Annotated in this window: 55 protein-coding genes, 3 tRNA genes and 1 riboswitch (1 of these 59 cut by a window edge); of the genes, 38 read left to right on the top strand and 20 right to left on the bottom strand. The window is 63.4% G+C overall.

The genetic code is table 11. The features are described 5' to 3' along the window. Positions 1 to 237, bottom strand: partial view of a serine hydroxymethyltransferase gene (gene glyA / locus VM94_RS04165; protein WP_046682325.1) — the 5' end (the start) only. It extends 1,011 nt beyond the left edge of the window; 237 of the gene's 1,248 nt are visible here — the first part of the coding sequence; it begins with the start codon at positions 235 to 237; the stop codon falls past the left edge of the window. 111 nt (positions 238 to 348) lie between these two features. After that, a riboswitch (ZMP/ZTP riboswitch) is annotated at positions 349 to 473 on the bottom strand. 283 nt (positions 474 to 756) lie between these two features. Here glyA and ybgC point away from each other — a divergent pair. From ybgC to VM94_RS27665, 10 genes are all read left to right on the top strand, one after another. After that, entirely contained in the window at positions 757 to 1,158 is a 402-nt protein-coding gene (ybgC, locus tag VM94_RS04160) for a tol-pal system-associated acyl-CoA thioesterase (protein ID WP_046682324.1), read from the top strand. Between the two features lie 45 nt (positions 1,159 to 1,203). After that, positions 1,204 to 1,893: a protein TolQ gene (gene tolQ / locus VM94_RS04155; protein ID WP_046682323.1), complete on the top strand. Its 690-nt coding sequence runs from the start codon at positions 1,204 to 1,206 to the stop codon at positions 1,891 to 1,893. A 15-nt stretch (positions 1,894 to 1,908) separates the two neighbouring features. Next, positions 1,909 to 2,349 (top strand): ExbD/TolR family protein, encoded by a 441-nt coding sequence (locus tag VM94_RS04150; RefSeq protein WP_235432818.1) that lies wholly within the window; start codon positions 1,909 to 1,911, stop codon positions 2,347 to 2,349. Positions 2,350 to 2,397: 48 nt separating this feature from the next. Then, entirely contained in the window at positions 2,398 to 3,417 is a 1,020-nt protein-coding gene (gene tolA / locus VM94_RS04145) for a cell envelope integrity protein TolA (RefSeq protein WP_082127549.1), read from the top strand. A 5-nt stretch (positions 3,418 to 3,422) separates the two neighbouring features. Then, on the top strand, positions 3,423 to 4,691 hold the full coding sequence (gene tolB, locus VM94_RS04140) for a Tol-Pal system beta propeller repeat protein TolB (RefSeq protein WP_046682511.1): 1,269 nt from the start codon (positions 3,423 to 3,425) through the stop codon (positions 4,689 to 4,691). 43 nt (positions 4,692 to 4,734) lie between these two features. Then, positions 4,735 to 5,256: a peptidoglycan-associated lipoprotein Pal gene (gene pal, locus VM94_RS04135; RefSeq protein ID WP_046682322.1), complete on the top strand. Its 522-nt coding sequence runs from the start codon at positions 4,735 to 4,737 to the stop codon at positions 5,254 to 5,256. A 134-nt stretch (positions 5,257 to 5,390) separates the two neighbouring features. Further along, positions 5,391 to 6,149, top strand: a complete 759-nt coding sequence (ybgF, locus tag VM94_RS04130) for a tol-pal system protein YbgF (protein ID WP_046682321.1) — start codon at positions 5,391 to 5,393, stop codon at positions 6,147 to 6,149. A 67-nt stretch (positions 6,150 to 6,216) separates the two neighbouring features. Then, positions 6,217 to 6,292 (top strand) — tRNA-Lys (locus VM94_RS04125). 143 nt (positions 6,293 to 6,435) lie between these two features. After that, positions 6,436 to 6,639 (top strand): type II toxin-antitoxin system RelB family antitoxin, encoded by a 204-nt coding sequence (gene relB, locus VM94_RS28065; RefSeq protein WP_046682320.1) that lies wholly within the window; start codon positions 6,436 to 6,438, stop codon positions 6,637 to 6,639. Beyond that, entirely contained in the window at positions 6,614 to 6,889 is a 276-nt protein-coding gene (locus VM94_RS27665; protein ID WP_185982108.1) for a type II toxin-antitoxin system RelE/ParE family toxin, read from the top strand. The genes relB and VM94_RS27665 overlap by 26 nt, the downstream gene beginning before the upstream one ends. A gap of 39 nt (positions 6,890 to 6,928) precedes the next feature. Here VM94_RS27665 and VM94_RS04115 read toward each other — a convergent pair whose 3' ends face one another. The 3 genes from VM94_RS04115 to VM94_RS04105 form a co-directional block, all read right to left on the bottom strand. Then, the gene (locus VM94_RS04115; protein WP_046682319.1) at positions 6,929 to 8,056 is read right to left on the bottom strand and encodes an acyltransferase family protein; all 1,128 of its coding nucleotides are present in this window, start codon (positions 8,054 to 8,056) and stop codon (positions 6,929 to 6,931) included. Between the two features lie 129 nt (positions 8,057 to 8,185). Further along, positions 8,186 to 9,574 carry a hypothetical protein gene (locus VM94_RS04110; RefSeq protein WP_046682318.1) on the bottom strand — a complete coding sequence of 463 codons (1,389 nt, stop codon included), beginning with the start codon at positions 9,572 to 9,574 and terminating at the stop codon, positions 8,186 to 8,188. Between the two features lie 77 nt (positions 9,575 to 9,651). Beyond that, positions 9,652 to 9,966 (bottom strand): ArsR/SmtB family transcription factor, encoded by a 315-nt coding sequence (locus VM94_RS04105; RefSeq protein WP_034759577.1) that lies wholly within the window; start codon positions 9,964 to 9,966, stop codon positions 9,652 to 9,654. 106 nt (positions 9,967 to 10,072) lie between these two features. On the opposite strand from VM94_RS04105, the gene VM94_RS04100 reads away from it, so the two are divergent. Continuing rightward, entirely contained in the window at positions 10,073 to 11,161 is a 1,089-nt protein-coding gene (locus tag VM94_RS04100) for an NADH:flavin oxidoreductase/NADH oxidase (protein ID WP_046682317.1), read from the top strand. On the opposite strand, the gene VM94_RS04095 is transcribed toward VM94_RS04100, so the two are convergent. Together VM94_RS04095 and VM94_RS04090 are read right to left on the bottom strand one after the other, a co-directional pair. After that, a complete protein-coding gene (locus tag VM94_RS04095; protein WP_046682316.1) occupies positions 11,155 to 12,654 on the bottom strand; it encodes an MDR family MFS transporter in 1,500 nt (499 codons plus the stop codon). The two genes, VM94_RS04100 and VM94_RS04095, sit on opposite strands and share 7 nt — an antisense overlap. Further along, positions 12,651 to 13,109, bottom strand: coding sequence for a MarR family winged helix-turn-helix transcriptional regulator (locus VM94_RS04090; protein WP_046682315.1), 459 nt, complete (start codon positions 13,107 to 13,109; stop codon positions 12,651 to 12,653). The genes VM94_RS04095 and VM94_RS04090 overlap by 4 nt, the downstream gene beginning before the upstream one ends. A gap of 120 nt (positions 13,110 to 13,229) precedes the next feature. On the opposite strand from VM94_RS04090, the gene VM94_RS04085 reads away from it, so the two are divergent. Both VM94_RS04085 and VM94_RS04080 read left to right on the top strand, forming a co-directional pair. Then, a tRNA-Lys gene (locus VM94_RS04085) sits at positions 13,230 to 13,305 on the top strand. Between the two features lie 80 nt (positions 13,306 to 13,385). Next, positions 13,386 to 13,461, top strand: a tRNA-Lys gene (locus VM94_RS04080). A gap of 104 nt (positions 13,462 to 13,565) precedes the next feature. Here the strand turns inward: VM94_RS04080 and VM94_RS28840 are convergent. Together VM94_RS28840 and VM94_RS04075 are read right to left on the bottom strand one after the other, a co-directional pair. Further along, positions 13,566 to 14,249 (bottom strand): PEP-CTERM sorting domain-containing protein, encoded by a 684-nt coding sequence (locus VM94_RS28840; RefSeq protein WP_235432816.1) that lies wholly within the window; start codon positions 14,247 to 14,249, stop codon positions 13,566 to 13,568. Between the two features lie 294 nt (positions 14,250 to 14,543). Further along, on the bottom strand, positions 14,544 to 15,320 hold the full coding sequence (locus VM94_RS04075) for an AraC family transcriptional regulator (protein ID WP_082127546.1): 777 nt from the start codon (positions 15,318 to 15,320) through the stop codon (positions 14,544 to 14,546). A 66-nt stretch (positions 15,321 to 15,386) separates the two neighbouring features. On the opposite strand from VM94_RS04075, the gene VM94_RS04070 reads away from it, so the two are divergent. Beyond that, positions 15,387 to 15,644: a hypothetical protein gene (locus VM94_RS04070; RefSeq protein WP_046682314.1), complete on the top strand. Its 258-nt coding sequence runs from the start codon at positions 15,387 to 15,389 to the stop codon at positions 15,642 to 15,644. 66 nt (positions 15,645 to 15,710) lie between these two features. Beyond that, on the top strand, positions 15,711 to 16,316 hold the full coding sequence (locus VM94_RS04065) for an IMPACT family protein (RefSeq protein WP_046682509.1): 606 nt from the start codon (positions 15,711 to 15,713) through the stop codon (positions 16,314 to 16,316). Positions 16,317 to 16,319: 3 nt separating this feature from the next. Here VM94_RS04065 and VM94_RS04060 read toward each other — a convergent pair whose 3' ends face one another. Together VM94_RS04060 and VM94_RS04055 are read right to left on the bottom strand one after the other, a co-directional pair. Further along, the gene (locus VM94_RS04060) at positions 16,320 to 16,709 is read right to left on the bottom strand and encodes a hypothetical protein (protein ID WP_046682313.1); all 390 of its coding nucleotides are present in this window, start codon (positions 16,707 to 16,709) and stop codon (positions 16,320 to 16,322) included. Between the two features lie 9 nt (positions 16,710 to 16,718). Next, positions 16,719 to 17,096, bottom strand: coding sequence for a nuclear transport factor 2 family protein (locus tag VM94_RS04055; RefSeq protein ID WP_046682312.1), 378 nt, complete (start codon positions 17,094 to 17,096; stop codon positions 16,719 to 16,721). 263 nt (positions 17,097 to 17,359) lie between these two features. On the opposite strand from VM94_RS04055, the gene VM94_RS04050 reads away from it, so the two are divergent. From VM94_RS04050 to VM94_RS28460, 6 genes are all read left to right on the top strand, one after another. After that, positions 17,360 to 18,760 carry an L-cystine transporter gene (locus tag VM94_RS04050; protein WP_046682311.1) on the top strand — a complete coding sequence of 467 codons (1,401 nt, stop codon included), beginning with the start codon at positions 17,360 to 17,362 and terminating at the stop codon, positions 18,758 to 18,760. Between the two features lie 80 nt (positions 18,761 to 18,840). Next, positions 18,841 to 19,605, top strand: a complete 765-nt coding sequence (locus VM94_RS04045; protein WP_046682310.1) for a histidine phosphatase family protein — start codon at positions 18,841 to 18,843, stop codon at positions 19,603 to 19,605. A 16-nt stretch (positions 19,606 to 19,621) separates the two neighbouring features. Next, on the top strand, positions 19,622 to 20,500 hold the full coding sequence (locus VM94_RS04040) for an NAD(P)H-hydrate dehydratase (RefSeq protein WP_046682309.1): 879 nt from the start codon (positions 19,622 to 19,624) through the stop codon (positions 20,498 to 20,500). Between the two features lie 112 nt (positions 20,501 to 20,612). Then, positions 20,613 to 23,120 carry a TonB-dependent receptor plug domain-containing protein gene (locus tag VM94_RS04035; protein WP_052755502.1) on the top strand — a complete coding sequence of 836 codons (2,508 nt, stop codon included), beginning with the start codon at positions 20,613 to 20,615 and terminating at the stop codon, positions 23,118 to 23,120. Between the two features lie 17 nt (positions 23,121 to 23,137). Further along, positions 23,138 to 24,061, top strand: coding sequence for an SAM hydrolase/SAM-dependent halogenase family protein (locus VM94_RS04030; RefSeq protein ID WP_082127545.1), 924 nt, complete (start codon positions 23,138 to 23,140; stop codon positions 24,059 to 24,061). Between the two features lie 237 nt (positions 24,062 to 24,298). After that, positions 24,299 to 24,721, top strand: coding sequence for a hypothetical protein (locus tag VM94_RS28460; RefSeq protein WP_160309271.1), 423 nt, complete (start codon positions 24,299 to 24,301; stop codon positions 24,719 to 24,721). A gap of 80 nt (positions 24,722 to 24,801) precedes the next feature. Here VM94_RS28460 and VM94_RS04025 read toward each other — a convergent pair whose 3' ends face one another. The 3 genes from VM94_RS04025 to VM94_RS04015 all read right to left on the bottom strand — a co-directional run bounded on the left by VM94_RS04025 (position 24,802) and on the right by VM94_RS04015 (position 29,864). Continuing rightward, positions 24,802 to 28,023, bottom strand: a complete 3,222-nt coding sequence (locus VM94_RS04025) for an efflux RND transporter permease subunit (protein ID WP_046682308.1) — start codon at positions 28,021 to 28,023, stop codon at positions 24,802 to 24,804. A 3-nt stretch (positions 28,024 to 28,026) separates the two neighbouring features. After that, complete coding sequence (locus VM94_RS04020; protein ID WP_046682307.1) at positions 28,027 to 29,199, bottom strand: efflux RND transporter periplasmic adaptor subunit; 1,173 nt, start codon at positions 29,197 to 29,199, stop codon at positions 28,027 to 28,029. 239 nt (positions 29,200 to 29,438) lie between these two features. Then, on the bottom strand, positions 29,439 to 29,864 hold the full coding sequence (locus VM94_RS04015) for a divergent PAP2 family protein (protein ID WP_046682306.1): 426 nt from the start codon (positions 29,862 to 29,864) through the stop codon (positions 29,439 to 29,441). Between the two features lie 247 nt (positions 29,865 to 30,111). Here VM94_RS04015 and VM94_RS04010 point away from each other — a divergent pair, with 247 nt between their 5' ends. The 11 genes from VM94_RS04010 (at position 30,112) to VM94_RS03960 (ending at position 40,638) form a co-directional block, all read left to right on the top strand. Then, positions 30,112 to 31,194 (top strand): DUF475 domain-containing protein, encoded by a 1,083-nt coding sequence (locus VM94_RS04010; RefSeq protein WP_046682305.1) that lies wholly within the window; start codon positions 30,112 to 30,114, stop codon positions 31,192 to 31,194. Positions 31,195 to 31,294: 100 nt separating this feature from the next. After that, the gene (locus VM94_RS04005) at positions 31,295 to 31,870 is read left to right on the top strand and encodes a TerD family protein (RefSeq protein ID WP_046682304.1); all 576 of its coding nucleotides are present in this window, start codon (positions 31,295 to 31,297) and stop codon (positions 31,868 to 31,870) included. Positions 31,871 to 31,934: 64 nt separating this feature from the next. Then, a complete protein-coding gene (locus tag VM94_RS04000; RefSeq protein WP_035826041.1) occupies positions 31,935 to 32,651 on the top strand; it encodes a TIGR00266 family protein in 717 nt (238 codons plus the stop codon). 95 nt (positions 32,652 to 32,746) lie between these two features. Next, positions 32,747 to 33,784: an ATP-grasp domain-containing protein gene (locus tag VM94_RS03995; RefSeq protein ID WP_046682303.1), complete on the top strand. Its 1,038-nt coding sequence runs from the start codon at positions 32,747 to 32,749 to the stop codon at positions 33,782 to 33,784. Further along, positions 33,781 to 34,938, top strand: a complete 1,158-nt coding sequence (locus tag VM94_RS03990) for a phosphoribosyltransferase domain-containing protein (protein WP_046682302.1) — start codon at positions 33,781 to 33,783, stop codon at positions 34,936 to 34,938. The genes VM94_RS03995 and VM94_RS03990 overlap by 4 nt, the downstream gene beginning before the upstream one ends. Next, positions 34,916 to 35,668: an HAD family hydrolase gene (locus tag VM94_RS03985; protein ID WP_046682301.1), complete on the top strand. Its 753-nt coding sequence runs from the start codon at positions 34,916 to 34,918 to the stop codon at positions 35,666 to 35,668. The genes VM94_RS03990 and VM94_RS03985 overlap by 23 nt, the downstream gene beginning before the upstream one ends. Continuing rightward, entirely contained in the window at positions 35,665 to 36,771 is a 1,107-nt protein-coding gene (locus VM94_RS03980; RefSeq protein WP_046682300.1) for a cysteine protease StiP family protein, read from the top strand. Before VM94_RS03985 ends, VM94_RS03980 begins: the two co-directional genes overlap by 4 nt. Continuing rightward, complete coding sequence (locus VM94_RS03975; protein ID WP_046682299.1) at positions 36,764 to 37,750, top strand: HpcH/HpaI aldolase/citrate lyase family protein; 987 nt, start codon at positions 36,764 to 36,766, stop codon at positions 37,748 to 37,750. Before VM94_RS03980 ends, VM94_RS03975 begins: the two co-directional genes overlap by 8 nt. After that, entirely contained in the window at positions 37,747 to 38,991 is a 1,245-nt protein-coding gene (locus tag VM94_RS03970) for a TerD family protein (protein WP_046682298.1), read from the top strand. The genes VM94_RS03975 and VM94_RS03970 overlap by 4 nt, the downstream gene beginning before the upstream one ends. Positions 38,992 to 39,077: 86 nt before the next feature. After that, positions 39,078 to 39,452 carry a hypothetical protein gene (locus VM94_RS03965; RefSeq protein ID WP_046682297.1) on the top strand — a complete coding sequence of 125 codons (375 nt, stop codon included), beginning with the start codon at positions 39,078 to 39,080 and terminating at the stop codon, positions 39,450 to 39,452. Between the two features lie 232 nt (positions 39,453 to 39,684). Beyond that, positions 39,685 to 40,638, top strand: a complete 954-nt coding sequence (locus VM94_RS03960; RefSeq protein WP_046682296.1) for a hypothetical protein — start codon at positions 39,685 to 39,687, stop codon at positions 40,636 to 40,638. Between the two features lie 10 nt (positions 40,639 to 40,648). On the opposite strand, the gene VM94_RS03955 is transcribed toward VM94_RS03960, so the two are convergent. Both VM94_RS03955 and VM94_RS03950 read right to left on the bottom strand, forming a co-directional pair. Continuing rightward, complete coding sequence (locus VM94_RS03955; protein ID WP_046682295.1) at positions 40,649 to 43,090, bottom strand: hypothetical protein; 2,442 nt, start codon at positions 43,088 to 43,090, stop codon at positions 40,649 to 40,651. A 125-nt stretch (positions 43,091 to 43,215) separates the two neighbouring features. Further along, positions 43,216 to 44,229: a serine/threonine protein kinase gene (locus tag VM94_RS03950; protein ID WP_138828887.1), complete on the bottom strand. Its 1,014-nt coding sequence runs from the start codon at positions 44,227 to 44,229 to the stop codon at positions 43,216 to 43,218. Positions 44,230 to 44,332: 103 nt separating this feature from the next. Here VM94_RS03950 and VM94_RS03945 point away from each other — a divergent pair, with 103 nt between their 5' ends. From VM94_RS03945 to VM94_RS03920, 6 genes are all read left to right on the top strand, one after another. Next, positions 44,333 to 45,031, top strand: a complete 699-nt coding sequence (locus VM94_RS03945; protein ID WP_034785080.1) for a UPF0149 family protein — start codon at positions 44,333 to 44,335, stop codon at positions 45,029 to 45,031. 77 nt (positions 45,032 to 45,108) lie between these two features. Continuing rightward, entirely contained in the window at positions 45,109 to 46,029 is a 921-nt protein-coding gene (locus tag VM94_RS03940; protein ID WP_046682294.1) for a LysR family transcriptional regulator, read from the top strand. Between the two features lie 117 nt (positions 46,030 to 46,146). Beyond that, positions 46,147 to 47,691, top strand: coding sequence for an MFS transporter (locus VM94_RS03935; RefSeq protein WP_046682293.1), 1,545 nt, complete (start codon positions 46,147 to 46,149; stop codon positions 47,689 to 47,691). Positions 47,692 to 47,719: 28 nt separating this feature from the next. Continuing rightward, entirely contained in the window at positions 47,720 to 48,802 is a 1,083-nt protein-coding gene (locus tag VM94_RS03930; RefSeq protein WP_046682292.1) for an HlyD family secretion protein, read from the top strand. Next, a complete protein-coding gene (locus VM94_RS03925) occupies positions 48,799 to 50,238 on the top strand; it encodes an efflux transporter outer membrane subunit (RefSeq protein ID WP_046682291.1) in 1,440 nt (479 codons plus the stop codon). Before VM94_RS03930 ends, VM94_RS03925 begins: the two co-directional genes overlap by 4 nt. Next, a complete protein-coding gene (locus VM94_RS03920; RefSeq protein ID WP_046682290.1) occupies positions 50,235 to 50,669 on the top strand; it encodes a hypothetical protein in 435 nt (144 codons plus the stop codon). The genes VM94_RS03925 and VM94_RS03920 overlap by 4 nt, the downstream gene beginning before the upstream one ends. 4 nt (positions 50,670 to 50,673) lie before the next feature. Here the strand turns inward: VM94_RS03920 and VM94_RS03915 are convergent, their stop codons facing one another. The 5 genes from VM94_RS03915 to VM94_RS03895 all read right to left on the bottom strand — a co-directional run bounded on the left by VM94_RS03915 (position 50,674) and on the right by VM94_RS03895 (position 55,630). Beyond that, a complete protein-coding gene (locus tag VM94_RS03915; protein ID WP_046682289.1) occupies positions 50,674 to 51,462 on the bottom strand; it encodes an ABC transporter ATP-binding protein in 789 nt (262 codons plus the stop codon). 8 nt (positions 51,463 to 51,470) lie between these two features. Then, positions 51,471 to 52,520: a FecCD family ABC transporter permease gene (locus VM94_RS03910; protein ID WP_046682288.1), complete on the bottom strand. Its 1,050-nt coding sequence runs from the start codon at positions 52,518 to 52,520 to the stop codon at positions 51,471 to 51,473. Then, complete coding sequence (locus VM94_RS03905) at positions 52,517 to 53,443, bottom strand: heme/hemin ABC transporter substrate-binding protein (RefSeq protein WP_046682287.1); 927 nt, start codon at positions 53,441 to 53,443, stop codon at positions 52,517 to 52,519. The genes VM94_RS03910 and VM94_RS03905 overlap by 4 nt, the downstream gene beginning before the upstream one ends. Then, on the bottom strand, positions 53,431 to 54,516 hold the full coding sequence (locus VM94_RS03900; protein WP_185982144.1) for a hemin-degrading factor: 1,086 nt from the start codon (positions 54,514 to 54,516) through the stop codon (positions 53,431 to 53,433). The genes VM94_RS03905 and VM94_RS03900 overlap by 13 nt, the downstream gene beginning before the upstream one ends. 214 nt (positions 54,517 to 54,730) lie before the next feature. Beyond that, positions 54,731 to 55,630: a DMT family transporter gene (locus VM94_RS03895; RefSeq protein ID WP_046682285.1), complete on the bottom strand. Its 900-nt coding sequence runs from the start codon at positions 55,628 to 55,630 to the stop codon at positions 54,731 to 54,733. Positions 55,631 to 55,916: the final 286 nt, after the last annotated feature.

Raw genomic sequence — 55,916 nt, 5'->3', positions numbered from 1 at the left:
GATGGCCAGTTGCTCGGCCACGTCGACGTACTCGCAGCCGCCGTAGTAGCGCTTGCCTGGATAGCCTTCGGCGTACTTGTTCGTCAGCTGCGAGCCTTGCGCTTCCATTACGGCTGGCGATGTGTAGTTTTCCGACGCGATCAGTTCGATGTGGTCGTGCTGGCGCGTGTTTTCTTTTTGAATGACGGCGAACAATTCAGGATCGACGTTGGCGAGGGTATGATCTTTTGCAAACATGTAAAAACTCCAAGTATGAGGGTGCTTGTACTGGCAGATTGGATCGAATGAGGGGAGCCGGCGTTAAGTGAATAACAACATTGGACAGGCAGCCTCTTCGTGCTTTTCCATAGTGGCTACCCAGGCGAACGGCTGATGAAAAATCTCACGTTTCCCGGTGGGTGCCCACCTTTCGCCGGTTTGCCGATCGCCACTCATGGAGATCGCCCGACTTTTCGCCAGTCACGTGAGACGTAATGGAATGCAAATTGTAAGTTAAGTGCCCAAATTGAGCAAGGAATGCAAGCGTGCCGCTATAATCGCCGCCCGGGCAGCGCCGGTCCGGCGTCTTAAGCTGGATGTAAACTTTGCTCATGCATGTAAGCGTATGTTACGGGGCTTGCCATTGCAGCCCTCCGTTTTACAATGCTGCGGTGCAACTTATATGCAGCTTTTGCATGGCTTTCCAGCAAGCGCCCACAGTCACAAGAAGAAAAATCGCGTAAAATGTTGCTCAATCTCACTACTGGCGCAATAAACATGCCTTCAGTCTTTACCTGGAACGTACGTGTCTACTATGAAGACACCGACGCCGGCGGCATCGTCTATTACGCTAATTACCTGAAGTTCTTCGAGCGCGCGCGCACCGAATGGCTGCGCGCCATCGACGTGGGCCAGCAGGAATTGCTGGAGCAGCATGACGCGATGTTCGTTGTCAAAAGCGTCAACGCCGACTATCATGCGCCAGCCAGACTCGATGACACGGTAAGATTAACCTTAAGTATAGAAAAAATGGGGCGCGCCTCCATCGTTTTCCTGCAACAAGCCTGGTGCGGCGACCGCCTGCTCAACACGGCGCGCGTCAAGATCGGCTGCGTCGATTCGGCACTGCGTCCGCGCGCCGTGCCTGATGCAGTCGCGGCCCGCATGCGCGCCGCCTGACCCCACCCGCCACCCCGGATAATTCACCCAACAGACTGCCAGCCAATGAACGTTACACAAGATCTTTCTTTCCTCGCGCTCATCACCAATGCCCACCTGATCGTGCAACTGATCATGGCCCTGCTGCTGCTGATTTCCCTGACCAGCTGGACCTACATTTTCCGCAAGATGTTTGCCGTGCGCCAGGCGCGCAAGCAAACCATCGAATTCGAACGCAGCTTCTGGGCCGGCGGCAACCTGCATGCGCTGCACCAGAACGCCAGCGGCAACCGCGACCAGAGCGGCGCGCTGGCCCGCATCTTCGACGCCGGCATGGGCGAATTCATCAAGGGCAAGGCTTCCTACGGTTCGCGCGAAGCGCTGGACGTGGGCGCCGTGCTCGACGGCGCACGCCGCGCCATGCGCGCAGCCTTCCAGCGTGAAATGGACGTGCTCGAATCGCACCTGGCCTTCCTCGCTTCCGTCGGTTCCGTCTCGCCGTACATCGGCCTGCTCGGCACCGTCTGGGGCATCATGAACGCCTTCCGCGGCCTGGCCAACGTGCAGCAAGCGACCCTGGCCGCTGTCGCGCCCGGCATTGCCGAAGCGCTGATCGCCACCGCCATCGGCCTGTTCGCCGCGATTCCCGCCGTCGTCGCCTACAACCGTTTTTCGCATGACATCGACCGCCTGGCGATCCGCTTCGAGAGCTTCGTCGAGGAATTCTCCAACATCTTGCAGCGCCAGTCGCGCTAAGAGGGAGCAGCGTCCATGGGTTCCTCATTCAATAGCGGCGGCATGCGCGGCGGCCGTGGCCGCAAGTTCAAGTCCGAGATCAACGTCGTGCCGTATATCGACGTGATGCTGGTGCTGCTGATCATTTTCATGGTGATGCCGTCGTCGAACAATCCCAGCGTGGTGAACTTGCCCAACGCGGAAAAGTCGGCGAAACCGCCCGATGACTATATTCAGATCGTGCTGAAACCGAATGGTTCGCTGTCGATCGGCGTCATCGGCAAGGAACAGCTGTCGCCGGAAACGGAACCGAACCGCGACGCCCTGCTGCGCAAGCTGCGCGGTTTGCACGAAACCAATCCGGACTATCCCGTGATGATCGCGGGCGACAAGGAAAGCAAGTACGACGATGTGATCCAGCTCATTTCGGAAGCGAAAAAGATGGGCATTACCCGCGTCGGCCTGGCCACCAAGTAAGCACAGCGTCCTGTTTCCAGACTTGACCGTTTTTAGATAGACTAGACTTTGCAGAACAAACAAATCGACCATGTACTCGGCAAGCCCTACAGCGTGCCGCGCGAACGCAGCCGCTGGCCCTCGCTGGGCCTGGCGCTGGCGATGCACCTTGGGCTGCTGTTTTTCCTGTGGGTGGGCGTACACTGGCAAAATACGGAACCTGTCGCCGTCGAAGCGGAAGTGTGGGACATGAAAGTGCAGACGGCCGCGCCGCCGCCCGAAGTGGCGACGGAACCGGAGCCGACACCGGCCCCGCCGCCTGAACCGCAAGTGGAACAGCCGGCTCCGCCGCCACCGCCGCCGGTGGCCGCGCCCGAGCCGAAGGTCGACCTGCGCGAGGCGGAGATCGCCCTTGAGCGCAAGAAGGCCAAACTGAAGGAAGAAAAAGAGAAAGCGGCAGCGGAAGAGCGCCGCAAGCAGGAATTAAAGGAACGCGAGGAAGAAAAGCGCGAACTGGAAAAACAGAAGCAGAAAGAAAAAGACAAGGCTGAAAAGCTGGAAAAAGAAAAGGCCGACAAGCTGGAGAAAGCCAAGCAGGCCAAAGAGAAAGAAAAAGCGGCGGAAGAAAAAGCCGAGAAAGAACTGTCCGAGAAAAAAGCGGCGGCGGAAAAAGCTGCCAAGGCGAAAAAAGCAGCGGAAGAGAAAAAAGCCGCCGACAAGGCGCGCGCTGCGGAAATGAGCCGCATCACGGGTGCGGCGGGCGCCGGCACGACGGGCACGGCCGCGAAAGCGACCGCGCCACGCAAGGACAGCGGCTATGTCGCTGCCCTGACGAGCAAGATCAAGAGCAATATCGCGTACAGCGGTAGCACGGACGTGCCGGGCAACCCGCGCGCCGTGTTCAAGATCGAGCAACTGCCAACTGGGGAAATTATTTCGGTCCGAAAGATTAAAAGTAGCGGCCTGCCGGCGTATGACAGCTCGGTGGAAAACGCCATTAATAAATCGTCGCCACTGCCGAAGAAAAAAGACGGCACCGTGGAACGCGAGATTGAACTCATATTCGAGATGAAGGATTTGCCTAAATGATGACCATGAAAAAAATGAGCTATGTCGTGCTCTGCGCCAGCCTGGTGCTGGGAGCGTCCAGCGCCCAGGCGCAGCTGCGCGTGGAGATTACGGGGATCGGCAGCAACCAGATCCCGGTGGCTGTCGCCAGCTTCGTCAATGAATCGGCGGCGCCGCAATCGCTGTCCGGCATTATCAAGGCCGACCTGGCGCGCAGCGGCGTGTTCAAGCTGATCGACGCCGATGCGCCCGTAGCGGAAACGGCACCCGTCAGCTATGAACAGTGGAAGTCGCGCGGCGCCGACGCGCTGGCGGCCGGCACCGTGCAAAGCATGGCCGATGGCCGCCTGGACGTGCGCTACAAGCTGTTCGACACCATCAAGGGCGCGCAGATTTCCAGCATGAACAATGCGGCCGCGCCGCAGTTCAACCGCCTGCTGGCGCACAAGATCGCCGACGACATCTATGAAAAGCTGACGGGCGTCAAGGGCGCGTTCGCCACGCGCATCGCCTACGTCACGCAATCGGGCCGCGAATACCGCCTGGAAGTGGCCGACGCCGATGGCGAAGGCATCCAGGTCGCCCTGCGCTCGAACGAGCCGATCATTTCGCCTGCCTGGTCGCCGGACGGCACCAAGGTCGCGTACGTGTCGTTTGAAAAGAAAAAGCCCATCGTCTACGTGCAAAACCTGGTGACGCGCCAGCGCACCATCGTATCGAATGAAAAAGGCAGCAATTCCGCACCGAGCTGGAGCCCGGACGGCTCGCGCCTGGCCGTGGCCCTGTCGCGCGATGGCCATACCCAGGTCTACACCGTCAATGCCGACGGCAGCGGCTTGCGCCGCGTCAGCACCAGCAGCGGCATCGATACGGAACCCCAATTCTCGGCCGATGGCCAAAGCATCTACTTCACCAGCGATCGCAGCGGCGGACCACAAATCTACCGCATGTCGGCCAGCGGCGGCGAAGCCAAGCGCGTGACGTTTGGCGGCTCCTACAACATCAGCCCGCGGATTTCGTCCGACGGGAAGACACTTGCTTATATTTCCCGTCGCGACGGCAATTTCCAGCTCTACGCGCTCGACCTGGCTAGTGGCCAGGAACTGCGCCTGTCGGACACCGCCAACGACGAATCACCGAGCTTTTCGCCCAACGGGAAATATATCATGTACGCGACCGAATCCGGACGACGCAAGTCGCTGGCAGTGGTATCGGTGGATGGCCGCGTCAAACAGCGTTTGACTACGCAAGCTGGCAATATCAAGGAGCCCACCTGGGGTCCTTTTATGAAGTAAATGCTGTACAGTTTCACCTTTAACCATGACCCGGAGAATAAAAATGAGTAACTTTAAAAGTTTGGCTTTCATCGCCGCTACCGCAGCTCTGCTGTCCGCCTGCAGCACCCCAGTCAAAGTAGCCGAGACCCCAGTGGTTGAGCGCGCTCCTGAAAAAGTCGCAGCTCCAGTTGACACCCGTCAAGTTCAGCCAGTAACGACCGCATCGGTCGATCCACTGGACGATCCAAAAGGCGTGCTGGCTAACCGCAGCATCTACTTCGACTTCGACAAATACGTCGTGCGCGAAGCGGACACCCCAGTCGTGCAAAACCACGCTGGCTACCTGGTGAAAACGCCTAGCCGCAAGATCCTGATCCAAGGTAACACCGATGAACGCGGTGGCGCTGAGTACAATCTGGCCCTGGGTCAGAAACGTGCTGAAGCCGTGCGCAAGTCGATGGCAGCCCTGGGCGTGCCAGAAGGCCAAATGGAAGCCGTGTCGCTGGGCAAAGAAAAGCCTAAAGCACAAGGCAGCAACGAAGCAGCATGGGCAGAAAACCGCCGCGCTGACATCGTTTATTGATGTTGACAGGTGAGCGCGGCAGCATTGGCGCTTACCTAACTGGCCAGTCATAGGCATAATAATGGGGCGCAGCGCGGTGATTCACCGCCCGGCGCCCCGTTTGCATGTTTGCGTAACCTTAGAAAGCCCGACCCATGATGACATTCTCGAAAGCCGGCGTCGCCGCCGCCTTGATGGCCGCGTTTGCCTACCTGCCCCTGCACGCCAACGCCGCCCTGTTCGATGACGACGAAGCGCGCAAGGCTATCCTCGAGCTGCGCGCCAAGGTCGACGCCATGGCGCGCGACCTGAACAGCCGCGTCGACACCAAGGCGGACAAGACCAGCACCCTGAGCCTGATCAACCAGCACGACCAGACCATGCAAGAGATCGCCCGCCTGCGCGGCCAGATCGAAGTACTGGGCAACGATCTTGCGAACGTACAAAAGCGCCAGAAGGATTTCTATACCGACATCGACGCGCGCCTGCGCAAGCTCGAGCCGCGCCAGGTCACCATCGACGGACAGGAAGCGGCCGTGGGCGTGTCCGAGCAAAGCGCGTACGAATCCGCGTTCGGCCTGTTCAAGTCGGGCGACTACAAGGGCGCCGTCACGGCCCTGGACGGCTTCGTCAAGCGCTATCCGGAATCGGCCTACGCTGCCAACGCGCAATACTGGCTGGGCAACGCCTATTACGCCCAGCGCGACTGCAAGAGCGCCATCACGGCCCAGCAGGCAGTGCTGAAGAACTACCCGGACAGCCCAAAGGCGGCCGACGCCATGCTCAACATCGCCAGCTGCTATACGGAGCTGAAAGACAAGCCGAACGCGACCAAGACGCTGAACGCCCTGATCTCGCGCTACCCGGACTCCAGCGCGGCCCAGGCCGCCAAGGAACGGGCCGGTAAAAAGTAAAAGCGGGGAAAAAGTTGCCCGTTAGGTTTGACAGAATCCCGGGCACCCCCTATAATCTTTCTTCTTCGGGTCGTTAGCTCAGCTGGTAGAGCAGCGGACTTTTAATCCGTTGGTCGCAGGTTCGAATCCCGCACGGCCTACCAAATACTTCAGAGAAGCCAACCGTTCGCGGTTGGCTTTTTTGTTTTCAGCAGCATCACCCGCACGCGATGCCATCGCTGACACAAATCAAACGCCTTGCCACCTGCGATACAGCTTTATCGGACTGTCGTATAATCAGACAATCATGAACGCCACCCCATCCTCGACCATGTCCGAATTTGCGACAACGGAAGCAGCCGAAACCTATGAACAATGGTTTCGCGCAAAGGTGTTGGCGTCGCTCAATGATGACCGCCCTACCGCCTCGCACGAGACAGTCATGGCGCAACTGAGGAAAATCGTCACGCCGCAGACTGACGGCCATGCTGCCGATTCAATGGAAGGTTGAAGCTCAAGAAGATTTGACCGCGATACTCACGTATATCGCGCAGCACAACCAGCCGGCAGCGCTGCAGCTTTACAACGACATCGACAACGCCATCTCCCGGCTTCCCTGCCATCCCAACCTATACCGATCAGGAAGAGTTTCAGGCACGCGCGAACTGGTTGTCCATCCAAACTATGTCGTCGTGTATCGCGTTGGAGCAAACGCGATAGAAATTCTTGCCGTCATGCATACGCGGCAACTATATCCCTAAACAACAATACCTAAACCTTGTCATATCGAACGCCGTTTTTTAACGCGACACCAGCGCCGGCCGCCCGGCCAGATGCGCCACCACACTACCCATCACCCTTCCCAGCGGCACTTCCACCCACCGGTAAAACGCAGCACCAGCCGCCAGGCTGGCGCCCCAGGCCGTCAACATGCCCAGCGCCTGCCATTCCGGCTCAAGCGGAACATAGGTGATAAACAAGGCATTCACCAGCAGGCTGACAGGGAAGTGGACGAGGAACACGGCATACGAGATGCGGCCCAGGGTATTGATGATGTTCCAGGCGCCGCCCTGCGCAGGCGTGCGGACGCGGCCGAAAAGGAACAGGGCGCAGGCGACGATCAGGGCCAGCGCGATGCGGCTGCGGTAGTCGACGGCCAGGGCCAGCAGGACGGGCACGGCGGCCATGGCCATGAGCACGGTCATGGCGCCAGGTTTTCGGGCAGGGTCGCTGCCCCACCAGGCCAGCATGCCGAGACCATAGCTGCCGAAGAAATACGGCGCCCAATTGTCCCAGTCCGCGTCCAGATTGAAATACAGCAAGGAAAAGGCGATACCGACGGTGACGGCCAGCGGCATCAGCCAGTGCCGGCGCCACTGCCCCGCCACGCGGCCGCTCAGCCACAGCAGCGATACGGTCAGCAGGTACAGCTGGAAATCGATGGCCACGTACCAGGCGCCGGCCGACAGCGATTCATAGCCCAGCACGCCGTGCAGCAGCAAGGCATGGGCACTCAGCTGGCCCAGGGTGACGGCGGCCGACATGGAGTCGTGCTGCATCCAGATGCCGGCCACAGGCGTGATGATGGCCGCGAGCAAAGTGGCAGCCAGGAAAGGCGGCGCCAGCTTGGCATAGCGGCGCCAGACCGCTTGCAGAGGGTTGGCAATGCCGGGGCGGCCGGCGGGCGAGAGGGATTTGGCAACGAGAAAGCCGCCGATGACGAGGAACACTTGCACGGCGATGCGTGCGCTGCCGCCCAGCCAGCCCAGCAACTCGGGCCACAGGGGCTGCACGTAGTCGGACATGGGGCCGTAAAACGCCAGATGATGCAACACGATCAGCTGCGCCGCACCCGCCTTCAAACCATTGATCCAGCCAAACTGCGGACGATTTTCCAGGTGCGCCTGTGATACTGCTGCTGCCGTCATTCCTATTCCTTGCCGTGCCAGGTAGTCTCGCCAGCCATGCGCGCAACAGGCGCGCGGCCGAGGATTTACCGAAAGGCCGACATGATAGCCGAGCCTGGCACTTCGGTGACGCGCGGCAGACGACCGAGATCAATCCTTGCGCGACAAATCGGCACGCAACAGGGTCTGGATCACGCTGCCGCCCTGCTCGTTCGCGCGCACCGCGACCGCCATGGACGGCATGACGAACAGCACGCCATCCTGATCGCTCCAGGTATCGACCAGTTGCTCCAGCTCGCGCCCCAGCGACTTCGGCCGCCCGATCTGCCGGGCCAGCTGCGCCTCGCACTTGCCGTCATAGCCGACGCGGCGCGGGCACTCATCGATGCGCACAAACGGCATCTTGCTCTCGCGCAAGCGTGCGGACAATTGCGCGGCCACCACCGCCGGTGCGCCATCGAGATACAAATGGTAAGACGGCACACGGCAGCATCTCCCGGACAACAACAGCAAGCCGACCTTGGCGCCAAAAGCGGCCGCGTGGGCTACCGGCACGTAAGCAAACGGCGGCGCGTCGCCGCCCCACACAAAAGTCTTGCGTTGCTCGGCCGCGTCCGCCCCGCGCCAGCCGCGCAGGCAGGCGACGTTGTCGGCGGCAAAACAGGTGCGGTAGCCCGTCTGATCGCTGATAAACAATTGCTCCACCGGATTGCGCGCGCCGGCAGCCTCCGGCGCAACGCCGTCGGGTCGTACTTCCCAGCTGCCCGCGCCGTTCTTGTGCCATGCCAGCGCCGTGCGCGACCAGGCCCATAGCCGCTCGTATGGGTGGAATTGGTAGGTGGGCGCGTCCGCCAGGTAACTTCTCGGCAACGGAATCGGGTCGCGCCGCTTGCCGTCCGCATCGACCACCAGCACCACGGACGGCGCATACTCGCTGTCGACAAACGCAAAGGATGTCCCATCGGGCGAAATGGCCGCCAGGACTTGGGCGTGCAGGTCGCCGTCGCCCTCTGGCGGACTGGGCAGCACGGTGGTTTTCAGCGGCAAGCCACGCAACAGGAAACCGGGGCGCTGGTCGCCGGGAAAATAGCGCACACCAGGGGACAATGGAAAACCATGCGTGTACGTCTCGGTGCCCCGGTAGCCGTCTTTCGACGCCGCGATCTTCTCGACCACGGCCTTGCCCGCTTGCTCGTGGACCAGCGCCAGCACGCTGTCATCGTCAGGCAATCTGAGGAAATAGACGGGCTGGGCGAAGTCGGTCCAGCGTTCGATGCCATCGGTGTCCTTGACGACGACTTTATCGCTATGGATCAGCCGCATGGAATTGTTGTGCGTGGACATCAGGGAGCCGCCACCCTGGCGGTATTCGACCGACAAGGCGGCAAACCGCCCGTACGTGTCGGCCTTGGTCACCTTTTCGCCGCGCCGCAGCACAGCGGCATATTCGCCCGTGGCCGGCTCCGTGTAAGGCCAGCAGCCAGTGAGCAGTACGAAAACGGTGGCGCAGCACCAGCGATACCGTGCAGGAATTCTCATGCGTGATCAACCTTTCAGCTTGAGACTGCACTCCAGTGCTGCAAATTCGGCAATCTTGCAGGCATTCTACGGCAGATTCAGGGCTGATTCGCTTGCGGCTGTGCCAGGATAGCATCGAGCAAGCCGGGAAAGCGGCTCTCGATATCGGCGCGGCGCAAGGTATTCATGTGCGTCGTGCCCGCGTTTTCCGTGTAGACGAGGCCCGCTTCGCGCAAGACCTTGAAATGGTGGGAAACGGTCGATTTCGGCCGCCCGCCGTCCAGATCGCCGCAAGCGGCCGCGTCGACTCTGGCCAGGTGGCGCACGATGTCGAGGCGAATGGAATCGCTCAAGGCGTACAGCACTCTTTCGAGGACGAATTCGCTGGCGGGAGGATGTTTGTGTGGACGCATGTGCAGAATCATACAGCATGCGCTATACTAATTCCATTCTTCGAATATTTACGAACTACCGAATCAGCATTCACCCACATTTCCACCAACAAACACAAAGGCCACCATGTCCGCCCTCTTCCAGCCCTACACCCTCAAAGACATCACCCTGCGCAACCGCATCGCCGTGCCGCCCATGTGCCAGTACATGGCCGTCGATGGCCAGGCCAACGACTGGCATCTGTCGCACTACGCGGGCATGGCCCGTGGCGGCGCCGGCCTGGTGATCGTCGAAGCGACGGCCGTGGCGCCCGAAGGCCGCATCACCCCCGGCTGCACCGGCATCTGGAACGATGACCTGGCGCAAGCCTTCGTGCCTGTCGTGAAAGCCATCAAGGCGGCCGGCTCCGTGCCCGGCATCCAGATCGCCCACGCGGGCCGCAAGGCCAGCGCCAACCGACCATGGGAAGGCGACGACCACATTCCTGAAGGCGACGCGCGCGGCTGGCAAACCATTGCCCCGTCCGCCATCGCCTTTGGCGGCGGCCTGCCGAAAGTGCCGCGCGCCATGGACCTCGACGATATCGCCCGCGTGAAACAGAACTTCGTCGACGCGGCCGTGCGCGCCCGCGAAGTGGGCTTTGAATGGCTGGAGCTGCACTTTGCCCACGGCTACCTGGCGCAAAGCTTCTTTTCCGCCCATTCGAACCAGCGCGACGATATCTATGGCGGCAGCCTGGAAAACCGCAGCCGCTTCCTGTTGGAAACCTTAAAAGCCGTGCGCGAAGTGTGGCCCGAACACCTGCCGTTGACGATACGCTTCGGCGTGCTGGAATTTGACGGCCGCGACGAGCAAACCCTGCTCGAATCGATCGGCCTCGTGCGCCAGTTTAAGGATGCGGGCATGGACATGCTCAGCGTCAGCATGGGTTTTACCATTCCCGACGTGTCGATTCCATGGGGCCCGGCCTTCATGGGCCCGATTGCCGAGCGCGTGCGCCGCGAAGCGGGCGTGCCCGTCTCGTCCGCCTGGGGCTTCGGCACGCCGGCGATTGCCGAGCGCGTCGTCAAGGACGAGCAGCTCGACGTGGTGATGGTGGGCAAGGCGCACCTGGCCAATCCGCACTGGGCATACTTTGCCGCCAAGGAACTCGGCGTGGAACGCGCCTCGTGGACCCTGCCGGCGCCGTACGCGCACTGGCTCGAGCGCTATTGATCGTCCTTGACCGTTGCCGGATGCCCCTCCAGGGGCAGTTCCGGCAGGAACAACAGGAAGACCAGTCCCAATAGCAGCAGCACGGCGCCGGCGCCAAACACGCTGGCGATCGCATGGCGGTACACGTCCACCGTCTGCGCCGCCGCCTGCGCGCCCAGCGCCGAGACGGCTTCCACGCCGTGTTTGTGCAGCTGGTGCGCGAGGATGGCGCCAGACGCCGTCACGCCCAGCAAGCCGCCCAGCGAGCGGAAAAAGGCCAGCATGGCCGTGCCCACACCGCGGCGCGCCAGCGGCAAGGCATTTTGCACGGCAATCGTCATGTTCGGCATCACCAGCCCCAGCCCCGTGCCGAGGAAAAAGATGGCCGGCTCGATGATCCAGTAGCCACGCGACGTTTCCATGCCCCAGGCCAACACGGCAAACGCCAGCAGCGCCACGGCCAATCCCGCCACCTGCACCATCTTGTACTTGCCCGAGCGCGACAGCACCCGGCCGTTGAAGATCGACGACGCCACCAGCCCCACCATCATCGGCACCGTCATTACCCCGGACTGCGCCGGACTGGTGCCCATCACCAGCTGGAAGAACAGGGGAAAGAAGACGCTGGCGCCCATCAGGCCCATGAAGGTCACGGCCATCACCAGGCTGGCGATATTGAAGGTGCGGTTTTCGAACAGGTCGGGCGGCAGCACGGGCTCATCCACCCGCCCCACGTGCACCGCCAGCCAGAGGCCCAGCAGCACGGCAATGCCGCCGCACACCTTGATGGCCAGCGCATCCCAAGGCCACTCGGTGCCGCCCAGCGCCAGCACCAGCAACGCCGCCGTGATGGCGCCCGTCAGCAAGGCCGAGCCCAGATAATCGATCTTGTGCGCATGCGTGCGCGCCGGTTTGCGCATGGCGCGCGCGATGATGACAAAGGCGGCGACGCCAATGGGCAGGTTGACATAGAAAATCCAGTGCCACGACAAGGCATCCGTGATGACGCCGCCTAGCACGGGACCGAGCACGCTGGTGACGGCAAACACGATGGGCACCATGCCTTGGCGCTTGCCCCGTTCGGCCGGCGGCACGATGTCGCCGATGATGATTTGCGCCAGCGGCATGAAGCCGCCCGCCCCGAGGCCCTGGATGGCACGGAAGATGATCAGTTCCGTCATGTTCTGCGCCAGCCCGCACAGCACGGAACCGAGCAAGAAGGTCAGCAAGGCCGTGAAGATCATGGGGCGGCGGCCGTACTGGTCGGCCAGCTTGCCGTACAGGGGCATGGTGGCCGTCGAAGCCAGCACGTAGGCCGTCACCACCCACGACAGATGGGCCATGCCGCCCAGGTCATCGACGATGCGCGGCAAGGCCGTGGCGACGATGCTCTGGTCCAGCGCGCCGAGGCCCAGCACGGCCATCAGGCCCAGGTAGATGGCGCGCACTTCGCGCTCAGTGACGGGTTTGGCAGCGCCTTTTTCTGCGCCTGTGGCTTGATCGTGGCGGCTCATGCTTGCCCGATCTCAAGCAGCGGCTGCATGGCCGCTTCCAGTGCATCGATCTGCTGCGGCGTCAGACGGGCAATGCGCTGCGCCAGCGCATCTCGGCGCCTCGCACGCAGGGTTTCAAGTATCGCCAGGCCTTGCGCGGACACCTGCAGCCCCGAGCGGCGCCGGTCTTGCGGATCGGGCGCGCCGCGCTCGACCAGCCCCGCCTCTTCGAGCGACTTGACCTGCGCGCTGACGGTCGGCCCGCGCACGTTCTGCAGGCGCGCCAGCGCGGCCACGCCGATGCCGGGCTGCTCGTGGATCAGGGCCAGCAGCATGTATTGCATCATCGACACGCTGCCTTCCAGCTCGCCCCCTTCGCGCTGCATCGAACGCAGCAGACGCTTGAACGCCGTGCGCAATTCATCGGACAGCGCCAGCGCGCGTTCGGGGATGGGAAGTTCTTCAGTAGTGGGCATGGGAATATATAAATAGGTAGGCTACCTATCCATATTAGGCCGTACCTAGGCACAGCGCAAGGCTTTTTTCCATCCCTGCCCTTCCCAAAACCCGCTTTGGCCGTCATAATAACCGCCCTTGGGTCGTTAGCTCAGCTGGTAGAGCAGCGGACTTTTAATCCGTTGGTCGCAGGTTCGAATCCCGCACGGCCTACCAAGAATTTGCAGCATGCTGACTTGCCGCCATGGCAAGCCACGTACCGCACAGTGGTACCGCAGTTCAGTTGTAAAGTTTTTGGGTCGTTAGCTCAGCTGGTAGAGCAGCGGACTTTTAATCCGTTGGTCGCAGGTTCGAATCCCGCACGGCCTACCAAATACTTCAGAGAAGCCCACGAACTTCGGTTCGTGGGCTTTTTTGTTTCTGGTCGCATCTGCGCTGGTAAACGACCGTTGCATGCCCAAACCTCCTCTGGCATCTCAAGTCATATCAAACTTGGCGCCGCGCCGCCTTCTTGCCTGCAACCCAATCACAAAAATTCCTGCAAGCAACATTCCATAAGTACTTGGCTCAGGAACTGGCGATACCAATGATCCATTCAAGACAATCTCACCAATGGAATATACTGGAAGACTACTATCTCTATGTTTAAAGCCACTAATTGTTATCACATCAGTGGCAATGCCTTCCAGAACTGTGCCGGCAAAACTGAATCCATTATTGCACAGGTGATTGCTACATTTTGCCCCCCAGTTAGTCGCATTCATGTATAGCGACTTCTCTCCAAAACTGATTTTCGCACCCGACAAATTTCCAGCGGAGGCATTCCCCCCATATAACATACTATAGAAATTCATCTCATTAATGATACTTGATCCGGACAAGTGTAAAGTAATTATCGGATCCTCATAGCTATAAATAAGCTGGGTACTCTCAATGCCGTTTGGGACGATTCCGTCATTCAACGACCCTTTACCGCCGCTATAATCATAAATCCAATCCCATGTGGGATGACCTCGCGTCAGCGTTCCGTCGTAATTATTATTCCAGTGCCCTGCATCCTTTGCGCGTCCATTTTTTATATCATACGTAACAATTGTTTGAGCATTGACAGAGGCGCATGCCAGTGTCAGAAAAACCGCCGCGACTTTCAAGAAATTCATATTTTTACATTCCCTTATATTTACATACTTAAATACAAGGTAACTGAAATAAAAAACACTATCAATTAAAATTAATGAATTACCAATTATCAAATAACAACCCCACCTCATAACCTCCACGGCCGCACTACACCATCATCTTAAAAATATATTTCATCAGAATCAATTAAATAAAACTATTTTCAAAAAATATCCGGCGGGGCCGGGATCAAACCCGGCATTCGTACACGATTTCAACCTTCGCCGTCTATATCCGCAGCAAGTTGCGCATTATCAAATACCGATATTGCCCGATTAACTCCCATCGCCATCCCCATACCTCCCCGGCGTCACGCCCATCACCCGCTTGAACATGGCGATGAAGGCGCTGACGTTGTCATAGCCCAGATCCAGCGCAATCGTCGTGACTGGCTGGCCGGCGGCCAATAGTTCCAAGGCATGCAGGATGCGGGCGCGCTGACGCCAGGCGGAAGGCGTAAAGCCGGTCTCGGCCGTGAAACGGCGCGCCAGGGTGCGCGGCGACACGCCGGTCCAGGCGGCCAGCGCTTCCACGCCCCGCTCGTCGGCCAGGTCATCGAGGATGGCGCGCGCCACGCGCAGCAGGCGCGGGTTCGTGGGCAGGGGCAAGCCGAAGGGCTCGTGCGGCGAAGCGGCTATTTCGTCGAGGATCACGCCCGCGATCCGTTCCTGCCGCATGTCGAGCGCGCCATCGTCCCAGATGCTGGCGCGGCCCACTGCCTCGCGCAGCAATCCCGAGACACGCATCACGCAAGGCGCGGCGGGCAAGCTGGCGCAGCTGGCCTCGTCCACATACACGCTCCAGCCCTCAAACGGGCCATGTGAACGCAAGCCATGGACGTGATGGGGCGGCATCCACACGCAGTGGCTGGCCGGCACCACCCACTGCCCGCTGTCGGCGGCAACCGAGAGCAACCCACGCATGGCGCCGAACAGCTGGCCGCTGGCGTGGTGGTGCGCCGCCGTCACCCTCTCCTGCGGCTGGACAATGCGCATGGCGCGCAGCGGCAGCGATGGCGGCAAGATTGGCGGATTTGGCGTATCGAATGACATAAACAACGCAGGCAAGACAATCTAGCCATCATACAGTGAAGTCTTTCCAACATTCAGGAGTTCACCATGCGCGCAGAAGACGTATTGCCGGATCAACAAAACCAAAGCCAGTTCAATGGCGTGACCGTACGCAAGGGCACGGTGGGCGCCTTCCTGGCCAATGCCCGGCTATGGCTGGACGAGAACAGCAGCATCGCCGAACGGAGCACCGCCGAGCGCGACATTGCCGACGCCCTGCCCGCCCTGCACGCGCTGGGACTGTTCGATATCCTGCAAGTGCGCGAGCCGGCGCTGCGCGAACTGGTGGCCGCCCCCGCCGCGTGAGCAGGCTGACTCGTCCAAGGCGCGCATTTCCTCTATCATGCTGCTTTGCCCGCCTTCGTACCCGCCATGCCGTTTACCATTGCCGCCCCCGTCCACAGCGAATTGATCATCAAGAAAAGCCGTTTCATCGGTTGCGTGCAGCCGATGACGGACCGCGCCAGTGCGCAGCAGGTGGTCAATGACTTGAAGGCGCAGCATCCGGGCGCCTGCCATGTGTGCTGGGCGCTGCTGGCGGGCGGGCAGTCGGCGGCCGTCGATGATGGCGAACCGAGCGGCACGGCCGGGCGGCCCATGCTCGACGTGCTGCGCCACCAGGATCTGGAAGGCGTGCTGGCGACCGTCGTGCGTTACTTTGGCGGGATCAAGCTTGGTGCGGGCGGCCTCGTGCGCGCCTACACGGACAGCGTGGCGCAGGCACTGCTGCAGGCGGAAAAGACGGCCATCGTGCGCCAGCGAACCCTGCGCTGCACGGTGCCGTATGCGATGGAAGGCATGCTGCGCCGCGAACTCGATGGCGCCGGCTCCACCTTGCTGAACGTGGAACACGCCGAGCACGTGCTGTTCGACTTCAGCCTGCCTGAAACGGCGGCCACCGCCCTGCTGGCCCATCTGCATGAGGCGGGCAATGGGCGGATAGCCTGGCTGAAAGTGGAAGCCGAAGAGGAAGACTAAAACTTAAAAGTTGGTCGGGCGCTTGATCTGCAGCAAGATGAAATGCGTCCACGCCAGCGCCGGCAGCACCAGCAACAACAGCATCAGTCCGGCCGGCATGTCCGGCACGAAACGCACGAAACAGCCGAGAAAGCCGGCGATGGCCAGCCAGAAGCGCCAGTTGAACGCATACGCCTTGCGCGCCACGGTCGCCAGCGCGATGCGCCAGAATTCCAGCAAGGCCCACACGCCACCCGTCAGCAGCAGCGCGGCCAGGGCATTGGTGCCTGGGGCGTCGGCCCAGGTGCGCACCAGGTTGTACAGCAGCACGGGATAGCCGGCCGTGATAGCCAGGGTGGCCGGGCCGGCGGCGATGACAGCTTCAAACAGCTGCCCTTTGGAACGATGATCCACTGATACTCCTCAAGCCACGACGCCGGAATGGACGGCGATCACTTGCAGCGCACCGGCCGCGTCCTGCGCCCAGACGCGCGTAAAACGGAAGTCGCCATGCGTTTCCACGTCGTGATAGGTGCCCGTCAGCTGCATGCGCACGGAGACGACGGCCACGTTGCCGTTGATGCGCACATGGCGCTCGGACGCGCGCAAGTCGGTGATGGCCAGCAGGCGCTGCTCGTGCGCGGCCAGGTCCGCATGCTTGCTCAGCAAGTGACCCAGGTGATTCGTAAACAGCAAGTCATCGGCCAGCAAGACATTCAACGCGGCCACATCGGAGCCCATCATGGCCAGGCGCAAGCGCTCTTCCGCATCGAGCACTTGTACTTCAGTTAATGCATTCATCTTCTTCCTATCAAATAGTCTGGCGCATCTTAGCAAACGGGAAAAGCATGCTGGCACGAAATAGCTAAATTCACAATCAGCCACATGGCTTATACCTGTGAAGCATATTTATATAGCGTAATATTCGCAGCGGTATTGCGCAAAACGCCACCATAGTACTGTACAGTGCTTGCCCTTCCGCCCCGGGCTGGGGCAGCTGTCAGTTGTAGTACAGTTTTATGTGCTCCGTGCAGTCTCGAATAAAACCAAGATAAGGCCCCTTCATGGCAATTAACATCATCCTGAACCTGCTCGTTGCGTTGCTCGTCTTCGCTTTCATGTTCCACCAGCAACGCAAACACGCGACGTTTACCGTGCGCGTCTTCACGGGCCTGGGCCTGGGCGTGCTGCTCGGCGCGGCCGTGCAGTGGCTGTACGGCGCCGGCTCGCCCAACATCGCGGGCACCAATGAATACATGGACATCGTCGGCAGCGGCTACGTCAAACTGCTGCAGATGATCATCATGCCGCTGATCATGGTGTCCATCATCTCCGCCATCCTGAAACTCAAGGATGCGAGCTCGCTGGGCAAGATCAGCGCGCTGACCATCGGCACCCTGCTCATCACCACGACCGTTGCCGCCGCGCTGGGCATTTTGATGGCCAAGCTGTTCGGCCTGACGGCTGTCGGCCTGACGTCGAGCGCCGCCGAAGTGGCGCGCGGCGTTCAGCTGCAGGGCTCGCTGGAAACGGCGAAAGCCCTGTCCTTGCCAAAACTGCTGGTCAGCTTCGTGCCGACCAACCCCTTCCTCGACATGACGGGCGCACGCAAGACGTCGACCATCGCCGTCGTCGTGTTCTCGATCTTCATCGGCATTTCGGCCACGGGCATCGCGGCGAAAAAGCCGGAGATCTTTGCCTCCTTCGAGCACTTCATGAAAGTGGCGCACGCCATCGTCATGCGCATGGTCACCCTGGTGCTGCGCCTGACGCCGTACGGCGTGTTCGCGCTGATGTTTGAAGTGGTGGCCTCGTCGAGCTACACGGACATCTTGAAATTGATCAACTTCGTCGTCGCCTCGTACAGCGCGCTGATATTGATGTTCCTCGTGCACCTGGCCATCATCGCCGGCGTGGGGCTGAACCCGCTGCGCTTCGTGAAAAAAGTCTTCCCCGTGCTGGCCTTCGCATTCACGTCACGCACCAGCGCAGGCTCGATTCCAATGAGCGTGCAGACGCAAACCCAGCGCCTGGGCACGCCGGAAGGCATCGCCAACTTCGCCGCCTCGTTCGGCTCGACCATCGGCCAGAACGGCTGCGCCGGTATCTATCCGGCCATGCTGGCCGTCATGATCGCCCCGACCGTCGGCGTCGACCCCTTCACGGTCAGCTTCCTGCTGCCGCTGCTGGCCATCATCACCATCGGTTCCGTCGGCGTGGCCGGCGTGGGCGGCGGCGCCACGTTTGCCGCGCTGATCGTGCTGTCGGCCATGGACTTGCCCGTCGCGCTGGCCGGCTTGCTGATCTCCGTCGAACCGCTGATCGACATGGGCCGCACGGCCCTGAACGTGAGCGGCTCGATCACGGCCGGCACCGTCACCAGCCGGGTCATGGGACAGACCGACCTGGCCGTCTACAACAGCGACGATGCGCCCGACCTGGACGAAGCGGAACACGCCGCCTAAATAGTTATCCAGCGGCGCGCCGCGCCTTGCCGCTTTCGTCTATATTTATCAACAATAAATACGGAGGAAGGCGCAAGGCGATGGAACAGAAATGGCCGCAGCAAATCTGGATCGTGCGTCACGGCCAAAGTGCCGGCAACGTGGCGCGCGATGCCGCCGAAGCGGAAAAGCAGTTGTTGATCGCCATCGCCGAGCGCGATGTCGACGTCCCCCTCTCCGAGCTTGGCACGCGCCAGGCGCAAGCCCTGGGCGACTGGTTCGCCACCCTCCCCCCTGAACAACGACCGACCGTCGTGCTGTATTCGCCGTACGTGCGGGCACAGCAGACGGCGCAAGCCGTGCTGGCGCGCATCGATGCGGACAGCTTGAACTCCGTGGTGGCCGACGAGCGCCTGCGCGAAAAGGAATTCGGCATCCTCGACCGCCTGACCGTGCACGGCATCGCCAGCAAATACCCGGAACTGCACGAACAGCGCCAGCACGTCGGCAAGTTTTACTTCCGTCCGCCGGGCGGCGAAAGCTGGTGCGACGTCATCCTGCGCCTGCGCAGCGTGCTCGACACCATCACCCGCGAATACCGGGGAGAACGGGTGCTGATCGTCGGCCACCAGGTCATCGTCAATTGCTTCCGCTACCTGCTGGAACGCTGCGACGAGCAAGCCATCCTGGCCATTGACAAGGCGGCCGACGTGCCCAACTGCGGCGTCACTTCCTATGCTTTCAATCCCGCCCTGGGCAAGCACGGCAAGCTGCAGCTGGACCTGTGCAACTTCGTCGCGCCTTTGGTCGAATCGGGCACACCCGTCACGGCCCAGCCCGACATGCCGGCCGCGCCCAAATCCTAGTTTTCGGAGGCCATGCATGGACACCACCGACATCACCCCTACCCTGCTGCGCTCCTGGCCGTTGCCCATGCCGCAGCCCGATGGCGACAAGGAAGTGCGCGGCCATTTGCTGATCGTCGCCGGCTCGGCGGAAATGCCGGGCGCGATCCTGCTGGCAGCCACGGCTGCCCTGCGCGCGGGCGCGGGCAAGCTGACCCTGGCGACGGGCGCATCGGTGGCGGCGCAAGTGGCCATCGCCATGCCCGAGGCGCGGGTCATCGGCCTGGACGAAACGGCGCAAGGCGGCTTCCGCCACGAGGCGCAACACCAGTTGGCGCCGCTGGCGGGCAAGGTGGACGCCGTGCTCGTCGGGCCTGGCATGTGCGATACGCCGGCCACTTGCGAGCTGATGCGCCATTTGCTGCCCCTGTTTGCCGGCAGCCGGCTGATCCTGGACGCCTGCGCCATGCAGGTCGTGCGCAAGCCCCCGGACTTCCGCTTCGACCAGCCCGTGCTGCTGACACCGCACGCGGGCGAACTGGCCCAGTTGATGGGCCTGTCGAAGGACGCCGTGCTGGCCGACCCGCATGCCTGCGCCATGGACGCAGCGCGGCGCTGGAACGCCATCGTCGCCCTGAAAGGCGCGCTGACCGTCATCGCCATGCCCGACGGCACCTGCTGGACGCATGCGGGCGGCAATATCGGCCTGGCCATTTCCGGTTCCGGCGACACCCTGGCCGGCATCATCACGGGCCTGGCCGCGCGCGGCGCGCCGTTGCAGCAGGCGTGCGCCTGGGGCATCGCCCTGCATGCGCTGGCGGGCGAACAGCTGGCGCTGCGCTTCGGCATCCTCGGCTACCTGGCGCGCGAAATCCCGGCCGAGATTCCCGCCTTGCTGCGCAATCTGGCGGCATAAAAACAACAGCATAAGCATATCCAGAAAGAATCGTTAGCGCCGGCGGGCGCCTCCCTTAAGCTCATTGCAACTGTTTCCATACGAACACTAATCGAGCCCAAAGGACACCGCCTTGTATCCGCGCCATTCAACCGCCACGCCTTCTCTTCCCGCCACCCCGCTGCGCGCCATCGTGCTGGCCTGCGCCATGCTGGGCAACGCTCCCGCCTGGGCACAGGACGCGCAGATCACCACCGGCAACGCCACTGAAACGGCCAGCGCCAGCATCGACCAGGTCACCGTCGTCGGTTCGCGCGTGCGCAACCGCACGGTGTTCGACAGCAGCGTGCCCATCGACCGCTTCGGCGCGCGCGAAGTGAGCAATGCGCTGTCGACGGGCGACGTGGGCGCGGCCCTGCAAAACCTGTCGCCGTCGATCAACTTCCCCCGCATCGAGTCGAGCGGCGCGTCGGACTCCGTGCGCGGCATCCAGCTGCGGGGACTGGCGCCCGACCAGGTGCTGGTGCTGATCAACGGCAAGCGCCGCCACACGAGCGCCGTGCTCGATACGGAAAGCAGCTTTGCCGGCACCGTGCCGGTCGACATCAATGCGATTCCGCCCAATGCCATCGACCACATCGAAATCCTGCGCGACGGCGCCGGCGCCCAGTACGGCAGCGACGCCGTGGCGGGTGTCATCAACATCGTGCTGAAAAAAGCCCGCACGGGCGGCGCCGCGTCCATCAGCTACGGCGCCAACCACACGCATTTCGAGCCGACCGATCAAACCTTGACGGATGGCCAGACCGTCATCGTCAACGCCGACTATGGCGTGCCGCTAGGCGAGGCGGGATTCTTCCGCTTCGGCGCGGAAACGCGACGCCGCTCGCCCACGGAACGGGCCGGCCCCAGCGACGCGGGCTGGACGTCCTATAACTTCACGCCAGCCGACCAGGCGCTCGACGGCAAGGTCGTGTTCAAGTCGGGCGACTCGCGCCAACGCAACAACTATTTGTTCTACAACACCCAGCTCACCCTGGCCAACGGCCTCGACCTGTACTCGTTCGCTACCCTCAACGAACGCAAATCGGACGGCAGCGCCTACTTCCGCTATCCGGGCGACCCGTCGAACGTACCGGCTCTGTATCCGAACGGCTACCGCCCCGTCACCAACGGCGACAAGCGCGACCTCAGCATCGTGGCCGGCGTGCGCGGCAGTCTGGGCGAATGGAACTGGGACGCCAGCGCGCGTCACGGCAGCGACCGCTTTGACTACGGCGTGAGCCATTCCGTCAACGCCTCGCTGGGCGCGGCCAGCCCCACGCGTTTCGACTTGGCCGGCTTCGACTTCCGCCAGAACGCCTTGAACGCCGATGCCACGCGGACTATCGATATCGGCCTGCCCGCCCCCTTGAGCGTGGCAGTGGGCGCCGAATGGATGCGCGAAACCTACACCAGCTCGGCCGGCGACCCCGCTTCGTACGCGGCCGGCAGCTTCACGGACGCGCCACCGGGCGCGCAGGCGGGACCGGGCTTGCGTCCATCGGACGCCTACGACGGCAGCCGGCAAATCCGCTCCGTGTATGCGGACGTGGAAAGCGACCTCACGCCGCGCCTGCTGGTGGGCGCCGCCGCCCGCTATTCCCACTACAGCGACTTCGGCAGCGCCAGCACGGGCAAGCTGTCCACGCGCTATAAAGTGACGGATAATTTCCTTGTACGCGGCTCGCTGTCGAACAGCTTCCGCGCACCAGCCCTCGTGCAGACGGGTTTCCGCTTCGCCACACTGAACTTCAACGCCGATGGCACGGCCCTGCAAACGGCGGCCCTGCTGCCGGCCAGCGACCCGCTGGCGCGCAGCTTCGGCGCACAACAGCTGAAACCTGAAAAATCCACCAACGTGTCACTGGGCCTGGCCTGGAAACCGGCCTCCGCCACCAGCGTGACGGTGGACGCCTACGTGATCCGCATCCGCGACCGCATCACGCGCTCGAGCGACCTGCAAAGCGACGCCGTCACGGCCTACCTGGCCGCGAATGGCCGCAGCGACATTCAGTCCGTGGCCTACTTGGCCAATTTGCTCGACACCGCTACCCGCGGCCTGGACGTGGTGCTGAACCACGACCTGGCGTTCACGTCAGGCAAACTGAACCTCAACGCGGCGCTGAACCTGAACAAGACCAGCCTCGACAAGGTGCATCAAACTTCCGCTGCGCTGGCCAATATCGATCCGAGTCTGACCCTGCTGACGGAGACGAGTTTGTTCCGCATCAAACATGCGTCCCCCAACAGCAAATTGATACTCGGCGCCGACTGGCAGGCGGCCGGCTGGGGCGTCCAGGCACGCGCCACGCGCTTTGGCGAGCTGAAAGATTTTTCGTACGACAGCGATGCGCCGCTGATCGACGGCATCCCCGCACAGCGTTTCGGCGCCGTCTGGTCGCTGGACCTGGAAGGCCAGCTGAAACTGAGCAAGCAACTGACCTTGAGCGTGGGCGGCAACAACATCCTCGACCGCTATCCGCAGCGCGTGCGGGAAACGAATAACGCCACGTATGGCGGCGCCCTGCCCTACAATTTCATCAACCCCATCGGCGTCAATGGCGCGTACTTTTACGCCAAGCTGAACTACACCTTCTAAGGCCACGGAAAGACCCCATGATCATCAAGAAAATCTCCCACCTCGTCGCCGGCGCCTGCCTGAGCGCCCTCATGCTGTCCGCCGCCCAGGCTGCCGCACCGCTGGTGCTGATGACGGACTTCGGCACGGCCGATGGCGCCGTGTCCGCCATGCATGGCGTGGCCTATGGCGTCGATCCCCAGCTGACCATTTCGGACCTGACGCACCAGATTCCCGACTACGACATCTGGCTGGGCGCCTACCGTTTGTACCAGACGGCCAATTACTGGCCGCAAGGCACGGTCTTTGTGTCCGTCATCGACCCGGGCGTGGGGACCAACCGCAAGTCGGTGGTGCTGAAAACCAAGGGCGGACGCTATTTCGTGGGACCGGACAATGGCCTGTTTACCCTGATCTCCGAGCGCGACGGCGTAGCCGAACTGCGCGAAATCGATGAAAAGGTCAACCGCCTGGCCGGCTCCGCCGAGTCGTACACTTTCCATGGCCGCGACGTGTACGCGTATGTCGGCGCGCGCCTGGCGTCGGGCGCCATCAGCTATGAACAGGTGGGCCCGCAATTACCAAGCGAATCCGTGGTGAAAATCGCGTATCAGAAACCTGTACGCGACGGCAATACCATCCGCGGCATCGTGCCCGTGCTGGACGTGAAATACGGCAATGTGTGGACGAACATCCCGAAATCGCTGCTCGATGAATTGCAGGTGAAACTGCACGATCCGCTGCAAGTGCGCATCCTGCACAAGGGCAAGCAAGTGGCCAAGGTCACGGCCCCGTTCGAGCACACGTTTGGCGGCGTGGCCAAGGGCAAACCCCTCGTCTACCTGAACAGCCTGCTCGACGTGGCCGTCGCCATCAGCCAGGGCGACTTTGCCGCCAAACACCACGTCGAATCGGGCGTGGATTGGGAAGTGGAAGTGAGCAAGGCTTCATCGTCGAAATAAGCATGGCCCACGGCCAGGGCACACAGTCCTGGCCGTTTCAAAGTTGTCTACTACAGGTTTGCGCTACGTCAAACCAAGCGCTTTCCGCCCCCCGTCAGCACCGATCATTTGTAACTGCGGCGAACCTGCGCCCGCCCACCCACTCTAAATTTTGCAAGTGATGCCAGCCTTGCCTCAGATACACAATCTGGCAAAGCACGCGTTTCCTCGACAGCCTTCCACCGAAAAGGAACAATCATGACGGCTCCACTCCTGACCACCAGCAAGCTCGTCCTCGGTAGCGCCATCCTCTGTGCGCTGCTGGGCGGATGTAACAAGCGCACCGATACCGACACTGGCACCGGTGCCACCACCTCGCCGAACACCACGAACCCGGCAACCACGCCCGGCACCAGTGGCACCAGCGGGACCAGCGGCACATCGGTCGCCACGACGCCGGACACCACCACGCCAGGCATGACGCCGGGCACCACCAACCCCGATGGCACGACGACGCCGCCAACCACGCCACCGAACGGCACCACGCCGGGCACGGGCACGGGAACCGGTACAGGAACTGGCACGGGGACAGGAACGGGTACCAGAGGGACGGGGACGGGGACGGGCACTGGAGGTACCGGAGGTACCGGCACGGGCACGACGCCGCCGCGCAGCAGTTAAGCCCAGGCCCAAAAAAAAGAGCCTTCCGAGGAAGGCTCTTGCAATACCACGGCGCAGCATAAGCTGGCCTTGGCCCGGTATTACTTTTGCAGGCTGACCGACGCCGCTTTCGGCGTGCGGCGTCCCATCAGGAACAGCACGGCCTTCTTCAGCATGCGGTAGACGAAGCGCACCATCAGCAGGGTCAGCACGCACTCGAGCAAGGTCAATATCATGGCAAAAGCCACGGGCATGCGCGCGGCGCGGCGGTGGAACTTGGCAACGGCACCATCGCGCGCGATCTCGATGCTGTCATAGAAGGTTGGTACCACCAGCAGGGTCAGAATCGTCGAGGTGATGGTGCCGCCGATGATGGCGATCGCCAATGGACGGTAGAACTCGCCACCCTCGCCCAGGCCCAGCGCCACGGGGAACATGCCGGCGATCAGCGCGAACGTCGTCATCAGGATCGGACGCAGACGCATGCGGCCCGCATACATCAGCGCGTCTTCGCGGCCATGGCCCTCTTCCTCGCGCTTGCGCGCCGCGTCCAGCAACAGGATGGCGTTCTTGGCGACCAGCCCCATCAGCATGATGATGCCGATAAAACTCATCAGGTTGAGCGTATTGTTCGTGATCACCAGCGCCACCACCACGCCGATCAGACTGAGCGGCAAGGACATCATCACGGCCACCGGCGCCGTGAATGAACCAAACTGCATCACCAGGATCAAATACATCAGGCCGATACCCATCACCAGCGCGATCAGCATTTCCGTGAACAGCTCTTGCTGATCCTGACCGGCGCCGCCCAGCGCCAGGCCGTAGCCGGGCGGGAAGTCGATGGAGTTGGCCAGTTTCATGGCGTCGCTCGTCACTTCGCCATTCGAGCGGCCTTGCGCATTGGCCGACACGGTGATCGTACGCTTGCCATTCTTGTGCTCGATACCGGACGGGCCCTTGCCCATGGTAATGGTGGCGATCTGGTCGAGCGGCACCATTTGCGACGTGCCCGTCACGCTGATCGGCAGACGCTCGATGTTTTCCGACGCCACGCGGTCGTCGGGATGCAGGCGCACGGCCACGTCCCGCGTCTCGCCCGTCGGATCGACCCAGTCGCCCACTTCCACGCCGGCAAAGGCCACGCGCAACGATTGCGCCGCGTCGTTGACGGAAATGCCCATCGAGTTGGCCAGGCCACGGTTGAGCTCAATCTGCAGCTCGTTCTTCGGGTCCTGCTCGGACAGGCCCACGTCGACGGCGCCAGGAATGGCGCGCAGCTTGTCCATGTAGGCGTTGGTAATTTCCATCAGTTTGCGCGAATCCGGGCCCGTGAATTCCACCTGGATCGGCTTTTGCGAACCGTTGCTCAAGTCATCCTGCACCACGTATTCGGCGCCCACCAGGCGCGACATCTTCTCGCGCAGCTCGACCGCGATTTCCTTGGCCGAACGCTTGCGGGTGTTGCGCTTGCCGATGTCGACATACACACGTCCTCCGCCCGCATTGATGGAGCTGTTGGTATCCTTGGTTTCAGGCAAGGTACGGGCCAGGACGGCCGCCGCTTCCAGTTTCAAACGCGAATACTCGATGCTGCTCGACGATGGCGTGCGCACATTGATCATCAGGTTGCCCGAATCGGATGCAGGCAGGAAACTCGTGCCGCCATGCGTAGCGTGCAGAACGATGGCGCCCACCAGGCTGCCGAAGGCAATGACGGCCATCCAGCGGCGGTGATGCAAGGCCCAGGCGATCACGCGGCCATAGCGGTCGGCCTGGTGGTCGAACCAGTGGTTGAATCTTTCCAGCACGCGGCCGATGCCTTTTTTCGGCGCCGAGTGTTCCTCGACCGGGTCGCCCCAGTAGGCCGACAGCATGGGGTCGAGCGTAAACGAGATGCCCAGGCTGACGAGCACCGAGCACGTCACCGTCAAGGCAAACGGACGGAACCATTCGCCGGAGATTCCCGGCATGAAGGCCACGGGAATGAAGACGGCGATGATGGAGAAGGTCGTGGCAGCCACGGCCATGCCGATCTCGGCCGTGCCTTCCAGCGCGGCCGTGCGACGGTCCTTGCCCATCTGCATGTGGCGCACGATGTTTTCACGCACGACGATGGCGTCATCGATCAGCACGCCAATGGCCAGCGACAGGCCCAGCAGGGTCATGAAGTTCAGGGTAAAGCCGCACAGCCACACGGCAATAAAGGCGGCAATGACGGACGTGGGCAGGCTCAGCGCCGTGATCAGGGTCGAACGCCACGAGTTCAAAAAGGCGTAGACGACGAAGATCGTCAGCACGGCGCCCAGCACCAGCGATTCGATCACATTGTTCAGGCTATGCTGGGCGTTTTCGCCGCCGTCGCGCGTCACCTGCAACAAAGTGCCCTTCGGCAAGGTCTTGTTGATTTCCGCCACCATGTCGCGGATTTTGTTGGCCACGCTGACGGTGGAAGCGTCGCGCACGCGGGTGATGGAAATGCCCACGTTGGGCTTGCCGCTGCGCATGCTCAGGCTGTTGACTTCCGCAAAGCCATCCTCGATGGTGGCCACTTGCGCCAGGCGCACGATTTCCTCGCCGCGGCGCTTGATCACCACTTTCTCGAAGTCGCTCGGCGACTCGATGCGTCCCACGAGGCGGATGCTTTTCTCGTCCAGGGTGCCGCGCACCTTGCCCACGGGGGCGTTCGTGTTCTGGTTGCGCAAGGCGGTCACGACGTCGCTGACGGACACATTGTATTCACGCAATTTTTCCGCCCGCAGCAGTACGGACAGTTCACGCTTGAGCGAACCGCCCACGTTGACCAGCGCCACGCCATCGACGGTGCGGAAGCGGTCCGACAGCACGTCTTCGGCCAGGCGCGAAATTTCCGCATGGCTTTGTGAATTCGACGACAGCGCCAGTTGCATGATGGGCTCGGCGGCCGGGTCGATGCGCTGCAAGATGGGCTCGCGCATTTCCGTCGGCAACTTGTAGCGCACGGCGGCAATCGCATTGCGGATATTGTCGGACGCTTCGATCAAATTGGTATTGAAGGAAAACTTCAGGAAGATGCTGGCCGAACCTTCATTCGAATCGCTGTTGACTTCGGTCACGCCGGAAATGCTTTGCAGCGACTTTTCCAGGCGGTTCACCACTTCGCGCTCGACCGTGTCAGGCGAGGCGCCAGGGTAAGGAATGCTGACGACGATGAAAGGCACTTCGACGTCCGGATTCTGGTTGACGCGCAGTTTCTTGAGCGCCAGCAAGCCGACGCACATCATCGCCAGGATCAGCACGATGGTGGCGGTGGGCCGCTTGATACTGAAATCGGAAAGGAACATGGCTTAGTTTCCTTTACCGGCAACGGCGGCGCTGCTGCTGGCCACGGCGGCGGCGGGCACGGCCTTGGCTGCCGTCAGCTCCACTTTCTGCCCATCCTTGAAGGTCGAACCGGGCGTGCGCAGCACGGTGTCGCCGCTGGCCAGGCCGCTTTGCACTTCCCACTGGCCCGTGCGCACGTCGCGCGCGCCGATGCGCAAGTTGACTTTATGCAAGGCCTTGTCCTTGACTTTCCACGTGTACGTGACGTCGCCCGCCTTCACCAGGGCGGAATCGGGGATCATCAGCGCGCTGACGGTTTCCGTCTCGATGCGCCCTTCCGCGTACAGGCCCGCCACGCGCGGCTGTTCCTTGTCGTTGAAATCGACCAGCACAGCCACCTGGCGCGTAACGGCGTTGGCGGCAGGGTCGACTCGGCGCACCTTGCCCGCGAAATCCTGGCCCGGGTAACCATTGATACGGAACAGCACGGGCTGGCCCACCTTGACGACGCCGATCTTGTCGGCCGACACCAGGCCTTCGAGGCGCATGCTGGTCGGATCGATGACCTTGATCAATTCCTTGCCGATTTGCGCCGTATCGCCATTCGATACCTTGCGCTCGCTCACGATGCCGTCGAACGGCGCGCGCACGAGGGTGCGCTGCAGCTGCTGGCGGGCCTGGGCGGCGCGGCTTTTCGCGGCGGACAGATCGCTTTGCGCATTGTTGCGGCGGATTTCCGCGTCTTCCAGCGCCTGCGTCGACGTCATGCCCGAAGCGCGCAGGGTTTTCATGCGCTGGAACATGCGTTCGGACTGTTCCAGCACCTGGCTCGAAGCGCGGCTGGCTTCCTCGGCCGAATTGAGACTGTCGCGGATGGCCGTCTCGTCCAAGCGCACGAGTACGTCGCCCCGTTTGACGATTTCACCGTTTTCCTTCAGCACCTGGATCACCACGGCCGACACTTCGGCGCGCAAGTCCGCATTGCGCTCGGGCTGCACGGAACCGGTGATGACAGGGCCCGACGCCAGCGCATTGCTCTGGATGGTCAGCAGGTCTTCCGGGGACACGAGCAGATTGACGGCCGCGCCCGCCTGTTCCTTGCCATCCTTGCTGCCCTTGCCGGGATCTTTGGACTCTTTGCCACAGGCGGCCAAGGCAGAAGCGATTGCCAGAACAAACAGGGTTTTGCGCAACATGGGTATTTCTCCGGATAGATAGCGCCACGACCGTCCCGGCGGCCCGGATAGGGCTGCAGGCGATGGCAGGCATTTATTTTTATTAAAACCACAAGCGCCAAAGTATCCATGAGCGCATCCGGGCATGTCAATCGGCCGTTTCCTGTAATGCTTTATTCAATGGATGAAACGTAGTTTTTACGCCCTGAAACGCAAAACCCCGCCATGAAGCGGGGTTTTGCATTGCAGGGGAAAGATGCTTAGCGGGCAAACACGGTGTTGATCAGGAAACCGATCGCCACGCCCGTGCACAGGCCGCCGGCGATTTCCACCAGGGTATGGCCCATGCGCTCGCGCAAGGTCTTGTGCGCGGCGCTGGCCGCTTCCCCTGCCAGGCGGTTGATCGCGGCCGCCTGCTTGCCCACGTGCTGGCGCAGGCTGTTGGCGTCGATGATGACGATGAAGGCCAACGTCACGGCCACGCCGAAGGCGGGATGGCCGATGCCTTCGCGCAAGGCGATCAGGGTTGCCATGCTGGACACGACGGCACTATGGTTGCTGGGAAAGCCGCCATTGCCGACCAGGCCGAACGCCCATTGCCGCGTGCGGGCACTGTTGATCAGGAATTTGATCGGTCCGACCAGGATCCAGGCGATCAGGGGCGTGACGAGGTAAGCGATATCCACGGAGTATTCCTTCTTATATATATGTAGGGAGTGTGTCTGGGGCTGCGGCAGCCAGACAGGCGCGCCGCAATTATCGCAGATCATCCGCGCCAGCAGAACTGTCCTTCGCCAGGCCATAAAAACGCCGCCGCTGGCGGCGATCATATAAAATCATGGCATATACAACAATTGACGTATATCAACACTGAGTGCGGCGCGCACAGCGGCGCGGATAATCAAACGTCTTCATACTTGCAACGGGGTCCTCATGCGGCATTTCAGAATTTCCTTTTTAGTCACTTTTATCCTGATGGCGGTGTCGGGCTGGTGGGGTTACAGCCATGGCGGCATGGCCGGCATGATCCAGGCGCTGTGGATCACGGGCGTGCTGGGCATCATGGAAGTGTCGTTGTCATTCGACAATGCCGTGGTCAACGCCTCGGTCTTGCGCCACTGGAATGAATTCTGGCAAAAACTGTTTTTGACGGTCGGTATCCTCGTGGCCGTCTTCGGCATGCGGCTGCTGTTCCCGCTCGTCATCGTATCGGTGGCCACGGGCCTGGGCCTGGTCGACGTGTGGACCATGGCCACCACGACGCCCGATGTGTATGCCAAGCACCTGACGGACAACCATGCGCAAGTGGCGGCCTTCGGCGGCGCCTTTTTGCTGCTGGTGTTCCTGAACTTCCTGTTCGACGACGAAAAGGAATTGCACTGGCTGGGCTGGGCCGAGGAAAAAGTCAACGCGCTGGGCACCGAAAGCCTGGCCGTGCTGATCACCATGGGCGCCGTGGCGGCCTGCGTGGCGATGGGTCCCGTGGAAGAGAAGTACAGCGTGCTCGCGTCGGGCATCGTCGGCATCGCCGTCTACATCGGCGTGAACTGGATCAGCGGCTTGCTGGAAGAAGGCGAACCGGACTTGCAGGATGATGCGGAAGAAGGCGCCGCGCCAGCCAGAAACGGCAATGGCGACCTGGTAAAAACGGTGGCGCGCGGCAGCATCGGCGGCTTCCTGTACCTGGAAGTGCTGGACGCTTCGTTCAGCTTTGACGGCGTGATCGGCGCCTTTGCCATCACCAACGACGTCGTCATCATCATGCTGGGCCTGGCCATCGGCGCCATGTTCGTGCGCTCGATGACGGTCTTCCTCGTGCACAAGGGCACCCTGGACGAATTCGTCTACCTCGAGCACGGCGCCCATTATGCGATCGGCATCCTCGCATTGATCATGCTGGCGTCCGTCAAGTACCATATTCCGGAGTGGTTCACGGGCCTGTCGGGCGTGGCCTTCATCCTGGTCTCGCTGTGGTCATCGCTGCGTTATCGCAAACGGCACGCGGCAGAAGCTTGAAATCGGGGGTTGCGTCCCCAATTGAGAGAGTAATGGCACGAGCGCCTGGCGCTCATCCCATGAAGGCATGTTTGAGTTTAATTACTAAAAGGAGCACCACATGGCAATCAGTTTGCAAAAAGGCGGCAACGTCAACCTGAGCAAGGAAGCACCGAACCTGAAGAAGATCATCGTCGGCCTCGGCTGGGATCCTCGTTCGACGGACGGCGCCACCTTCGACCTTGACGGTAGTGCTTTCCTCCTGAAAAGCGACGGCAAAGTCCGTGGCGACTCTGACTTCATCTTCTACAACAACCTGAAGTCGACCGACGGTTCCGTCGTCCACACGGGCGACAACACCACGGGCGAAGGCGAAGGCGACGATGAGCGCATCGAAATCGACCTGACGCGCGTGCCGGCCGACATCGACCGCATCAGCATCACCGTCACTATTCACGACGCCGACGCGCGCCGCCAGAACTTCGGCATGGTCTCGAAAGCCTTCATCCGCTGCCTGAACGCGGAAGGCGAAAAAGAAATCGCCCGCTACGACCTGTCCGAAGACAGCTCGACGGAAACGGCGATGATCTTTGGCGAAATCTACCGCTACAACGGCGAATGGAAGTTCAAGGCCATCGGCCAGGGCTTCAACGGCGGCCTGGGCCCATTGGCCCGTTCGTTCGGCGTCAACGCTTGATTTTTTCATGAGCTAAACGCAGCCGCCTGAATATCATCAGGCGGCTTTTTTTTGGAGATTTATCATGCCAGTATTTAGTGTCACGGGCGACGTCGATCCATTTCTGCACGTCAGCATGAAGCAGGGCGAAACCATCTATTGCGAATCCGATGCGATGGTGATGATGGAGACGGCGCTGGACTTGAAGGGCAAGATGACGGGCGGCCTGGGCAGCGCCATCATGCGCCGCTTCGCGAACGGCGAATCGTTCTTCCAGCAGCATATCGAAGCGGTGCGCGGCAGCGGCGACTGCCTGCTCTCGCCCACCCTGCCGGGTGCCATCGAAGTGGTCGACGTTGGCGCGCGCCAGTACCTGCTCAACGACGGCGCCTTTGTCGCCGCCACTTCGGGCACGGAAATGAAGGTGCGCACGCAAAGCATCGGCAACGCCTTGTTCGCGCAGTCGGGCGGCTTCTTCGTCATGGAGACGGCCGGCACGGGGCAAGTGGTGGTGTCGGGCTTCGGCTCCATGTTCCAGCTCGACGTCGAGCCGGGCAAGGACGTCGTGATCGACAATTCCCACGTCGTCTGCTGGGACAACAGCCTGAAATACGAGATTTCCGTGACCACGGGCGGTGGCGCCAGCGGCGGCGGCATCGGCGGTTTCCTCGGCAATATCGTCAATAGCGTCACCAGCGGCGAAGGCATCGTGCTGCGCTTTTCCGGCTCCGGCAAGGTGTTCATCTGCTCGCGCAACCGCGACGCGTTCCTGAAGTGGACGGCGTCGGGCAAAGCCGGCTGATCGCCTCCCTCTAAGGCCAGGTTAAGTCTTTCTGGCTACACTCCCCGCGCGCGCACCTGCGCGCGGCTTCCCCTATTTCCACCCGGTCCCCGTACATGCAAAGAGTCTGGTTCAACAAAACATTTTCCTCGGTCGGCACGGCCATGCGTTTGATCCGCGAGGCCGACATGGCCGCGACGAACGGCGCGCCCCGCTATCACATCGTGTGCAGCAATACGAACGCGCACGCTGCCGCTTTTTTGGCTGCTCACGAATACGCGGTCGAACCGTCGGGCCTGACGGGTCTCAATTATGTCGAGTGGTGCCTGGAATTTTGCCGCGAGCGGGGCATCACGATTTTCTGGCCGGGCAAGGAAGCGGGCCTGATCGGCAGCGCCAGCGCGCGCTTCGCCGCCATCGGCACGCGCGTGCTCAGCGTGGCCAGCGAAGACACCTTGACCCTGATGCACGACAAGGCGCGCTTCTGCGCCGGCCTCGATCTGCCCATGGCGCGCCCGGCCGACTACCGCGCCGTGACCACCATCGCCGAATACGACGCCGCCTACGCCGAACTGCGCCCGCTGCACCGCAAACTGTGCATCAAGCCGTCCGAATCCGTGTATGCCCTGGGCTTTGCCATTCTCGATGAAGAGCGCACCAGCGCCCAGTTGCTGCTGGCCGGCGCCGCCTACCAGATCAATGCGCAGGAGTTGCGCAACGGCCTGGCGCAGATGGCATCGTTCAAGACCCTGCTGCTGATGGAATACCTCGACGGCCACGAATACAGCGCCGACTGCGTGGCAGACCAGGGCACGCTCATTTGCGCCGTGCCGCGCAAGAAGCTGCACGGGGGCGGCAGCGGCCAGCTGATCGAACTGCGCGACGACTTGCTGGCGGCCTGCGAAAAACTGGCGCGCGACTACCGCTTGAACGGCGTCTTCAATATCCAGTTCCGCGAAGGCGCCAATGGCCTGGCGCTGCTCGAGATCAACCCCCGCATGTCGGGCGGCATCGGCATGGCCTGCGCGGCCGGCCCGAACCTGCCCTACCTGGCCCTGGCCGGTTTCGACCAAGGCTTTGACAAGCTCGCCGTGCCCGCCATCCGCGAAGGCATGCGCGTGGGCGAAGCCGCCTACGCCGTGGAGCTGCCATGAACGTCGTCAGGCAGCAGATGCCCACGGGCGAGCTGACCTTGAAAGTGGACGAGGCGCGCTTTCCGCTGGACTGGCTGATCGGCTTTGCCGCGCGCGCCAACGCCAAGCGGGGCTTCCTGTTCCTTTCAAAAGTGCTGGGCAAGCACTGGCCCGTCACGCCGCGCGCCATGCAAACCATCCACGACGACCTGGCCGCGCAGATCCCTCCCAGCCTGCCCGGTCCCGTGGTCTTCATCGCCATGGCGGAAACGGCCGTCGGTCTGGGCCAGGGCGTGTTCGAAGCGTGGCTGCGCGCCAATCCGAATGGCAAGGCCCTGTTTTTGCACAGCTCGCGCTACCGCGTGGGCAGCGTGCCCTTCTTCGAATTCGAGGAATCGCACAGCCACGCGCCGCGCCAGTTCCTGCACTTGTCGGATGCGGCCAGCGCGCTGTTTTCCAAGGCCCGCAGCCTGGTGCTGATCGACGATGAAGCGTCGACGGGCAACACCTTTGCCAACCTGGTGCAAGTGTGCCGCGCGCGCTATCCGCAGTTGGAAAAGCTGCACCTGGGCGTGATCACCAACTTCATGGGCCAGGCCGCCAACGCGGGCTTGAGCGAGCGTTTCGGCCTGCCCACCAGCATCGGCGCGGCACTCTCCGGACAGTATGCATTCCAGGCCGGCGATGCGCCGGCTCCCGTGGCGGCCAGCGCGCAGCGCTTCGAGGCGAATGCGGAACGGGGCGCCAGCCCTGCGTTTGGCCGTATCGGCGTAGGCCGCGCCCTGACGCCGCCGCAAGGCCTGGCCGTGCAGCTGGCGCAGGAAATCGGCGCCGGCGACTCCGTGCTGGTGCTGGGCACGGGCGAATTCATGCACCCGTCGTTCCTGCTGGCGCGCGAACTCGAAGCGCTGGGCAAGAACGTCGTGGTGCAGTCGACCACGCGCTCGCCGATCCTGTCGTGGGGCTCCGTCGGCCATATCGTCCACTGCGACGACAACTACGGCGAAGGCATCGCCAATTACCTGTACAACGTGGCGCCAGGCCAGTACCAGCACGTTTTCATCTGCCATGAAACCCCGGCCAGCCCGGCCCTCATGCAACTCGCCGGCCAGTTGAACGGCCGCCTGTTCCACTTTCAGTCAGAGACCAAAATTGAAGAAATTCCTGTTTGTTGATCTGGACGACACACTGTTCCAGACCCCGAAAAAATGCCCGGGCGAGACCGACCTGCAAGCGGCCGCCTATTTGAAAAATGGCGACGCCTGTTCGTTTACGACGGCGCGCCAGCGCGCCTTCTTTGAATTCGCGCAAAGCGGCATGACCCTGATACCCGCCACGGCCAGGAATGGCGACGCCTTCCGCCGCGTCGACCTGCCGTTTACCAGCTACAGCGTGCTCGATTACGGCGGCATCGTGCTGCAGCCGGGCGGCGCGCTCGATGCGGGCTGGCTGGCCCTGATGCAGAACGACATGCAGACAGCCTTGCCCGGCCTGCGGGACGCCATGCGCATCATCGACGATTTCCAGGCCAAGGCGGGCATGCCTTCGCGCGCGCGCCTGATCGAAGACTACAACACGCCGTTCTACATCGTCGTCAAGGACCATGAAGCGCGCGGCGAACGCCTGGCCGACATCGAAGAGCAAGTGCTGCAGCAATGGATCGCGAGCGAAGGTTCCGATTACTTCATCCACCGCAACGGCAACAACCTGGCCGTGCTGCCGAAGACCTTGAACAAGGCCCGCGCCGTGGCCTATCTGCGCGCGGAACTGGAAGCCGAGCATGGCCCCATCGTCAGCTTCGGCATGGGCGACAGCCGTTCGGACGCGCGCTTCATGGCCGCCTGCGACTACGCCATCATCCCCAACGGCACCCAGCTGGCGGCACTCACGGTGGCGGCGCTATGACCGAAGGCACGCAGCATTTCAGCGGCAGTTACCGCCAGGAAGACGTGGAGTTCCTGCTCACGCCGATGGCGCTGGAACCCATCCTCGACCTGGCCGAAAAAGAGCGCTTGATCCAGTCGGGCCAGCGCCACTACAGCGAAATGCTGTCGCCAGAGTCCTTGCCTTCGCCCGCCTACCTGGCCCTGTTCCAGAGCGCGTTTGCGGCCAACCGCCTGCAGATGGCGCGCGACTGCCTGCGCCTGGCGGCCCTGATCGCGGCGCGGCGCACGGGTTCCATCACGCTGGTGTCGCTGGCGCGCGCCGGCACGCCCGTGGGCGTTATCCTCGGGCACTTGCTGCGCCAGGTGTTCCAGCGCGAATGCTGCCATTATTCCGTCTCCATCATCCGCGACCGCGGCATCGACGCGAACGCCCTGCAGCACATCCTGGCGCAAGGCCATGCGGCCGACTCCCTCGTCTTCGTCGACGGCTGGACGGGCAAGGGCGTGATTTCGCGCGAACTGCGCCAGACCGTCAACGACTTCAATGCGGCGCATGGCACGGCGATCGACGGCGGCCTGTTCGTGCTGTCCGACCTGGCCGGCACGGCCGCCTGCGCCGCCTCGTCCGGCGACTACCTGATCCCGTCGAGCATTCTGAACGCCACGGTCTCGGGGCTGGTCAGCCGCTCCGTGCTCAATGAAGCCATCGGCCCGGACGACTTCCATGGCTGCGTGTACTACGCGCAGTTCGAGCAGCACGACCAGTCGCGCGCTTTCGCCGACGGCCTGGTGGCCGACGCCGTGGCCATTGCCGCCAGCAGCGGCATCCCGCTGGCCGAAGCGAGCGATGCGCCTGCGATGGCGGCCCGTTCGCAAGCCTACATGGCCGCCGCGCAGCAGGCATACGGCATCAGCGACATCAACCTGATCAAGCCAGGCATCGGCGAAGCGACGCGCGTGCTGCTGCGCCGCGTGCCCGAGCGCCTGATCGTGCGCGACACGAATGCGCCGGACGTGGCACATTTGCTGCTTCTGGCGCAGGAAAAAGCCATACCCGTCACAGTAGAACCAGCGCTGCCTTACCAGGCGGTCGCCCTTATCAGGAGCGCAGTCGATGGATAACAACTCCCTACACCCACAAAGCGAGCATAAAGCGGCACTGGGCGCCTCCATGTATGTGCCGACCACGCACAAGGACTTGCTGGCGATCGCCAATGGCGACAAATTCAGCCATTTGCGCTCGGTCATCCTTTGCACCGAAGACGCCATCGCGGAACGCGACCTCAGTTACGCGCTGTTCAATCTGTCGCTGGCGCTGCAAAACATGTGCGACGAATCGGATACCTTGCGCTTCGTGCGCGTGCGCAATCTCGACGTGCTGGCGCGCGTGCTGGCCATGCCCGGTGCCGACAAATTGAGCGGCTTCGTGCTACCGAAATCCACGCGCAGCAATTTCAACGCCTATTTCGAGCTGGTGCGCCACACGCATCATCTGCTGATGCCGACCCTGGAAACGGCGGAAGTGTTCGACGACGAGGAAATGAAGCAGTTCCGCATCATCCTGTCCGCGCCGGAAGTGCGGCGCCGCATCCTGGCCCTGCGCATCGGCGGCAACGACCTGCTGGCCCTGCTGGGACTGCGCCGCCCCACCAGCGGCACCATCTACCAGACGCCGCTGGGCCAGGTCATCGGCCGCCTGGTCACCATCTTCAAGCCGCACGGCTTCCAGCTGACGGCGCCCGTCTTCGAGCACCTGTCGCAGGGCAGCTGGCTGGACGCCGAAGTGGCGCAGGACATGGCGCACGGCATGATCGCCAAGACGGCCATCCACCCGGACCAGGTGCCGCAGATCGAGCGCCACTACCAGGTGGCGCAGTCGGACATCGAACTGGCGCTGCGCATCATCGACCCGGACAGCCCAGCCGTGTTCCGCATGCAGGAATCGATGTGCGAAGTGGCGACCCATTCCAGCTGGGCGCTGCGCATCATCGAGCAGGCGCGCCTGTTCGGCATCCGCCATGCGGCCGACAACGCCGCCGCGCACCACGCAAATACCTCATTGATTCAACTCTCAAGCGACGAAGGGATTGCACGACCATGACCAATTTCACACGCGGACAAAAAGGCAAACTGGCGGACCTGGGCTTGAACGGCCCGTTTGCCGTCACGCTCGATATCGTTTCGGGTTCGATGGAAGTGGACGTCAGCTGCTTCGGCGTCGATGCGGCAGGCAAGCTGTCGGACGACCGCTACATGGTGTTCTTCAACCAGAAAAGCGCACCGGACAACGCCATCACGGTGGACTTGAACGGCCCCCGCTCGACCTTCCAGGTCGACCTTGCCCGCCTGCCCGCCTCGATCGACAAGCTGGTGTTTACTGCGGCGACGGAACAGGGCAGCATGCGCGCGCTGGGCAACTCCAGCATGGCGCTGGGTCAGGCTGCCACGTTCGCCTTCACGGGCAATGACTTCCAGGACGAGAAAGCCGTCATCATCGGCGAACTGTATCGCCGCGACGGGAGCTGGCGCTTCGGCGCCGTGGGCCAAGGTTTCGCCGGTGGCCTGTCGGCCCTGCTGAAGCACTTCGGCGGCAGCGAGGCGGGGACATCCTCCCCGGCGCCAGCACCGGCTTCCGTGCCAACGCCAGCGGCCCCGCCTGCGGCGAATAAAATCTCGCTGTCGAAAATCCGCCTGGAAAAACGCGGCGACAAGATCTCGCTCGACAAGCGCGACAGCGGCGGCTATGGCCGCATCCGCGTCAACCTGAACTGGAACCAGAACGCGTCGCAAGGCCAGGCGCCCGCATCGAAACTGGACACGGGCTTCCTCGGCAAACTGTTCAACAAGCCGGCCGGCCGTTCGGGCGGCGTCGACCTCGATATCGGCTGCCTGTTTGAAATGAGCAACGGCAGCAAAAGCGCCGTGCAGGCGCTGGGCAACAGCTGGGGCGCCTACGACCGTCCGCCGTACATTCACCTGGAAGGCGACGACCGCACGGGCAGCATCAGCAGCGGCGAAAACATCTTCATCAACGGCACCCATTTCGACCAGATCAAGCGCGTGCTCGTGTACGCCTTCATCTATGAAGGCGTGCCGAACTGGGCCGCCACGGATGGCGTCGTGACGATCGAGATTCCCGGCCAGCCGACGGTGGAAGTACGCCTCGACAGCGACAGCCAGCACGCCATGTGCGCCATCGCCATGCTGGAAAACCACGGCGGCAACCTGCAGGTGACAAAATTGGTGGAATACTTCGGCGGCCAAGGTAAAATCACGGCGCACCAGGCCATGGACGAAAGATATAACTTTGGCTTGAACTGGAAAGCCGGACGGAAAGACTGAGTGTACGTACACCACTAGCGGAAGGCTGGGGTCAGACCCGCCGGGTCTGACCCCGGGTTTTCTTCAATTTAACGATAAAAGTCAACATGACCCCTACGACCAAAAAAGTCACCTTCGCCTTTGCCATCTTCCTCGTGGCCGGCTTCCTGCTGCTGGCCGCCTACACGTGGATGGCCCTCAGCTTCTCGTACTCGGAAGGCGAACGGGCGGGCTACCTGCAAAAGTTCTCCAAGCGGGGCTGGATCTGCAAGACATGGGAGGGTGAATTGCTGCTGACGGCGCTGCCGGGCACCATCCCGGAAAAATTCCAGTTCAGCGTGCGCGATGAGGAGGTGGCGAAGCAGTTGACGGCCGCCGCCGGCAAGCGCATCCTCGTCACCTACAGCCAGCACAAGGGCGTACCCACGCAATGCTTCGGCGAGACGGAATATTTTGCCGATAAGGTCGTATTGAGCCAGTAATACCGCAAGTCCACCAACTTCTGCAGCATCGCGCCGGCCAGCCCTTCCAGGCCGGCGCCTCCCTTCCGCCTCATCATTGGCGCGCCTCACACATTCTCACTTTCTTATACACTTGTGACAAGTTCTGGCCAATACAGTCCATAAATGTAGCCAATGTGCAAGATTCTTGCGCAATCGCATGATGCCCCGCCAGACGACCTTTAGCGTGTAATCACCTGTCACTGGAAACCTCATGCGCCTGCCATACACCGTCCTGGCCCTGCTGTCCGCCGCCCTTCCCCTGTCCGCCCAGGCACAGGATATCTCCGGCATGGCCGGCGCCCTGAAAGTCAACTCGACCAATGAACGCACCTTTGTCGCCGCCATCAGCTACACGCAGCCGGTAGGCAATTACAATGCGGTGAGCCTGTCGTATATCAACGAGGGACACCCGCAAGACCATCACCGCGACGGCATGGCGGGCCAGGTGTGGCTGCGCACGAAAAACGTGGAGCAGGGACTGATGCTGGGTGCCGGCGTGGGCCGCTATTTTTTCTTCGACACGGCCAAGACGGACGAAGCGCCGCACAATTTCGACAATGACCACGGCTGGGGTTCCATCGCCAGCCTGCAGGCGCGCTGGCAATTCGACAACCGCTGGTATGCCTTGGTCCAGATCAATCGCATCCGCCCCAGCGGCAAGGACGCCACCACGCACCTGCTGGTGGGCGCCGGCTACCGCTATGACGGCGTGCCGGGCGCCAAGCTGCACCTGCAGAACTGGGCCTACGACGACACCTTGACCTTGTCGACCGGCCACACCATCGTCAACAGCTTCCGCTCCGAGTCCTCGCGCCCGTTCACCTTGGAATACCGGCGCGCGGCGGGAAAATACGTGGACTGGAGCGCCGCCCTCATCGACGAAGGTGGCACGGCGCTGGCGCACCGGCGCGGCGCGGCCGCCCAGCTGTGGCTGATCCGCTCGCTCAATGAAAAGGTGGAATTCGGCATGGGTGCCGGGCCGTACGTGGCCTGGGACGGCCGCGACACCCAGGGCCACGACGCGCGCCTGACAGGCTTGCTGTCAGCCGTGGCCCGCTACCACGTCAACCGCCACTGGCTGGCGCAAGTGGCGTGGAACCGGGTGGTAACGGATTACCACCGCGACGCGGATGTGTTGCTGGTGGGCGTGGGCAGGAAGTTTTAAACGTTCTAGCTCAACGTGAGCGCCACACTGCACCGGCGTCATTCGGCTGCGTCAATCTCTCGATCACTTCCCGCGTCAGACTGGCCGAGCTCACCTGTTCGGCTTTCGCGCGGGCGGCGGTCAATGAGCTGGAAAACGCGCTTTGGGGTTGCTCCAGGCTGGCACGCAGGGCGGCCAGTTCGCGCTCTTGCTGCTGCGCGCGCTCCATTTCCCGTTCCAGCAATTGCTGCTTGGCGGCCGCCATCGCGCGCGTCGTCTCGGCCGCCTTGCGCTGCAGGGCCGCATGGGCCTGGGCGCTGGCCAGCAAGGCTTGCTGCGCGTCGAGTTTCTCGCTGGCGGCCTGCTGCGCGGCCAGTTCCAGCTGCTCGCGCTGGCGCATGGCGTCGAGCGCCTGCAACTCCATGGCGACGCGGGTTTCGGCTGCCGCCGTCGCCTGCTTTTCCGCTTCCAGACGGCCGGCGATGGCTTGCGAGGCGCGCTCTTCGGCGCTGCTGGTCTGGCGCTGCTGCACCAGTTTTTGCGCGATCAGGGCCAGCGACTCGCGTTCGGCCGCGACGAAATCGCGCTCGGACGCCAGCAGCGCTTCGGCCGCTTGCGCCTTGTCTGCTTCCACGCGGGCGCGCTCGCTATGCACCTGGCCCAGCTCCACGGCCAGGCGCGCCTGCGCCTGCACGGCTTGCGCGGCAGCCGCTTTCTGTTCACCTTCGACCAGGGCCTGGTCCATCAGGATGCGGATGGCGTCCGCTTCCTTTTGCGCCGCTTCCCGCAAGGCCTGTTCGGCCGCGTGCTGGCCGCGCAGCAGTTCCGCTTGCGCGCCCTCGGCGGCGATGCGTTCCTGCGCCGCGTTGAACGCCAGCGCTTCCGCTTCCAGTTTTTCTTTCAAGGCGGCGATGGCGGCTTGTTCGGCGGCCAGGCGCTCCTGCTCCGCCTGCAGCAGCTGCTCTGCCTGACGGGCTTTTTCCTGCGCCAGTTGCGACGCTTGCGCCTGCGCGGCCAATGTCGCCTTGCCGGCATCGACTTCGGCCTGCTCGGCGTCGTTCTGGCTCGCGGCCAGTTCCGACGCCTGGCGCGCCTGTGCAGCGCGTTCCTGCGCCAGGCTGGCGGCACGCTGCTGCTCTTCCAGTTCGCGGGCCGCTGCCACGGCGGCGGCCTGCTCGGCCGCTTCACGGGCCTTGGTTTCTTCGAGAGCCGCCGTTTCCGCTTCCAGCTTGGCGTGGCCGGCGATTTCCGCATCCTGTTCGGCGGCCACGCGGGCCAGCGCCACGGCGCGCAGCTGGCGGTCCACCTCGATGCGTGCCTCGGTGGCAGCCAGGATGCGCACGTCGGCATCGCGGCGCGCCTGCGCGCTGGCCACGGCAACCATTTCCAGGCGCTCGCGGTGGATGGCCGCATCGCGCAATTCCTTTTCCGTCTGCAGGCGCAAACGCAGCGATTGCGCCGCATGGCGTTCCGATTCCGCCTGCGCCAAGGCGATGGATTCGCGTTCCTGTTCCAGGTGCGCCAGCGCGCGCGCTTCTTCCAGGGCGCGCACTTCGGCGGCGGCGCGGTTGAAGGCCGATTCCAGCGCGATCTGGTCGGCGCGCTCGCGCTGCACCGTCAAGTCCAGCGCTTCGCTTTCCGCTTCGGCCAGCATCTGCGCCGTCTGGCGCGCACCGTGCGCATGGCGCTCGCGTTCGCGCGCCAGCACGGCAACTCGTGCGTCGGCCGAAGCGATGCCCACCATTTCTTCCTTGGCCGCCTGCACAGCGGCGACGCGCTCGACGGCCTGCAGGCGCGCCTGCTCCGTCTGCACTTGCAATTCTTCGGCGACGCGGGCGGCCTGTTCGGCCAGTTCCGACTGCACGGCCACCTGCTCGCTGGCGCGCAAGCGGCTTTCCTGCTCGGCGCGCGAACGCTGTTCGGCGGCCAGGCGGATTTCATTATCGGACTCCACGCGGGCGCGCAGTTCGGCCGTTTCCTGCTTGACGGCTTCCAGGCGGGCCACGCTCGCTTGCGCGGCGGCGCGCATGGTGTCGAGACGTTCGCGGTTGGCGGCAATCGCTTCCTCGGCGGCCTGCGCATTTTGCTGCGCGGCGGCGGCGGCGGCCGCGTCGATGGCGGCGCGGTCCTCGGCCAGCGAGCGCACGCGCGCCTCGGCCAGGGCCCGGCTTTCAGCGGCGCAGGTAGCTTTCGCTTCCGCTTCCACGCGGGCAATCGCCTCGTGGATGGCTTTCAATTCCATTTTCTGGCGTTCCGCGGCTGGCGCCTTGGTATCAACTTGGGCTTCGGCTGCCGGCTCGGCTTGCGGTTCGGATTGCAGTGCGGGCGTGATGGCGGCAGCAGGCGCTTCCGCCTTGCTTTCCAGGTCCTTGAAATCATGCAGCGAGACGATGCTGTCCTGGTCGAACTCGTCATCGGCGGAATACGCGACGGTGAGGGAGGCGGCCTGGCGCTGATTTTGCTGTGCTTGCATGATTTCTCGCTTGTTCGGGTGAATTCCGTTGCTTCTAGGAATTTATTACCACCATTATCGAACAGGCATGCACAAATCAGCGCGGCAAGAAGAGGGGCGTTTACCGCCCTTTTCCTGCGTTTAGGTCAAACAGGCCACAATGGCGCTTCGTCCATCAACGCCACCTGCTCCCTGAGTTCCAGGATGCGGTCCTGCCAGTACCGCTGCGTGTTAAACCACGGGAAGGCGACGGGGAAGGCGGGGTCGTCCCAGCGGCGCGCCAGCCAGGCCGAATAATGGATCAGGCGCAGGGTGCGCAGCGCTTCGACCAGGTACAGCTGACGCGGGTCGAAATCGCAAAAGTCTTCGTAGCCGGCCAGGATGTCGCTCATCTGGCGCACCATGTCGCCCCGCTCGCCCGACAGCATCATCCACAGGTCCTGGATCGCCGGTCCCATGCGGCTATCGTCGAAATCGACGAAATGGGGGCCGGCGTCCGTCCACAGCACGTTGCCGCCATGGCAGTCGCCGTGCGTGCGCAGCATGGCCACGTCGCCCGCGCGGTCATAGCAGCGCTTGACGCCGTCGAGCGCCTGCTGCGCCACGCTGGAATAGGCGGCCAGCAGTTCGGGCGGCAGGAAATTTCCTTCCAGCAAGAACTCGCGCGGCTCGACGCCAAACGTCTGGTGATCGAGCGCCGGCCGTTCCTTGTAGGTCGACAGAGCACCGACGGCGTGGATGCGGCCGATGAAGCGCCCTATCCATTCCAGGGTGGCCGGGTCGTCCAGCTCGGGCGCGCGGCCGCCGTGGCGGGGGAAGACGGCAAAGCGGAAGCCCTGGTACTGGTGCAGGGTGCTGCCGTTGATTTCCAGCGCCGGCACCACCTGGATTTCGCGCTCGACCAGTTCGGACACGAACGCATGTTCTTCAAGGATGGCCGTATCGCTCCAGCGCGCGGGACGGTAAAACTTGGCGACCAGCGGCGCGCTGTCTTCGATGCCGACTTGGTAGACGCGGTTTTCATAGCTGTTCAAGGCCAGCAGGCGGCCATCGCCGCGCAGTCCCACGCTATCGAGGGCGTCGAGCACGCAATCGGGGCTCAGGGCGGAAAAGGGATGGACGGGCCGGTCGTCCTCGTGCGGCTGGTTTTCATTGTGCATAAGCGACATTGTAAGGCGCGCGCGGGCCGTCGGTGCAAACACTTCGGCGGCAAGCCGCAGCAAGGCGTATACTGGCGCCTTACATTCAATCAAAGAGCAAGCCATGCAACTCGAACAGCCATTATCAGAAAAAGAATTCGACGAATTAGACCAATTCCTGTTGTCGGAGCGCTGCTCCGAAGACGCGATGACCATGGATATGCTGCACGGCTATCTGACGGCCGTCGCCATCGGCCCGGAACCGATCATGCCGGCCGAATGGTTGCCGCGCGTGTGGGGCGAAGATGCCGAAGATGCGCCGAAATTCAAGAACAGCAAGGAAGAAGAGCGCATCGTCAACCTGATCATGCGCTTCATGAACGAAGTGCTGGTGACGTTCGAAGTGGCGCCGAAGGAATTCGAAGCCCTGTTCGTCGAACACGACTACGAAGGCCAGACCCTGATCGACGCCGAAGCCTGGTGCTGGGGCTTCTGGGACGGCATGGAACTGCGCCCAGGCTCGTGGAATGAAATCTGGGACTCCGAAGTGGCCGAGCTGATGCAGCCGATCTACCTGCTGGGCGCCGACGAAATCAAGGAAGAAGAGCTGAAACTGGTGGAAGACCCGGTCAAGGCGCACAAGCTGGCGCAGGAACTGGAAGCGAACCTGCCGGCCATCCACCGTTTCTGGGTCCCGCGCCGCAAGGCACCCGTGCAAACCATGAAGCGCGAAGAGCCGAAAGTGGGCCGCAACGACGACTGCCCTTGCGGCAGCGGCAAGAAGTTCAAGAAATGCTGCGGCGCCGAGCCTGCAGCCGAGTAATCGCGCAGTAGCATCCCTGTTGCGCCGGCGTCCTGCCGGCGCAGCGCCGGCGCTGGCCCCCGGGCTATAATCGGCGCATGAAACTCCCCGACCTGAACCTGCTCGTCGCCCTCGACATCCTGCTCGAGGAAGGCAGCGCCGTGGCCGCCGCGCGGCGCATGCATTTGAGCGCGCCGGCCATGAGCCGCACCCTGGCGCGCATCCGCGACGCCATCGGCGACCCCGTCTTCGTCCGCTCCGGGCGCGGCCTGGCGCCCACCCCGCGCGCGCTGGAATTGCGCGAGCAAGTGCGCGGCGTGGTGGAGCAGGCGCACGCCATCTTCACGTCCGGCCGCGAAGTCGACTTGCGCACCCTGGAACGCACCTTCAGCCTGTGCGCCAACGACGTGTTTGTCGGCGCCTACGGCGGCAAGCTGCGCGACCTGCTGGCAGTGCACGCGCCGCACACGGTGCTGCGCTTCGTTCCCGAGGGCGACGGGGCCACGGAAAACGACGCCCTGCACGCGGGCCGCATCGACCTGTACATCAGCGCGCGGCGCGCCTTTGCGCCCGACATCAAGCTGCAGCAGCTGTTTAGCAGCGGCTTTGTCGGCATCGCCCGCAGCGACCACCCGATCTTCGACGGCCCCATCAACCTCGACAGTTTTACCGAGTACGAGCATATCAGCGTCTCGCGGCGCGGCCTGGCGCGCGGCCCGTTCGACACAGCCCTGGCCGAGCGGGGCTACACGCGCAGGGTTTCGCTGATCAGCCCCAACTTCCAGTCCGCCATCTTCGCCGTGGCCGATTCGCGCCTGCTGCTGCCACTAATGCCCACGCCCCTGCTGGCCATCGTCGAACGCCTGGGTCTGAAGCTGCGCACCTTCCAGCTGCCGATTCCCGTCGACAGCGTGGAAGTCTTCCAGGCCTGGCACCCGCGCCTCGACCACGACCATGCGCACCGCTGGCTGCGCCGGATGATCAAGGAGCTGTGCAGCGGCACCCCGCCAGGCACCTAGGGGCTGAACTCCACCATCATTGCACCAGACGCAATTCATACTTCCTTAATTATCAATTTTCACAAGATTAACGGCTACCTATACTGCGTGGACTGATCCTCATCCACGGAGTTCCCTGTGTCTGCAGTCCCCCTTCCCGGCGCCGCCCCTGCGGCCGCACCGCCTGCTCCTCCCCCACCTCCCGCCTTCGGCCTGCGCCTGGCCACGGGCCTGATCGGCGTGCTGCTGGCAGTGCTGGTGTCCGGCCTGAATGAAAACATCACCAAGATCGCGCTGGCCGACATCCGCGGCGCCATGGGCATCGCGCGCGACGACGCCAGCTGGCTCGTGGCCCTGTATGCGGCCGCCTCGGTGTCCGCCATGGCGTTCGCGCCGTGGTGCTCCGTCACCTTCTCGCTGCGCCGCCTGACGGCCGCCGCCATCCTCGTCTGCATGGCCGCCGGTGTGCTGTGCCCGTTTGCGCCGAACCTGTCCGTGCTCATGATCCTGCGCGTGGTGCAGGGCGCGGCCGGCGGCGCCCTGCCGCCCATGCTGATGACGGTGGCGCTGCGCTTCCTGCCGCCGAACATCAAGCTGTATGGCCTGGGCGGCTATGCACTGAGCGCCACTTTCGGCCCCAGCCTGGGCACGCCGCTGGCCGCGTTCTGGACCGAGTACCTGGGCTGGCAATGGGCGTTCTGGCAAGTCGTCCCGGGCAGCATCGTCGCCCTGCTCATGGTGTCCTGGGGCTTGCCGCAAGACCCGCTGCGCCTCGAACGCTTCCGCCAGTTCGACTGGCGCGGCCTGCTGCTTGGCCTGCCCGCCATCAGCATGCTGGTGGTCAGCTTGCTGCAGGGCGAGCGCCTGAACTGGTTCCATTCGCCTCTGATCTGCGTGCTGCTGGGCGGCGGCGCCGTGCTGCTGGTGCTTTTCCTCGTCAACGAGTGGTCGCACCCGCTGCCATTCTTCAAGCTGCAGCTGCTGTCGCGGCGCAACCTGAGCCACGCCCTGCTGACCCTGGGCGGCGTGCTGTTCGTGCTGCTGGCCGTGATCCTGATCCCCTCGTCCTACCTGGCGCAGGTGCACGCCTACCGCCCGCTGCAAACGGCGCCCGTGATGCTGATGGTGGCGCTGCCGCAGCTGATCGCCCTGCCGCTGGTGGCCGCCCTGTGCAATCTGCGCGCCGTCGACTGCCGCTGGGTGCTGGCCATCGGCCTGGCCCTGCTGGCCCTGTCGTGCGTGCTGGGCGCGCGCATGTCGCCCGACTGGATACGCACGCATTTCTACCTGCTGCAAGCGGTGCAGATCTTTGCGCAACCGATGGCCGTGATTCCCTTGCTGTTGCTGGCCACCACGGGCCTGGCGCCGCAGGATGGCCCGTTTGCGTCGGCCTGGTTCAACACCATCAAGGGCATGTCGGCCGTCGTCGCCACCGGCGTGCTCGATGCGCTGATCACGCGCCGCAACCATTTTCATTCGACGGTGCTCAGCGAACGCCTGGGCAACCTGCCGGGCGCCATGGACATGCCAGGCCTGGGGTCTGGTCTGAGTGCGCGCATGCATGCGCAAGTCGTCACCCTGACCTCGTCCGACCTGTACCTCACCGTGGCCGCCATCGCGCTGGCCATGATTGTGATCATTCCCATCCTGCCGACGCGCGTCTATCCGCCGCGCGCCGCTTGAATTTTCATTTTCACGAAAGAGCATCACCATGCAAAAACCCATACTGCGCTCGCGCGCATTTCTTCTCGGCCTGGCCCTGCTGGCCTGCGCCCTCGCCTTTTGCGCCTGGCAACTGCTGTTTTCCCGCAGCGAAGAACAAAGCACCGACGACGCCTTCGTCAGCGCCGACTACACGGTGCTCTCCCCCAAGGTGGGCGGCATCGTGCGCGACGTGCTGGTGGAAGACAACCAGGCTGTCAAGGCGGGTCAGCTGCTGGCCCGCATCGACGACCGCGATTACCAGGCCGCCGCCGCCTCGGCCCGCGCCGAAGTAGCGGGCGCCGAAGCGCAGCTGGACTATGCCCGCGCCACGGTGCAGCGCCAGCAATCGGTGATAGAGCAAGCCAGCACCCTGGTCGAGGCCAACCAGGCGGAAGACAAACTGGCGCAGCAGGAACTGGCCCGTTCAACGCACCTGGCCGGCCAAGGCGCGGGCAGCGTGCAAAACGCCCAGCAGGCGCAATCGCGCTACGACGTGAGCCGCGCGCGCCTGGCGCAAAACCGCGCCGCCCTCGTCGCCACCCGCAAGCAGACGGACATTTTGCAAGCGCAGCAAGGCGCGGCGGAAGCGGCCCTGCTGCGCGCCCGCGCCAGCCTGCAACGGGCCGAACTCGATCTGTCGCATACGCAGCTGCGCGCCCCCATTGACGGCATCGTCGGACGCCGCGCCGTGCGCGTCGGCGCCCTGGTGGCGCCCGGCGCCAGCCTGATGGCCGTGGTGCCCCTGAACCGCAGCTTCGTCGTCGCCAACCTGCAGGAAACCCAGCTCACGCACGTGCGCCAGGGCCAGCGCGCCAGCATCGCCGTCGACGCCTATCCGGGCGTGCTCCTGCACGGCACCGTGCACAGCATCGCGCCGGCCACGGGCGTGACGTTTGCCGCCATCGCGCCGGAAAACGCCACCGGCAACTTCACCAAGGTGGTGCAACGCATCCCCGTCAGGATCGCGCTCGATCCCGGCCAGAACGGCGACCGGGACCGGGGCACCCGCCTGCGCGTGGGCATGTCGGCCGAAGTGCGCATCGATACGGCCGCGCGCCGTCAACAGCTGCAACAGGTGAGCGCGCGATGAAAGCACTGATTTTCATAACGGCCCTGGGCCTGGCCGGCTGCGCCAGCGTCGGCACCGACTTCCAGCGCCCGCGCAATGACCTGGGACAGCAATGGCGTCAGGCGCAGGATGCCCGCTTCGCCGCGCAGCAGGATGGCGCCATCGAGCAGCGCTGGTGGGACAGCTTTGGCGACGCGACCCTGTCGTCCCTGCTGCGGCGCGCCGCCGGCGCCAATCTAGACGTGCTGGCAGCCGCCAGCCGGCTGGAACAGAGCCGTGCCGCGCGTGGCGTCATCGGTGCCGCGCAAGGCCCGTCACTGGGCGCGAATGGCGGCTACAGCCGTGCGCGCAACAGCGAACAAGGCTTGAGCGACCCGTCGCGTCTGAACGGAAAATCCGCCTACAGCCTGTGGCAAGGCAGTCTTGACGCAGCCTGGGAGCTGGACTTGTGGGGCCGCGTGCGACGCGAAGTGGAAGCGGCCGACGCACGCGTCGACGTGGCCCAGGAAACGCAGCGCGGCATGCTGCTGGCCGTGCTGGCCGAGACGGCGCGCGACTACATCGAGCTGCGCGGCGCGCAGCAGACCCTGGCCATCACGCAGCAACTGCTCGACATTGCCCGCCATACCCTGGAGCTGACCCGCATCCGCCTGCGCGAAGGCGCGGCGACGCAGCTCGACGAGGCCGAGGCGGCGGCCCACGTGGCCACCATCGAAGCGCGTTTGCCGCCGCTGCAGCAGCGTGTAGCGCGCCTGGGCAATGCCCTCGCCCTCTTGCTGGCGCTACCGCCGCAGTCGCTGCGGGCGGAACTGGCGGCCAGCAAGGAGATCCCTATTGTGGTCATGCAGGTGCAGCTGGGCGTGCCCAGCAGCCTGGCCGAACGCCGTCCCGACATCCGCCGCGCCGAAGCGCAGCTGCACGCGGCCACGGCCGCCATCGGCGTAGCGCAAGGCGATTTTTATCCGCGCATCACGCTCTCGAGCAGCACCGGCCTGCAAGCCATGCAGCTGTCCGATATCGGCTGGGACGCCAAGCGCTTCGCCTTCGGCCCTGGCTTCAGCGTGCCCCTGTTCGATGGCGGCCGCCTGCGCGGCAACCTGCAATTGCGCGAAGCGCAGCAGCAGGAAGCGGCCATCGCCTACCGGCAGACGGTACTGGCCGCCTGGCACGAGGTGGAAGACGCCTTGTCCGGCTACCAGGCCAACGCCCGCCGCCAGGCCAGCCTCGATGAAGCCGTCAAACAGGGACGGCGCGCGCTGGGGAGCGCGGAACTGCAGTACCGCCAGGGCGGCACGGACCTGATCAACGTGCTGCACGTGCAAAACACCTTATTGAACAACGAAGCAGCACTGATCGACAGCCGCGCCACCGCGTCGCTGTCGCTGGTCCAGGTCTACAAGGCGCTGGGCGGCGGCTGGCAAGCCTTTTCAAGCACCTCGCAAGAAAGTACCCAATGAAACCGAACCCCGCCCATTTTTCCATCCACGACGTCAGCGACTTTCCCATCGTGCGCTTTCGCCCTGAAACAGCCGTCGCCGGCTATGCCCCGCTGTGGGAAAACGACATGGATGCGCTGCTGCGCCATGGCGAACCGTTCGTCCTGCTGTTCGAGGAAGAACGCAGCAACGAAGCGCACGTCGACCGCAAGCGGCGCGGCCTGTGGCTCAAGCACAACAAGGTGGCGCTGGCCACCATTTGCCGGGGCCTGGTGTCCGTCGAAGCGGACGCGGAACAGCGCGCGCGCCTGCAGGCGATGGCCGCTGGCGCCATGAAAGCCTTCGGCATCGTGCAGGAAGTGGCGGCCACACGCGAACAGGCCGAGGCCCTGATGGTGTGGCTGCTGGGCAGCGGCCAGATGGCGCGGCCGCGCGCGGCGGACGTCTGGTAGTCATTTAGGCGGCCCGGCGTACCGCGCTTCGGGCAGGGATGACGCACACGTAGCCATCGCTGCTGGTGGCCGTCGTCAGGGCGATGCCGTACAGCGCGGCCAGGGCTGGAACGGCAGCGGCATCGCTGGCGATATCGCCGACCAATTGGCCCGAGCGCACGAGCAGCAGGCGCTCGAAGCCCAGCAAAGCGTGATTGATGTCGTGCAGGATGGCGATGACGGCGTGGCCGCGCGCGGCGCAGAACTGCTGCAGGCTGTCGAGCAGATCGAACTGCAGGCCGGGATCGAGCGCCGCCAGCGGTTCATCGACGAGTATCAAGCCGCCTTCGACATCCCACATCTGCGCGAAGATGCGCGCCAGCTGCACCCTGGCCTGCTCGCCGCCGGACAGGGTATCCAGGCGGCGGTCCAGCAGATGCCCGGCGTGCGCCAGATCGGCCGCCTCCCGCACGATCTGTCCCAGCTGCGGGTCGACCAGGCGCGCCACTCTTCCCAGGCCAATCACCAGCTCGCACTGCAGTCCGAAGGCCGCGTTCGAGCCTTGCGGCAGCACGGCGCGCCGCCGCGCCAGGTCGGCCAGCGGCCACTGCGCCAGGGGACGTCCGGCGAGCAGCACCTGGCCCGCCTGCGGCTGCAGTTCGCGCGCCATCAGTTTCAACAGGGTCGACTTGCCCGCGCCGCTGGGACCGAGGATGGCGATACGTTCACCGGGCGCCACCCGCACGTTGAAGGGGCCGAAATACTGCTGGCCCAGTTGCGTGGTGGCGAAGGAGAGTTCCAGCAGGGGTGTCATGTTTGCCTCTAGGCCGTGCCGTGGCGGAAGCGCCGCAACAGCATCAGGAAAAATGGCCCGCCCAGCAAGGCCGTGAAAATACCGACGGGGACTTCCGCGGGAATGGCGACCGTGCGCGCCAGGGTGTCGGCCAACAGCAGCAGCAGCAAGCCGCCGGCCAGCATGGACAGCGGTAGCACGCGGCGCTGGTCGGCGCCCAGCCACGTGCGCACCAGGTGCGGCGCGATGAGGCCGATAAAACCGATGCCGCCGCACCAGGCGACGGCAAACCCCGTCAGCACGGCCACCAGCACGATCACCTGCGTGCGCAGCCGGCCCACGTCGACACCCACGTGCAGGGCCTGCGCCTCGCCCAGCGCCAGCGCGTTCAGGGAACGCATCAGGTAACGCGCGGCCCACAGCGCGCCGGCCAGCACCAGCAGCAAGGCCGCCACCTGGCGCCAACTGCCGGCCGACAGCGAACCGAGGGTCCAGAAGGTCAGGGTGCGCAGCTGGTCATCGCTGGCCAGGTAGATGCACAGGCCCATGACGGCCACCGTGATGGCGTTCAGCGCCACGCCCGTCAGCAGCAGGCCGACGATGGAGCCGGGCGTGGCCCAGCGGGCGACCCTGTCGAGCAGCACGCAGATGAGCATGGCGCCGGCAAACGCGGCGGCCGGCAGCAACCACACACGCAACTCGGGCGCCACGTGCAGGCTGGCGGCAAAGACGATGGTGGCCGCGCCTGCGCAGGCGGCGCCGCTGCTCACGCCCAGCAGTCCGGGGTCGGCCAGCGGATTGCGGAACAATCCTTGCGTCAGGCCGCCGGCCAGCGCCAGCGCGGCGCCAATCAGGATGGCAAACAGGGCGCGCGGCAAGCGGATATGCCACAGCACATAGGCGCCGCCGGACAACGCCTCGTCGCCCGCTTGAAACGGCGCCAGCCAGTCGGCCAGCGTCACGGGCACGGCGCCCGCCTGCACGGCGATGAGCAAGCCGCCAGCCAGTGCGGCCGCCAGCAGCCCGCCAGCGCCCCAGCGTGGCCACGACACTGCGGGCGTCATCGCGCGCACGTTCATGCAGCCATGGCCTTCGCAAAGGCGGCGTCGAGCTCCGTCAGCACCTGCGGCATGCGCGGGCCAAAGCCCAGCAGCAGCATGGCTTCCAGCGACACGATGCGGTGCTTGCGCCCGGCAGGCGTCTGCGCCAGACCTGGCAGTTTCAAGATGCCGTCCACGCCGCCCGACGCCTTCAATCCCTGGTCCGTGACGAGCACGATGTCGGGCCGCGCGGCGATCACGGCTTCCGGCGTCAGCGGTTTGTAGCCGGCGAATCCACCCTGCCCGCCCATCACATTGACGGCGCCCGCATACGCGAGCATGGCGTCGGCGCCCGTCTCGCGCCCGCCCACCATCACCTGGTTCGGCGCATGGGCGAGAATGAACAGCACGCGCACGGGTGCATGCTGGCGCTGGCGCACCTTGGCCAGGGCGCCGTCCCACTGCTGCTGCAAGGCTTGCGCCAGGCGCGCGGCCGGATCGGCACGGCCCGTGATCTGGCCCACTTGTTTCACCCGTTCGAGCAAGCCTTCGAATCTGTTATTCGCATTCAGCACCGCCACCGGCACGCCCGCGTCGCGCACCTGGCGCAGCACCGCTTGCGGTCCCGCCTCCTCGGTGGCGATCAGCTGCGTGGGCGCCAGCGACAGCACGCCCTCGGCCGACAAGGTGCGTGCGTAACCGACCTGCGGCAGCTGTTGCGCCACGGCCGGATACAGCGAAGTCGTATCGACGCCCACCAGTTCGCCCTGCGCTTCGAGCGCGTAGACGATTTCCGTCAGGGCGCCGCCCACGCTGACGATGCGCCGCGCTTTCGCCAAGGGTTTACCCGCGTCGGACACGGCGGCCAGCACCTGCATCGGCGCGGTCAGCGCCAGTGCTCCCGCTCCCATTTTTTTCAGCGCGATGCGGCGCGCCACGCTGGCGGCGATCATGCGGCGCATAGTTCTCCCTCCCGCGCCACCCGGTCGACGATATGGCGCCATTCGCACAGCTCGTGCATGCCCGGCTTGCGTTCGCCGAAGAACATGACGATGGTGTCGCCCTTGGCATCGAACAGTTCCACCGACGTCACCAGGCCATCTACTGTCGGTTTTTTCACCACCCAGGCGCTGGCGATATGGTCTTCGCGCAAATGCAGGTTGAAGCGCGTGTCGAGGATATTGATCCACGGTCCCATCACGGCGATCTTGTGCACGGGCCCCGAATGGATCTGGATCATGCCGGCATTGCCGACGAAGGCCATGATGGCGACTTTTTCAAGCGCGGCGTCCTTGAGCAGGTCGAGCACGCAGGATTTGTCGAGCTGCTGCACGAAGCGCGGCTCGGCCAGGCGCAGGCCCTGCAGGCGCGAGACCGAATATTTTTTCAGCACGGTGAAAAATTCATGCGTGTCGCGCAAGTCGGCCCAGGCGGCGCGAAAGCCGGCCACGTCGATCTGCGCGTCGGGCAGTTCGGCCGGCGGCGGCGCTGGCGCCTTCACGGCGATGCCGGCCGCCTGGTCCGCGTCGGCAAAATGCGCGACCAGCGCGTCATAGGCGGCAATGTCGCTGTGCGGCTTCATGAAAATCTTGTGCACGGCCTGGCCGGCCGCATCGAAGAATTGCAGGCTGCGCTGCACTTCCCTGTCTCCCATCTCGCGTACGGCAAAGCCATGCGCCCACTGGCGGTAAAACACGCGCAGGTCGATGTCGCCGCCGAGCACCAGGCCCACGTGGTTGTTGTGGCTGGCTTTTCGATAGACGCCCGTCTTTTCATGCACGCACGAGGCGTTGCGCGTTAGCGCCATGACTTCGCCCAGCGGTTCCAGCGCGGCGATGATGGCGGGCCAGTCGGCCTGCAGGCGTTCGGCGCCCAGCAAGGCGCCATTGGCCAGCGACAGGCCCGCATGCGCGGCGATCAGCTCGCCTTCGGAAATGGCCAGTTCCTCGGCGATGTCGCGGTGGCGGGCTTTCTTTTCGCGGCGCAGGCGGGCAAATTCGCCGGCGATCATCTCGGTATTGCAAATAGGGGGCATGCTCGTCACGGTGTCTCCTTTCAAGGCGAACACTGGCTGGCATGGGCTGGCTGGTGGTGGGGAAAATCTTGGAGTTAATTATAAATGAGAATCATTCGCAATCAAGTGTTATTTATGTGAAGAAAAAACGCGCAAAAAAAAGCGCCGCGACAGGAAACCCGTCGCGGCGCAAAGGAGACCGATCGATACAACCGATCAGTTCGGGAAAAAAAGGTCAGGCGCTGGCCTGTACGGCAGGCATGGAGACCGGCTTGGCAGTGGGCCGCTGCGCCAGCAAGACGACGGCGGCCAGCACCATGGCGCCGCCCAGCAATTGCGTGCCGCTGACGGATTCCTTCAGTAAGGTCACGCCGAACGCCATCGTGATCACGGGCTCGAACGTGGAAATAATCGAGGCCTTGGCCGCGCCGATCTGCGCCACGCCGGCAAAGAAGGCGGCAATCGCGATGGCCGTCGAGAATAGGGCGATGGCGCTGACAGCCAGCCAGCCTGTCGCCGTACCCGGCAAGGACACGCCCTGCCACAAGGCGATCGCGCTGTTCGACAGGCCCGCCGTACCCAAAATCACCACGCAGGCCGCCAATGGGTGAATATTCTCGCGGCTTTTCGACAGGCTGTTGCCAAACAGGATGTACACGGCATACACGCCGGCGGCCATCAATGCCAGGGCGACGCCGATGGGCTGGCCCTGCAGCTTGCCGCCCAGGGTGATGGCCATGCCGGCAATGGCCAGCGCCATCAGCACCAGCATGCGGCGGTCCAGCTTTTCCCAGCCCAGCGCCAGCGCCAGAATGGTGACCAGCACGGGATACACGTACAGCAGCATGCCGCACAGGCCGCTGCTGGCATACATGAGGGCATTGAAATAGCCTTGCGACTGGGCCGTGTACATCAGGCCCATCAGCATGTAGCCGGCCAGCAGGCGGCCGCGCGGCAAGCGCCAGCCACCGAGCCACACGAGCGGCAGCAACAGCATGGCGGCGATGACGAAACGCAAGGCCAGCATGGTCGACGGGTTGACCCCGGACGCATAAGCCGCCTTGGCAAACACTGCGGAACTGCCGAAACCGGCGGCCGACAGCAACACCAGCGCAACAGCGCGGCGATCAGACATGACTAACCTCTTTGAGTACACCTGGGCAAACCTGATGCGTATCGCGACGGTTTTCCAGGCGTTGTAACGTTGTAAATATAAATGCCCAGCAAGGCCGGGAGATGATGCATGCGTAAATCCTATTGCGGGTCGCTTCACGCATAGCCGGCATCATATTCGCTTGCGCAAAATGAAACAAACCAATATTCTTCACGGATAGGCCAAATAATACTGAGGCTCAATTCTCTTGAGAACGCCATGTCACGTCCCTTGCCCCCACTTGCCGCCCTGCACGCCTTCGAGGCGG

Source organism: Janthinobacterium sp. KBS0711 (assembly GCF_000988085.1).
Taxonomy (GTDB): Bacteria; Pseudomonadota; Gammaproteobacteria; order Burkholderiales; family Burkholderiaceae_D; genus Janthinobacterium; species Janthinobacterium lividum_E.
Note: the sequence above shows the minus strand (reverse complement) of the source record. Positions and strands in the feature narration are given on the sequence as shown.

What these genes read in the sequence shown, in the direction of transcription:
- VM94_RS03930 (WP_046682292.1), top strand. Translation starts at nt 47,720, where the DNA reads ATGCAAAAACCCATACTGCGCTCGCGCGCATTTCTTCTCGGCCTGGCC.
- VM94_RS03905 (WP_046682287.1), bottom strand. Translation starts at nt 53,443, where the DNA reads ATGCGCCGCATGATCGCCGCCAGCGTGGCGCGCCGCATCGCGCTGAAA.
- VM94_RS04005 (WP_046682304.1), top strand. Translation starts at nt 31,295, where the DNA reads ATGGCAATCAGTTTGCAAAAAGGCGGCAACGTCAACCTGAGCAAGGAA.
- ybgF (WP_046682321.1), top strand. Translation starts at nt 5,391, where the DNA reads ATGATGACATTCTCGAAAGCCGGCGTCGCCGCCGCCTTGATGGCCGCG.
- VM94_RS03950 (WP_138828887.1), bottom strand. Translation starts at nt 44,229, where the DNA reads ATGCACAATGAAAACCAGCCGCACGAGGACGACCGGCCCGTCCATCCC.
- VM94_RS04070 (WP_046682314.1), top strand. Translation starts at nt 15,387, where the DNA reads ATGCGCGCAGAAGACGTATTGCCGGATCAACAAAACCAAAGCCAGTTC.
- VM94_RS28840 (WP_235432816.1), bottom strand. Translation starts at nt 14,249, where the DNA reads ATGAATTTCTTGAAAGTCGCGGCGGTTTTTCTGACACTGGCATGCGCC.
- VM94_RS27665 (WP_185982108.1), top strand. Translation starts at nt 6,614, where the DNA reads ATGCTGCCGATTCAATGGAAGGTTGAAGCTCAAGAAGATTTGACCGCG.
- VM94_RS03910 (WP_046682288.1), bottom strand. Translation starts at nt 52,520, where the DNA reads ATGAACGTGCGCGCGATGACGCCCGCAGTGTCGTGGCCACGCTGGGGC.
- VM94_RS04100 (WP_046682317.1), top strand. Translation starts at nt 10,073, where the DNA reads ATGTCCGCCCTCTTCCAGCCCTACACCCTCAAAGACATCACCCTGCGC.
- VM94_RS03990 (WP_046682302.1), top strand. Translation starts at nt 33,781, where the DNA reads ATGAACGTCGTCAGGCAGCAGATGCCCACGGGCGAGCTGACCTTGAAA.
- VM94_RS03895 (WP_046682285.1), bottom strand. Translation starts at nt 55,630, where the DNA reads ATGTCTGATCGCCGCGCTGTTGCGCTGGTGTTGCTGTCGGCCGCCGGT.
- VM94_RS04020 (WP_046682307.1), bottom strand. Translation starts at nt 29,199, where the DNA reads ATGTTGCGCAAAACCCTGTTTGTTCTGGCAATCGCTTCTGCCTTGGCC.
- VM94_RS03915 (WP_046682289.1), bottom strand. Translation starts at nt 51,462, where the DNA reads ATGACACCCCTGCTGGAACTCTCCTTCGCCACCACGCAACTGGGCCAG.
- VM94_RS04095 (WP_046682316.1), bottom strand. Translation starts at nt 12,654, where the DNA reads ATGAGCCGCCACGATCAAGCCACAGGCGCAGAAAAAGGCGCTGCCAAA.
- tolQ (WP_046682323.1), top strand. Translation starts at nt 1,204, where the DNA reads ATGAACGTTACACAAGATCTTTCTTTCCTCGCGCTCATCACCAATGCC.
- VM94_RS04055 (WP_046682312.1), bottom strand. Translation starts at nt 17,096, where the DNA reads ATGAATGCATTAACTGAAGTACAAGTGCTCGATGCGGAAGAGCGCTTG.
- VM94_RS04000 (WP_035826041.1), top strand. Translation starts at nt 31,935, where the DNA reads ATGCCAGTATTTAGTGTCACGGGCGACGTCGATCCATTTCTGCACGTC.
- VM94_RS04045 (WP_046682310.1), top strand. Translation starts at nt 18,841, where the DNA reads ATGGAACAGAAATGGCCGCAGCAAATCTGGATCGTGCGTCACGGCCAA.
- VM94_RS03940 (WP_046682294.1), top strand. Translation starts at nt 45,109, where the DNA reads ATGAAACTCCCCGACCTGAACCTGCTCGTCGCCCTCGACATCCTGCTC.
- VM94_RS04025 (WP_046682308.1), bottom strand. Translation starts at nt 28,023, where the DNA reads ATGTTCCTTTCCGATTTCAGTATCAAGCGGCCCACCGCCACCATCGTG.
- VM94_RS03995 (WP_046682303.1), top strand. Translation starts at nt 32,747, where the DNA reads ATGCAAAGAGTCTGGTTCAACAAAACATTTTCCTCGGTCGGCACGGCC.
- VM94_RS04115 (WP_046682319.1), bottom strand. Translation starts at nt 8,056, where the DNA reads ATGACGGCAGCAGCAGTATCACAGGCGCACCTGGAAAATCGTCCGCAG.
- pal (WP_046682322.1), top strand. Translation starts at nt 4,735, where the DNA reads ATGAGTAACTTTAAAAGTTTGGCTTTCATCGCCGCTACCGCAGCTCTG.
- VM94_RS04110 (WP_046682318.1), bottom strand. Translation starts at nt 9,574, where the DNA reads ATGAGAATTCCTGCACGGTATCGCTGGTGCTGCGCCACCGTTTTCGTA.
- ybgC (WP_046682324.1), top strand. Translation starts at nt 757, where the DNA reads ATGCCTTCAGTCTTTACCTGGAACGTACGTGTCTACTATGAAGACACC.
- VM94_RS04150 (WP_235432818.1), top strand. Translation starts at nt 1,909, where the DNA reads ATGGGTTCCTCATTCAATAGCGGCGGCATGCGCGGCGGCCGTGGCCGC.
- relB (WP_046682320.1), top strand. Translation starts at nt 6,436, where the DNA reads ATGAACGCCACCCCATCCTCGACCATGTCCGAATTTGCGACAACGGAA.
- VM94_RS03980 (WP_046682300.1), top strand. Translation starts at nt 35,665, where the DNA reads ATGACCGAAGGCACGCAGCATTTCAGCGGCAGTTACCGCCAGGAAGAC.
- VM94_RS03975 (WP_046682299.1), top strand. Translation starts at nt 36,764, where the DNA reads ATGGATAACAACTCCCTACACCCACAAAGCGAGCATAAAGCGGCACTG.
- VM94_RS03925 (WP_046682291.1), top strand. Translation starts at nt 48,799, where the DNA reads ATGAAAGCACTGATTTTCATAACGGCCCTGGGCCTGGCCGGCTGCGCC.
- VM94_RS04065 (WP_046682509.1), top strand. Translation starts at nt 15,711, where the DNA reads ATGCCGTTTACCATTGCCGCCCCCGTCCACAGCGAATTGATCATCAAG.
- VM94_RS03900 (WP_185982144.1), bottom strand. Translation starts at nt 54,516, where the DNA reads ATGCCCCCTATTTGCAATACCGAGATGATCGCCGGCGAATTTGCCCGC.
- VM94_RS03945 (WP_034785080.1), top strand. Translation starts at nt 44,333, where the DNA reads ATGCAACTCGAACAGCCATTATCAGAAAAAGAATTCGACGAATTAGAC.
- VM94_RS04050 (WP_046682311.1), top strand. Translation starts at nt 17,360, where the DNA reads ATGGCAATTAACATCATCCTGAACCTGCTCGTTGCGTTGCTCGTCTTC.
- VM94_RS03955 (WP_046682295.1), bottom strand. Translation starts at nt 43,090, where the DNA reads ATGCAAGCACAGCAAAATCAGCGCCAGGCCGCCTCCCTCACCGTCGCG.
- VM94_RS04090 (WP_046682315.1), bottom strand. Translation starts at nt 13,109, where the DNA reads ATGCCCACTACTGAAGAACTTCCCATCCCCGAACGCGCGCTGGCGCTG.
- tolB (WP_046682511.1), top strand. Translation starts at nt 3,423, where the DNA reads ATGAAAAAAATGAGCTATGTCGTGCTCTGCGCCAGCCTGGTGCTGGGA.
- VM94_RS04040 (WP_046682309.1), top strand. Translation starts at nt 19,622, where the DNA reads ATGGACACCACCGACATCACCCCTACCCTGCTGCGCTCCTGGCCGTTG.
- VM94_RS04105 (WP_034759577.1), bottom strand. Translation starts at nt 9,966, where the DNA reads ATGCGTCCACACAAACATCCTCCCGCCAGCGAATTCGTCCTCGAAAGA.
- VM94_RS04075 (WP_082127546.1), bottom strand. Translation starts at nt 15,320, where the DNA reads ATGTCATTCGATACGCCAAATCCGCCAATCTTGCCGCCATCGCTGCCG.
- VM94_RS04010 (WP_046682305.1), top strand. Translation starts at nt 30,112, where the DNA reads ATGCGGCATTTCAGAATTTCCTTTTTAGTCACTTTTATCCTGATGGCG.
- VM94_RS03960 (WP_046682296.1), top strand. Translation starts at nt 39,685, where the DNA reads ATGCGCCTGCCATACACCGTCCTGGCCCTGCTGTCCGCCGCCCTTCCC.
- VM94_RS28460 (WP_160309271.1), top strand. Translation starts at nt 24,299, where the DNA reads ATGACGGCTCCACTCCTGACCACCAGCAAGCTCGTCCTCGGTAGCGCC.
- VM94_RS03920 (WP_046682290.1), top strand. Translation starts at nt 50,235, where the DNA reads ATGAAACCGAACCCCGCCCATTTTTCCATCCACGACGTCAGCGACTTT.
- VM94_RS04030 (WP_082127545.1), top strand. Translation starts at nt 23,138, where the DNA reads ATGATCATCAAGAAAATCTCCCACCTCGTCGCCGGCGCCTGCCTGAGC.
- VM94_RS03965 (WP_046682297.1), top strand. Translation starts at nt 39,078, where the DNA reads ATGACCCCTACGACCAAAAAAGTCACCTTCGCCTTTGCCATCTTCCTC.
- VM94_RS03970 (WP_046682298.1), top strand. Translation starts at nt 37,747, where the DNA reads ATGACCAATTTCACACGCGGACAAAAAGGCAAACTGGCGGACCTGGGC.